We start from the raw sequence: 49,964 nt of genomic DNA on the forward strand, positions 1-49,964 counted from the left end.
GCCCTACGACCCCGACACCCACCAGGCCAACAGCAAGATCAAAACGACTCCCGAGACCACTTTGGCGGCATAGGGGTTGACTCAGGAAACTCATCAGCCCTCCCCTCGTCCGATGCCCCACCCCGGCGGCAGTCTGCCACGTCCCCGCCGCCGCGGGGACCGCCTCGACAGGACCACCACCGGATCCGCCGATCGGCGGATCGCACAAGATCATCACACTGCCGGCCCCGGACGCGACGGCGCCCGCCCCCCACGTGGTCGGGGAGGGGGCGGGCGCCGTCCTGGAACTCCGCGCGGCCCGGCGGCTCTGGCGGGCCCGCGGTGGTGCCGCCCGGCGGGCCGGGCAACTGCGGGGAGGGTGGTGCGGTGAGGCTGCGGGGTCAGACCACCAGCGGGCGGTCGGTCGGACGGATCGGGGCGGGCAGCGCGGTGGCGCCCGCGAGGTAGCGGTCCACCGCGGCGGCGGCCGAGCGGCCCTCCGCGATGGCCCAGACGATCAGCGACTGGCCACGGCCCGCGTCGCCGCAGACGTACACGCCGTCCACGCTGGTGGCGAAGGCGCCGTCGCGGGCCACGTTGCCGCGGGCGTCCAGCTCGACGCCGAGCTGCTCCACCAGGCCGTTGCGCACGTCGGTGCCGGTGAAGCCCATCGCCAGGGTGACCAGCTGGGCCGGGATGGACCGCTCGGTGCCGGGCACCGGCACGAACCGGCCGTCCTTGAACTCCACCTCGACCAGGTGGAGTTCGGCCACGTTGCCGTCCTCGTCCGCGGTGAAGCGGGTGGTGTTGACGGAGTAGACCCGCTCACCGCCCTCCTCGTGCGCGGAGGTGACCTTGTAGGTCATCGGCATGGTCGGCCAGGGCTGGTGGGCCGGACGGTCGTCGCTCGGCCGCGGCATGATCTCCAGCTGGGTGACCGAGGCCGCGCCCTGCCGGTGCGCGGTGCCGACGCAGTCCGCGCCGGTGTCGCCGCCGCCGATCACCACCACGTGCTTGCCCTTGGCGCTGATCGGCGACTCGACGTAGTCGCCCTCCTGCACCTTGTTGGCCAGCGGCAGGTACTCCATCGCCTGGTGGATGCCCTTGAACTCCCGCCCCGGGACGGGCAGATCACGCGCGGTGGTGGCACCCGCGGCGACCACCACGGCGTCGAACCGCTCGCGCAGCTGCTGCCCGGTCAGGTCGACGCCGATCTCCACGCCGGTGCGGAACCGGGTGCCCTCCGCGCGCATCTGCTCGATGCGGCGGTTGATGTGGCGCTTCTCCATCTTGAACTCGGGGATGCCGTACCGCAGCAGGCCGCCGATCCGGTCGGCCCGCTCGTACACCACCACGGTGTGTCCGGCCCGGGTGAGCTGCTGGGCGGCGGCCAGGCCGGCCGGGCCGGAGCCGACCACGGCGACCGTCTTGCCGGAGAGCCGCTCCGGGACCTGCGGGGTGACCCCGCCGCGGTCCCAGGCCTTGTCGATGATGGTGACCTCGACGTTCTTGATAGTCACCGCGTCCTGGTTGATCCCCAGCACGCAGGCCGACTCGCACGGCGCCGGGCAGAGCCGGCCGGTGAACTCCGGGAAGTTGTTGGTCGCGTGCAGCCGCTCGATGGCGCCGCGCCAGTCGTCCCGGTAGGCCAGGTCGTTCCACTCCGGGATCAGGTTCCCGAGCGGACAGCCGTTGTGGCAGAACGGGATGCCGCAGTCCATGCAGCGGCCGGCCTGCTTGCTGATGATCGGCAGCAGGCCGCGCTCGACGTAGACCTCGTTCCAGTCGCGCAGTCGGACGTCCACCGGGCGGCGCTCGGCCAGCTGCTTCGGGGTCGTCAGGAAGCCCTTGGGGTCAGCCATGTGCCGCCTCCATCATCTTGCGAGTGGTCTCGGACTCGGAGAGTCCGTCGCGCTCGGCGGCGTCCTTGGCGGCGAGCACTGCCTTGTAGTCGGTCGGCATGATCTTGGAGAACCGGGAGACCCCGCTGCCCCAGTCGGCCAGCAGCTCGGCGGCCACCGTCGAGCCGGTCTCCTCGTAGTGCTGCTGGACGGTCGCCCGCAGCCACTCCCGGTCGGCGGCGTCGGGAGCCTCGATGCCCACCATGCCGCCGTTGACGTTGGCCGGGCGCAGGTCCAGCACGTACCCGATGCCGCCGGACATGCCCGCGGCCAGGTTGCGGCCGGTCTCGCCGAGGACGACCACCCGGCCACCGGTCATGTACTCCAGGCCGTGGTCACCGACCCCCTCGACCACCAGGGTGGCGCCCGAGTTGCGGACCGCGAAACGCTCACCGGCCTTGCCGCGCAGGTGGATCCGGCCGCTGGTGGCGCCGTACCCGATGGTGTTGCCGGCGATCACGTGGTGCTGGGCGTCGGCGCCGATCGCCGCCGCGTCCCGGGCCGGCCGGATCACCAGCACGCCACCGGAGAGTCCCTTGCCCACGTAGTCGTTCGCGTCGCCCTCCAGTCGCAGGGTGATGCCGCGCGGCACGAAGGCGCCGAACGACTGCCCGGCCGAGCCGGTGAAGGTGACGTCGATGGTGCCCTCGGGCAGGCCCTCGCCGCGGTACCGCTTGGTCACCTGGTGACCCAGCATGGTGCCGACCGTCCGGTTGACGTTGCGGATCGGCAGCTGGATCCGGACCGCCTCGCCGCGCTCCAGGGCGTCCTGGCTCAGCTCGATGAGCTGGTTGTCCAGCGCCTTGTCCAGCGCGTGGTCCTGGTCGATGGTGCGGTGCAGCGCCGCGCCCGCCGGCAGCTCCGGCACGTGGAAGAGCGGGGCCAGGTCGAGCCCGGCGGCCTTCCAGTGGTCGACGGCGGCGGTCGGGTCGATGTGCTCGGCGTGGCCGACCGCCTCCTCGATCGAGCGGAAGCCCAGCTCGGCGAGGAGCTCGCGGACCTCCTCGGCGATGAACTCGAAGAAGTTGACCACGAACTCGGGCTTGCCGGAGAACCGCTCGCGGAGCACCGGGTTCTGGGTGGCCACGCCGACCGGACAGGTGTCCAGGTGGCAGACCCGCATCATGATGCAGCCGGAGACCACCAGCGGCGCGGTGGCGAAACCGAACTCCTCGGCACCGAGCAGCGCGGCGATCACCACGTCCCGGCCGGTCTTCAGCTGGCCGTCGGTCTGCACCACGATCCGGTCGCGCAGGCCGTTCAGCAGCAGGGTCTGCTGGGTCTCGGCCAGGCCGAGCTCCCACGGGCCGCCGGCGTGCTTGAGGCTGGTCAGCGGGGACGCGCCGGTGCCGCCGTCGTGGCCGGAGACCAGCACGACGTCCGCGTGCGCCTTGGAGACGCCCGCCGCGACCGTGCCGACGCCGACCTCGGAGACCAGCTTCACGTGGATGCGGGCCTGCGGGTTGGCGTTCTTGAGGTCGTGGATCAGCTGCGCCAGGTCCTCGATCGAGTAGATGTCGTGGTGCGGCGGCGGGGAGATCAGGCCGACGCCCGGGGTGGAGTGGCGGGTCTTCGCCACCCACGGGTAGACCTTGTGGCCGGGCAGCTGGCCGCCCTCACCGGGCTTGGCGCCCTGGGCCATCTTGATCTGGATGTCGTCCGCGTTGACCAGGTACTCGGAGGTGACGCCGAACCGGCCGGAGGCGACCTGCTTGATCGCCGAGCGGCGCTCCGGGTCGTACAGCCGCTCCGGGTCCTCGCCGCCCTCACCGGTGTTGGACTTGCCGCCGAGCCGGTTCATCGCGATGGCCAGCGTCTCGTGCGCCTCCATCGAGATCGAGCCGTAGGACATCGCACCGGTGGAGAACCGCTTGACGATCTCGGAGACCGGCTCGACCTCCTCCACCGGGACCGGCGCACGGCCCCTGGCGTCCAGCTGGAACAGGCCGCGCAGCGTCATCAGCCGCTCGGACTGCTCGTTCACCCGCTCGGTGTACTGCTTGAAGATGTCGTACCGGCGGGTGCGGGTGGCGTGCTGCAGCCGGAAGACGGTGTCCGGGTCGAACAGGTGCGGCTCGCCCTCGCGGCGCCACTGGTACTCGCCGCCGATCTCCAGCGCGCGGTGCGCGGCGGAGATGCCGGAGGCCGGGTAGGCCTTGGCGTGCCGGGCGGCGGTCTCCCGGGCGAGCTCGTCCAGGCCGATGCCGCCGAGCTTGCTGGTGGTACCGGCGAAGTAGCCGCCCACCAGCTCCGGGGAGAGGCCGATCGCCTCGAACACCTGGGCGCCGCGGTAGGAGGCCACGGTGGAGATGCCCATCTTGGACATCACCTTGAGCACGCCCTTGCCGAGCGCCTTGATCAGGTTCCGGATCGCCTTCTCGGGCTCGACCCCCTGGATGAAGACACCCTGGGCGACCAGGTCCTCGACCGACTCCATCGCCAGGTACGGGTTGACCGCGCCCGCGCCGTAGCCGATCAGCAGCGCCACGTGGTGCACCTCGCGCACGTCACCGGCCTCGACCAGCAGCGAGACCTTGGTGCGCTGCTTGGTGCGGATCAGGTGGTGGTGCACCGCGGAGGTGAGCAGCAGCGAGGGGATCGGCGCGTGCTCGGCGTCGGAGTGACGGTCGGACAGCACGATGATCCGGGCGCCGTCCGCGATCGCCGCGTCGGCCTCGTCCGCGATCGCCTGGAGCCGGGCGGCCAGCGCCTCGCCGCCGCCGGAGACCCGGTAGAGGCCGGAGAGGGTGACCGCCTTCAGGCCGGGCTGGTCGCCGTCGGCGTTGATGTGGATCAGCTTGGCGAGCTCGTCGTTGTCGATCACCGGGAACGGCATGGCGACCGAGCGACAGGCGGCCGCCTCCGCGCCGAGCAGGTTGCCCTCGGGGCCGAGGTTGCTCAGCAGCGAGGTGACGAGCTCCTCGCGGATGGCGTCCAGCGGCGGGTTGGTGACCTGCGCGAACAGCTGCACGAAGTAGTCGAAGAGCAGCCGGGGCTTCTCGGAGAGCGCGGCGATCGGCGAGTCGGTGCCCATCGAGCCGAGCGCCTCACCGCCGGTGCGGGCCATCGGCGCGAGGATGACCCGCAGCTCCTCCTCGGTGTAGCCGAAGGTCTGCTGGCGGCGGGTCACCGAGGCGTGGGTGTGCGCGATGTGCTCGCGCTCGGGCAGCTTGGAGAGCTGGATCTGGCCGGCGGCCAGCCACTCCTCGTAGGGGTGCTCGGCGGCGAGGGCGGACTTGATCTCCTCGTCGTCGACGATCCGGTTCTCGTCCAGCGAGACCAGGAACATCTTGCCGGGCTGCAGCCGGCCCTTGCGGACCACCTTCTGCTGGTCCAGGTCGAGCACGCCGACCTCGGAGGAGAGCACCACCAGGCCGTCCTCGGTGACCCAGTAGCGGGCCGGGCGCAGGCCGTTGCGGTCCAGCACCGCGCCGATCCGGGTGCCGTCGGTGAAGGTGACGCAGGCCGGGCCGTCCCAGGGCTCCATCAGGTTGGAGTGGTACTGGTAGAAGGCCCGCCGGGCCGGGTCCATGGTGGCGTGGTTCTCCCAGGCCTCCGGGATCATCATCAGCACGGAGTGCGGCAGCGACCGGCCGCTGAGGTGCAGCAGCTCCAGGACCTCGTCGAAGGAGGCCGAGTCGGAGTGCTCCGGGGTGCAGATCGGGAAGATCCGGTCGAGCCCCTGCCCGTTCTCGTTGGCCGGAATCAGGTCGGTGGCGAGCTGGGACTCCCGCGCGGTCATCCAGTTGCGGTTGCCCTTGACCGTGTTGATCTCGCCGTTGTGCGCGACGAAGCGGTACGGGTGGGCCAGCGGCCAGCTCGGGAAGGTGTTGGTGGAGAACCGGGAGTGCACCAGGCCGAGGGCCGAGGCGAAGAGCCGGTCGGACAGGTCCGGGAAGAACGGCTCCAGCTGCCCGGTGGTCAGCATGCCCTTGTAGACGATGGTCCGCGCGGAGAGCGAGGGGAAGTAGACCCCGGCCTCGCGTTCGGCACGCTTGCGCAGCACGAAGGCGATCCGGTCCAGCTCCAGGCCGGTCCGCTCGCCGTGGGTGACGAAGAGCTGGCGGAACCGCGGCATCACCGAGCGGGCGGTGGCGCCCAGCAGGTCGGGGGCGGTCGGCACGTCGCGCCAGCCGAGGACGGTCAGGCCCTCCTCGGCGGCGATGGCCTCGATGGCGGTGACCGCGGCGGCGTCGGCGGCGTCCTCGTCGGGGAGGAAGGCGATGCCGACCGCGTAGGAACCGGCGGCGGGCAACTCGAAGCCGGCCCTGGCGCGCAGGAAGGCGTCCGGGATCTGGGTGAGGATTCCGGCGCCGTCGCCGGAGTCCGGCTCGGCGCCGGTGGCGCCGCGGTGCTCCAGGTTGCGCAGGACGGTGAGCGCCTGCTCGACGATGGTGTGATCGGCCCTGCCGGTCAGCGTGGCGACGAAGCCGACGCCGCAGGCATCGTGCTCGTTCCGCGGGTCGTACAGGCCCTGAGCAGCAGGTCGCGCGTCCGGGACGAGCGAGTAGGGGCGCACGGCGCTGCCCTGGGGCTCGTCGGCGGAGTGCGGGGATGCAGACAGCATCGGCTCTCCCGTCGTCGTCTTGGCATGGGGGGCATCTCCCGGCCGATGGCCGGAGGTGCGGGTGCAACAGGGACGACGTTGGCCCTCTGCGGGTTCGTGCAAGTTACATGATGCCCAACATCCCGGGAAGTGGAATCTGTCGTCCACATGGCGGACGCAACCCCAGGTCAGAGGCTGTTACCGGCCGGTAATGGAGGCAAGGGGGGCGGACTACGCGGTCCGCGCGCTCCCCAAGTGTGCCCCGCCGTTAACCGCCCGAAACAGAGTGGAAATCCGCCGGGGCGGGCGCCCGCGTGAACCGTCCTGTGATTCCGCCCTCCGGGAGCGGTCCGAGGCGCTGGACCGATGGCCCTGAGCGCCCGACGGCGATGGTAGGGGGACCGGCGAGGCCGGCCTATGTGTGGAACGTCACTCGCCCATTCGTATGAACATGCAACCCGTCGTACGTTCCGACAGCCCGTTCAGCCGACGTGGCCACCGATGAGCCAGCCCAGCAGGTAGGTCACCCCGGCCGCCCCACTGCCCAGCACCAGCTGCCGCAGGCCGCTGAACCACCAGCTGCGGGCGGTCACCCGGGCCACCACCGCGCCGCACAGGAAGAGCCCGAGCAGCGCGATGACCAGCGCCGGGAGCAGCGAGGTGGCGCCCAGCAGGTAGGGCAGCAGCGGCAGCAGCGCGCCGAGCGCGAAGCAGCCGAACGAGGAGACCGCGGCCACCAGCGGGTTCGGCAGGTCATGCGGGTCGATGCCGAGTTCCTCCCGGGCGTGGACCTCCAGCGCCTGCTCCGGGTCGCGGGTGAGCTGCCGGGCCACCTCGTGGGCCAGGTCCGGGTCCACCCCGCGGCCGACGTAGAGCTGGGCCAGCTCGGCCAGCTCGCCGCGCGGGTTGCGGCGCAACTCGATCCGCTCGGCCTCGATCTCCGCCTCGACCAGCTCGCGCTGCGAGGCGACCGAGGTGTACTCCCCCGCCGCCATCGAGCAGGCGCCGGCCGCCAGGCCGGCCAGGCCGGTGAGGACGATCGTGCCGTGGCCGGCCGCGCCGCCGACCACGCCGGTCATCAGCGCGAAGTTGGAGACCAGGCCGTCCATCGCGCCGAACACCGCCGGGCGCAGCCAGCCGCCGTTGACGTCACGGTGGTGGTCGGCGTCCGGGATCCGCGGGGGCGGGTTGTCCAGGGTGGGCTCGGCGACGATGGTGCTCATGGCGTTTCGGCCTCCGGTGCGGAATTCCCCCCTGTCCGCAGCCGGGCACGGCGCATCACCGTGGGAAAAGGGCTGCCCGCAGGGCTGTCACGCTCCGAAAGTAGTCCGATGATCTGACGCTTTCCAGCAAGCAAGCCCTGGCTAACCTCGCTGACCTGCGCTTTCGTCCCCAGAGGGTCCACCGGCTTCGGTGTCGGCCGCCCCGGCCGCAGCCGAGTCCGCCGCTGGCGACTCCACTGCGGCCGACTCCGCACGGACGGTCGGGTCGATCGCGTCCGGCGCCTCCCGGTCCGGCCGCTTGCGGCCGACCACCACCAGGTACACCACCGCGCCGAGGAAGACCACGATCGAGGTCCAGTCGTTCAACCGCAGGCCGAGGATGTGGTGTGCCTCGTCGATCCGCAGGTACTCGATCCAGGCCCGCCCCACCGTGTAGGCGGCCACGTACAGCGCGAACGCCCGGCCGTGGCCCAGGGCGTAGCGGCGATCGGCCCAGAGCACCAGGAACGCGACACCGACGCACCAGATCGACTCGTACAGGAAGGTCGGCTGGAAGACCCCGTTGACCACCGTGCCGTCCGGCAGCGTCTTGTGGATCTCCAGGCCCCAGGGCAGCGTGGTCGCCCGGCCGTACAACTCCTGGTTGAACCAGTTGCCCCAGCGCCCGCAGGCCTGGGCGAGCGCGATGCCCGGCGCGATGGCGTCCGCGTAGGCCGGCAGCGGGACTCCCCGCCGTCGGCAGCCGATCCAGGCACCGACCGCGCCGAGCGCGATGGCCCCCCAGATGCCGAGCCCGCCCTCCCAGATCCGCAGCGCGTTCCAGGGGTCCTGGCCCTTGTCGAAGTACAGCTGGTGATCGGTGATCACGTGGTAGAGGCGACCACCGACCAGCCCGAACGGCACCGCCCAGACCGCGACATCGCCGACCGTGTGCTTGCCGCCGCCGCGGGCGACCCAGCGCTTGCTGCCGAGCCAGACGGCGACGGCGACACCGATGATGATGCAGAAGGCGTACGCGCGCAGCGGGATCGGGCCGAGGTGGATGACGCCCCGCGACGGGCTCGGAATGTAAGCGATATCCATGACAAGGTCGACGCTACCCCGTCGTGATCCGGCGATCCGCCCTCATCGACGCCCGCGCGCGGAAAACCCCCGCTCAGCCGGTGGAGCTCGCACCGGCGCTGGCACTCGCACTCGCACTCGCACTCGCGCTCGCACTCGCACTCGCACTCGCGCTGGCACTCGCACTCGCACTCGCGGCCGGGGTCTGCGAGGCGGTACCGGTCGGCGCGGGACTCGCCGAGGCCGACCCGGTGGTGCCCAGCGGCTTGCCGGCGTTCGCCTCGTTCACCCACTTCACCAGGTTGTCCGGGGTGATCTCCTCGTTGCCGTTCTTGGGGTAGATCGGCTTGCCGTTGAGCAGGATGGTCGGGGTCGAGCTGTAGCCGGACTTGTCGAAGTCCTGCTCCACCGCGGAGACCCAGCTGCCGTAGGTGTTGTTCTTGACGCAGCTCTCGAAGGCCGGTGAGTCCAGCCCGGGGACCTGCTTGGCCAGGTCGACCAGCTTGTTCCGGTCAGCCCAGGGGTCGGTGGTCTCGTTCGGCTGGTTGCGGTAGAGCACGTCGTGGTAGGCGCGGAAGTACCCGGCGTTCTGCGCGCAGGCCAACGCGTTGGCGCCGTTCTTGGAGCCCTTGCCGTTGTCGTGCCGGTCGATGAAGGACACGATGTGGTAGTTGCCGTGGAGCTTGCCCTGGTCCTGCAACTGGTCCACGGTCGCGGCGAAGTCGTGCTCGAAGGCACCGCAGGCGGGGCAGCGCGGGTCCTCGTAGACGGTCATCGTGGACGGCGCGTTGGCCGGACCGTCCGGGATCACCAGGCTCTTGTCGCCGATCGCGCCGGCCGGCGCGGCGGTCGGCCGGTCCGGCTTGGCGCGCTGGCTCTGCACCGCGACCCCGACGCCGACCGCGGCGGCCAGTACCACGCCCACCGAACCGAGGACGATCAGCTTCTTCTTCCGCGCGGCCTGGCTCTCCTCCGTGGCCCGCTTCTCCAGCATCCGCTCGCGGGCCGTGCGCTTGCCTTCTCGGTTCTTCTCACTCATGACTTGCTCTCAACTGCTCTCGACGACGTGCGGGATCGGGGTGGGGTGGCTAGCCGGCCAGCCAGGCGTCGGCCGACAGCCTGGTGCGGGGGCGGAACACCAGCCAGAGCGCCAGCAACAGGAAGCCGATGTCCCGCAGGATCTCCTGCAGGTACTCGGTCTGCGAGGCGTCCACCGCGCCGCCGCCGCCGAAGCAGCCGCAGTCGATCGAGATCCCGCGCGCCCAGGCCGAGGAGATGCCGGCGATGAAGGTCAGCAGCAGCACCGTGGAGATCACCCCGACGATCCGCGCCCCGAGGCCGACCACCAGCAGCAGGGCCACCGCCAGCTCCAGGAACGGCAGCCCGTACCCGACCGGTTTGACCAGCCCCTCCGGCAGGATCCGGTAGGCCCGGACCGCCTGGGCGGCCACCGCCGGATCGGAGACCTTGGCCAGCCCGGCCCAGGCCCAGACCACGGCCAGGCCCAGCCGGACGGCGGTGCCGGTCCACTCGACCGCCCCGGTGGACCGGCCGACCGGCACGGCCGGTGGCGCGACCGGCTGAGCCGACGCGCTGTCATGCTGACTGCCCATCATGATCTGTGCGACCCCCTCGGGAACACCGTCCGCCCGGACGGACCTGCGGTCTGGGCTACCTGATGAACCGTAGGGGATATGACCCTGTTCTTGCACATTACCCCATTCACCCGAATGGGGGAGGAAACACTATCTGCCCGGTTTGACCACCGGGGCGGGCGCCGGCTGGGTGGCCTGCTGCGCCGCGCGCTCCGCGCCGCGCTTGGCCAGCGCGTGCCCGACCGCGTGCTCACCCCCGAACGCCGCGGCCAGTACCAGGACGGCGGCGGCGGCCCTGACGAGTACGGCACGCTGGAGGCAGGGCACGGAAGCTTCCCCTCAAACGGTCAGAAGTGCGCGAACACAGACGGCGAGAGACATTCCCCCGGCCGCCTCCGGTCCAACGCCCGGTCACTATTGATGACACGTCAGCCGCACATTCTTCACCCGTACGGGGAACGGGCGGGAACGCCGATGGCCCGCCACCCCCTCGGCGGGGGCGGCGGGCCATCGAGCCGTCAGGTCAGCGCTTGCGGACCCCGGCGGCGAGGTCGGCGGCGAGCGCCCGGACGGCCGCCAGGCCGGCCTCCTCGTCCCCGTCCGCGTCCAGGATCCGCTGGACGAAGGCCGAGCCGACGATCACGCCGTCCGCGAAGCCGGCCACCTCGGCCGCCTGGGCCGCCGTGGAGACCCCGAGACCGACGCAGACCGGCAGCTCGGTGGTGGCCCGGGTGCGCGCGACCAGGTCCTCGGCCAGCTCGCCGACCTGGGCCCGGCTCCCGGTGACCCCCATCACGGCCGCCGCGTAGACGAAGCCGCTGCCGGCCGCGGTGACCTCGGCCAGCCGCGGGTCCCGGCTGCTCGGCGCGACCACGAAGACGGTGTCCAGGCCGTGCTCGGCCGCCGCCGCGCGCCACGGCCCGGACTCCTCGACCGGCAGGTCGGGCAGGATCACGCCGGCCCCGCCGGCCGCGGCCAGGTCGGCGGCGAACCGGGCGGTGCCGTACCGGTCCACCGGGTTCCAGTAGGTCATCACCAGCACCGCGGCCGCCGGGTGGGCCGCCGCGACCTCCTGCACGGTGCGCAGCACGTCCTTGATCCGGACCCCGCCGCGCAGCGCGATGTCGTCGGCGGTCTGGATGGTCGCGCCGTCCAGCACCGGGTCCGAGTGCGGCAGGCCGACCTCGACGATGTCGCAGCCGCCCTCGATCAGGGCGTTGACCGCCCGGATGCCGCCGTCCACGGTCGGGAAGCCGGCCGGCAGGTAGCCGACCAGGGCGGCCCGGCTCTCCGCCTTGGCGGCGGCGAGGATCTCGGTGAGCTTGGAAGCCATGGTCAGTTGCCCCCCTCGGCGTCGGTGTCGTAGAGGCCGAAGTACTGCGCGGCGGTGTGCATGTCCTTGTCGCCCCGGCCGGAGAGGTTGACCAGGATGGTCGCCCCCGGGCCCAGCTCGCGGCCCAGGTCGAGCGCGCCGGCCAGCGCGTGCGCGCTCTCGATGGCCGGGATGATCCCCTCGGTGCGGGAGAGCAGGCGAAGCGCCTGCATCGCGGCGTCGTCGGTGATCGGGCGGTACTCGGCCCGGCCGGTGTCCTTCAGCCAGGCGTGCTCGGGGCCGACGCCCGGGTAGTCCAGGCCCGCCGAGATGGAGTGGCTCTCGATGGTCTGGCCGTCCTCGTCCTGCAGCACGTAGGTGCGGGCGCCGTGCAGCACGCCCGGGTCGCCCTTGGTGAGGGTGGCCGCGTGGCGCGGGGTCTCGGCGCCCTCACCGGCCGCCTCGCAGCCGACCAGCCGCACCCCGGCGTCCGGGATGAACTCGTGGAAGATGCCCATCGCGTTGGAGCCGCCGCCGACGCAGGCGACCACGGCGTCCGGCAGCCGTCCGGTGCGCTGCAGCACCTGCTCGCGGGCCTCGATCCCGATCACCCGGTGGAAGTCGCGGACCATGGCCGGGAAGGGGTGCGGCCCGGCCACCGTGCCGAACAGGTAGTGGGTGTTGTCGACGTTGGCGACCCAGTCGCGGAACGCCTCGTTGATGGCGTCCTTGAGGGTGCGGCTGCCGGACTTCACGGCGACCACCTCGGCGCCGAGCATCCGCATCCGGGCCACGTTGAGCGCCTGCCGCTGGGTGTCGACCTCGCCCATGTAGATGGTGCAGTCGAAGCCGAAGAGCGCGCAGGCGGTGGCGGTGGCCACGCCGTGCTGGCCGGCGCCGGTCTCCGCGATGATCCGGGTCTTGCCCATCCGGCGGGTGAGCAGGGCCTGGCCCAGCACGTTGTTGATCTTGTGCGAGCCGGTGTGGTTGAGGTCCTCGCGCTTGAGCAGCACCCGCGCGCCGCCCGCCTCGGCGGAGAACCGGTGCACGTCGGTGAGCGGGCTCGGGCGGCCGGTGTAGTCCTTGAGCAGGGCGTCCAGCTCGGCGGCGAAGGCGGGGTCGCGCTTGGCCTTCTCGTACTCGTCGGCCACCTGCTCGACGGCGGCGATCAGCGCCTCGGGGATGAAACGGCCGCCGTAGGCACCGAAGTAGCCTCGGGCGTCGGGCACCTGCGGGCCCGACGGGGTGTCGTGGGAGGACATGGGTGTTCCTTGGTCAATGGTGTACGGGACGACGGAACGGCGTTCAGCCGTGCGTCCCGCGCCATCGACGGCCCGGCACCTGGCCGGGCTCACAGCCGATCACGTAGCGCACCCGACGGCCCAGCACCCGGCGCGCGGGAGCGCGGCAGCCGCGCGGGCGGCAACCGGGGGCGAGTCGGGCGGCGAGTGACACGGCGCGGTCAGTCCCGTCCGTCGTGGTGGCGCAGCGCCGGGTGGGCGCCGGCCGCGACCAGGTCGGCCACGGCGGCCTTCGGGTCCTTGCCGGTGACCAGCGACTCGCCGACCAGGACCGCGTCGGCGCCCTGGTTGGCGTAGGCGATCAGGTCGTGCGGGCCGCGCACGCCGGACTCGGCCACCTTGACGATGCCGGCCGGGATGGCGTGCACCACGTTGCCGAAGGTGTCGCGGTCCACCTCGAGGGTCTTCAGGTTGCGGGCGTTCACGCCGATGATCTTGGCGCCGGCGTCGACCGCGCGGGCGATCTCCTCCTCGTCGTGCACCTCGACCAGCGGGGTGAGCCCGATCGACTCGGCCCGCTCGATCAGCGAGACCAGGGCCGGCTGTTCGAGCGCGGCGACGATCAGCAGCGCGAGGTCCGCGCCGTGCGCCCGGGCCTCCCATAGCTGGTAGGCGGTGACGATGAAGTCCTTGCGCAGCAGCGGGGTGTCCACCGCCGCTCGGACCGCGTCCAGATCGGCCAGCGAACCACCGAACCGGCGCTGCTCGGTGAGCACGCTGATCGCGGCGGCGCCACCGGCCGCGTAGTCGACGGCCAGCGCCGCCGGGTCGGCGATCGCCGCCAGCGCGCCCTTGGACGGGCTGGAGCGCTTCACTTCGCAGATCACCCGGACCCCCTCGCCGCGCAGGGCGGCCACGCCGTCCTTCGCGATCGGGGCCTTGGCGGCCAGTTCCTTCAGCTCGTCCAGGGAGACCCGGGCCTGCCGCTCCGCGAGGTCCGCGCGGACCCCGTCGATGATCTCGTCGAGCACACTCACTCGGGAGCCCCCATCAAATCTGCTTGCCGGATGTTCTGGTCAGCCTCCGGGCGTGCGCGCCGCCGTTGGATCCGGTCGGATCCGATCTGGGCGGAACGCCCCCGTCGGCTCCTCGATGGTATCGGCACGAGGGGCGCGCGGCGCATTCACCCGGCGTGGATCTCGTCCAGCGGACCCCCAGCGGGCCGAACGCCCCCGCCGAGGTCAGACCGCGGGCGGCGCCAGACCCGCGCCACCCGGCAGGTTGCGCACCACGGTGAACACGACCAGGACGACGACCAGCAGCACCGTCCAACCGGGTCCGAGCGAGAGCCGCGGCGGCGGGCCGCCGGTCAGCGCCGCCCAGGCCCAGCGGAGCCAGTAGACGCCGAGCACCGCGAAGAGCACCACGGCGAGCAGGTTGTCGTGGCAGGCGGTGGTGAGGTCACCGTGGGTCAGCGCGTGCACGCAGCGCAACCCGCCGCAGCCGGGGCACCACCAGCCGGTGGCCTGCCGGAACGGGCAGGTCGGGTAGTGACCCGGGCTGTTCGGGTCCACCACCGAGACGTAGAGGGTGGGCAGGGCCACCGCGCCGAGCGCGGCGAACGGGCGGGCCAGCCGGCGGGCCGCCGAGGGCCGGCCGACCGGGGTACTGGGGGCGGTCACCCGCTGATTGTGCCCCGACCCCGGCCGGGACCGCAGTCGAGCGCGCGGGAACCGGCGTGGGAACGGCGGCGAGCGCTCTTCGACCGTGAACGCGCGCGGACCGGGGCGCCCGGGGCCGGTGAGGGCCCGGGCGCCCCGGTCCGCGCGAGCGCCGCAGGTGTGCGGGGGCTTGACTCAGCCCGCGTTGGCGGTGAGGGCGGCGGCCTGCGCCTTGGCGTAGGCCTCGGCCTTGTACGCCTCGACCGCCGGGTCGGGCTGCACGCCCATGCCCGCCATGGCCATGGCCTTGCCGACCACGCCGCCGAGCACGACGACCGCCATGCCGACGGCGAAGAGCATCACCGACTCCATGATCATGGCAGCGCCGGCAACGCAGAAGCCGGCGAAAGCGATCGCCGACCCGGTCCAGGCGGCGACGGAGTGTCCGTGCGAGGCAGCCGACATCTGATGGTGCTCCTTGGTTCTACGGGTCCTACCGAGCCCGGCGGATGGTCACCGTCCATTGTGGCGGACCCTTATCCGCGACCCAAAGCCGGGGCGCCGTGACAGCCGTCACCCGGACGGACGGGTCCGGCCCGCGGACGGGCTCAGCTCGTGGTCGGGTCCTCGCCGCGGTCCAGCGCCTTCCACAGGTCGGCGGGGGTCTCGCGGAGGCCGGCCGCGGCGGCCGGCCGGGCCGGGCCCGTGGTCGGCGCGTCGTACCGGGTGCCCATCCCGGGCCAGGCCCGGCCGCACACCACGGTGACCAGGCCGGCCACGGCCAGCAGCACGCCACCGACCGCCGCCACCCACGGCCAGGCGGTGTGGGTGACCTGCGAGGCCGTGGTGCCGACCAGCGCGAGCTTCTGCGCGGCGGTCTCGTCCAGCGCGTTGGTGTTGCGCGCGCCGAGCGCCGCGCCCACCGTGGCCCCGATCCCCGCCAGCGTGACCAGCACGCCCACCAGCAGCCGCCCGAACCCGCGGACCGCGAACACCGCCACCGCCGAGGCCAGCGCGACCAGCGCCAGCGCGCCCGGCAGACCGGAGATCTCGCTGCCGGTCGCGGTCACCGAGAGGTGCCCGCTGACCTGGCCCTGCGCCCACACCCGCCCCCCGGCGGTCAGTACCAACACCGCACCGAGCGCGATGAGCAGCAGCATCAGACCCAGGCTGCGCCGGGAGGAGGACGGGGCGGCCGACGGGTCGGCACTGTGGGGCGGGGGCGAATCGGTCACCCGACCACTATCCCCCGTCCCCGATCACTTCCGCGCACCGCCCCCGACTCAGCGGCTCCGCTCCCGCGGGAACCCGTCGGTGCGGAGCACTGTGCGCGGTGCCGAGCGCTCTCGGTCGCCATCGCCGTCGCGCTCGACGCCCCCCAGCAGGCCCAGGGCCCGACGAGCCTCAGAGGAGCGGCGCGCGGAGGGTGTTGGCGGTGGCCACCGCGCGCAGCACGGCGGCGGCCTTGTTGCGGCACTCGGTGTCCTCGGCATGCGGGTCGGAGTCGGCCACCACGCCCGCGCCGGCCTGCACGTACGCGGTACCGTCGCGCAGCACGGCGGTGCGGATGGCGATCGCGGTGTCCGAGTCGCCCGCGAAGTCGAGATAGCCGACGCAGCCGCCGTAGAGGCCGCGCCGAGTGGGCTCCAGCTCCTCGATGATCCGCATCGCACGCGGCTTGGGCGCCCCGGAGAGGGTGCCGGCCGGGAAGCAGGCGGTGAGCACGTCGAAGGCGGTCCGGCCGGCGGCGACCTCGCCCGTGACGGTGGAGACGATGTGCATCACGTGGCTGTAGCGCTCGACGGACATGAAGTCGACCACCTCGACGCTGCCCGGGGTGCAGACCCGGCCCAGGTCGTTGCGGCCGAGGTCGACCAGCATCAGGTGCTCGGCCCGCTCCTTGGGGTCGGCGAGCAGCTCGGCGGCCAGGTCGGCGTCCTCCTGCGGGGTGGCGCCGCGGTGCCGGGTGCCGGCGATCGGGTGCACCATCGCCCGGCCCTCGGTGACCTTGACCAGCGCCTCCGGGCTGGAGCCGACCACGTCGAAGCCGCCCTCGGCGCCGCCGTCCGGGCCGGGGAACCGGAACAGGTACATGTACGGGCTCGGGTTGCTGGTCCGCAGCATCCGGTAGACGTCCAGCGCGGAGGCCGGGCAGGGCACCTCGAAGCGCTGCGACGGGACCACCTGGAAGGCCTCGCCGGCCCGGATCCGCTCCTTGACCTCCTCGACCGCGGCCCGGTAGGGCGCCCCGCCGAACGGCGAGTGCGCCTCGACCGTGGTCGGCGTGAAGGTGGCCAGCCCCGGCTCGACCGGCTTGGCCAGCTCGGCCTCCATCGCGTCCAGCCGGGCCACCGCGTCCGCGTAGGCCTCGTCCACGCCGGTGTCCAGGTCGTTGTGGTTGACCGCGTTGGCGATCAGCAGCACCGTGCCGTCGGCGTGGTCCAGCACCGCGAGGTCGGTGGCCAGCAGCATGGTCAGCTCCGGCAGCCGGAGGTCGTCCGGCGTGAGCTCGGGCAGCTTCTCCAGCCGCCGGACGATGTCGTAGCCGAGGTAGCCGACCAGGCCGCCGGTGAGCGGCGGGAGGTCCTCGGTGTGCCGCGGGGTGTGCAGCGCCTCGACCGCGGCGCGCAGCACCTGCAGCGGGTCACCGCTGGTCGGGATGCCGACCGGCGGGGTGCCGTGCCAGCGGGCGTCGCCCTCGCGGTCGGCGGTCAGCGTGGCGGCGCAGCGCACTCCCACGAACGAGTAGCGCGACCAGCTGCGGCCCTGCTCCGCCGACTCGAGCAGGAAGGTGCCCGGGCGCTCGGCCGCCAGGCTGCGGTACAGCCCGAGCGGGGTGAGGCCGTCCGCCAGCAGCCGGCGGGTGACCGGGATGACCCGGGTGTCGACGGCGAGCTTGCGGAAGGCGTCGAGGTCCATGGACGGCACCGTGTTCTCCAGCGGTCGATCGGTGGGAGGGCCTGGCCGAGTGGCCCAGGCTTCAGTGGCTGAGCAGGACGTCTTCGTCGAAGCAGGTCCGGGCGCCGGTGTGGCAGGCCGCGCCGACCTGGTCGACCCGGACCAGCAGGGTGTCGCCGTCGCAGTCCAGCGCCACCGACTTCACGTGCTGGACGTGGCCGGAGGTGCCGCCCTTGACCCAGTACTCGCGGCGGCTGCGGCTCCAGTAGGTGCACCGGCCGGTGGTGAGGGTGCGGTGCAGCGCCTCGTCGTCCATCCAGCCGAGCATCAGCACCTCGCCGGTGTCGTACTGCTGCGCGACGGCGGGCAGCAGCCCGTCCTCGGTGCGCTTGAGGCGGGCGGCGATGGCCGGGTCGAGGGCGGTGCTGCCGGCGGCGGCGGGGACGGGGGGCGGTGCGGAGGACATGCGGCCATTCTGGCAGCACCGGCCGGCCGGACCGAGCACTTTCCGATCTTCGGACCGCCGCCGCCCACCCTGCGGACCGCGCGGGCCGGCCCGGCCCGGTCCAGCTCGCGGACCCGACCGGCTCGGCGAAACCGCCCCCGCGCCCGCCCGCGCTGCGGGATTCTGGTGCGCATGACCACCGAGCTTCCCCAGCGCCGGCCCCGCCGCGGGCGGTTGATCGCACTCGCCGTCGGGTTGTCGCTGCTGGCCGGCGCCGGGACCGCCGTGCTGCTCCGGCCCTCGCCGCACCGGCCGGTGGCCGCGCCGCCCGCGCCGCCCCGGACCAGCGCGGCGCCCTCCCCCTCCGCCAGCCCGACCCCGCAGCTGCCGTACCCGTACTTCGCGGCCGGCAGCTGCCTGGACAACCCGCAACTCAGCACCGGCATCACGACGACCGTGGCGCGCGCCTGCGACCAGCCGCACGACGCCGAGTCGATCGCCAATCCGCGGCTGCCGGACGGGATCACCGGGCGGGACCAGGGTCTCGCGATGTGGAAGCTCTGCCAGCCGTACTTCCAGGCCTGGTCCGCCAAGCAGGGCGGCGGTAGGTGGTACAGCTTCCCGGTGGGCCCCGACGTCTCCTTCTACCAACAGGGGATGCGCGCGGTGAGCTGCACGATGGCCGCCTCGGACGCCCAGGGCGGCACCAAGCTGACCGGCCCGCTGAAGAGTTGACCGTGCGGCAGCGGCGACCACCGGCGGTGGCTGGGTACGCTGGCCCGATGGCGAACCACGCGCGGGCCCAACGGGCCAGGCTGGCCGGACTGCTGACCGAGGCCGGGCCCGACGCACCCACCCTCTGCGCTGGTTGGCGCACCCGTGATCTGGTCGCCCACCTGCTGGTGCGCGAGCGCCGGCCGGACGCCGGGCCGGGCATCCAGCTGGCGGCGCTGGCCGGCTGGACCAGGCGGGTGCAGGAGGGCTACGCGCGCCGGCCGTACGAGCGGTTGGTACGGGAGTTCCGCGGTGGCCCACCCCGACTGTCGCTCTTCGCACTGCCCGGCGTGGACGAACTGGCCAACGGAGTGGAGTACTTCGTGCACGCCGAGGACGTCCGACGGGCTGCTCCCGGCGGCTGGGAGCCGGAACCGCTCGACCCTAAGCTCACCGAACTGCTCTGGCGGCGACTGCCGTTGCCCGCCCGGATCGGGGTGGGCCGGCGGACTCCGCTCCGGGTGCAGCTGCGTCGCACCGACCGTCCGGGCCTGCTGACGGTCGGCGCGCCGGACGGTGAGCCGGTGGAGGTGGCCGGCGAGCCGGCCGAGCTGCTGCTCTTCGCCTTCGGTCGCGGGGCGCGCGCCCGCGTCGTGGTGGACGGCGCGCCGGCGGCGGTGGACGCCCTGCGCGCCCGCCTGCCGCTCCCGGCGGCGGCGGACGCGTCGGACGGCTGACCGGGCTCCCCGGTGACCCGGCAGCGGGGGTCGGCTCGTCAGCAGAGCGGCAGGCCCGGCGCCGGCTGGTCGTTGGCGCCGCCGGAGAGGTGGACCACGTTCACCCAGACCCCGTGGTGGCCGTTGTCGTCGTCGGTCCTGCCCCACCAGCGGTTGGAGTAGCCGTCGTAGCTGTACTCCGACCCCGTGGCCTGGCAGTAGAAGTAGTTCCAGCCGACGTGCAGCCCACCGCCGGTGGGGTTGTTGCCCACGTAGTAGGACGGCGCGTACGCCCAGACGTAGCAGTCGTACTTGCCGCCGCCCAGCGCCGAACAGCCGCTGACCGCGGCCGTCCCCGGCGCGGCGACGGCCCGGGCGGCGCTCGGCGCGGCGGGGGCGGCGCTCGCGACGGCCGGCGCCACCAACGTCGCCGCGCCCACCACCGCGCTGATCCCGAGACCGGCCAGCCGTCGATTCAACCTGCCCATCACACAATCCCGTTCTGTGCCCGACTGGTGCCGTCCCGGCCGGTTAGGGCCGGCCGGGACGGGATCCACTCTGCCGCCGGGCCGGGTGGCGCCGTAACCTGACGGGCGTTAGCGCGAACAGCCGACAGGTCGGCTCGCCGCCGACCTGACCCGACTGGTCGGCGTAACGATGTTGTGGGGCATAGACGTTGAGCGCACTGAAACCGTGCGAGCAGGGCACCAGCAGCCGAGCCGGTTCGCCGGGGGTCGTCACCGGGAGCGCCTCGTGGGTGTGGATCAGGTTGGGGTGCTTCCAGCGCCCGGCCGCCGCGAGTTCCCGCCCGACCACCTCGGCCAACGCGCCCAGTTGCCCGGACGTCCCGCGCCGGGCCGGCAGGAACTTCAGCGCCACCTCGGCCGGCTGGCCGCCGTCGAGCCGCCGCCCCGCGTAGACGCTGCCCCAACTCCCGTGCGCGACCGGTGAGACGACCTCGTACGTGCCGATCCGGAAGCCGACCGGCACCCGCACCGGCCACCCGGCATCGCCTCCGGCCTGCCCCGGCATCTGCCAACCCCCTCGGGCCGGACCGCCGCAGGGGACGCCAACACCCCGACGGCCGGGGCAGCTCCACTCACTCCCCGTGACGCGATGCTAACCCGGGCGCGCCCCGACACGCCCGGATCACCGGCTCAGCGGACCGGGTGACCCGCCTCGCGCAGTGCCGTCTTGACGTCGCCGATCCGCAGGTCGCCGAAGTGGAAGACCGAGGCGGCGAGCACCGCGTCGGCGCCGGCCGACACCGCCGGGGCGAAGTCGGCGAGCTTGCCCGCGCCGCCGGAGGCGATCAATGGCACGGCCACCTCGGCCCGTACCGCGCGGATCATCGCCAGGTCGTAGCCGTCCTTGGTGCCGTCCGCGTCCATCGAGTTGAGCAGGATCTCGCCAGCCCCCAACTCGGCCGCCCGGACCGCCCATTCGACCGCGTCCAGGCCGGTGCCGCGCCGCCCGCCGTGGGTGGTGACCTCGTAGCCGGAAGCGGTCCCGGTGCCGGGCGGGCAGCGCCGGGCGTCCACCGAGAGCACCAGCACCTGACGGCCGAACCGCTCGGCGATCTCGCGCACCAGCTCGGGCCGGGCGATCGCCGCGGTGTTCACCCCGACCTTGTCGGCGCCGGCCCGGAGCAGCCGGTCGACGTCCTCGACGGCCCGCACCCCGCCGCCCACGGTGAGCGGGATGAAGACCTGCTCGGCGGTGCGGCGCACCACGTCGTAGGTGGTCTCCCGGTCGCCGGACGAGGCGGTGATGTCCAGGAAGGTCAACTCGTCGGCGCCCTGGGCGTCGTAGAGCTTGGCCAGCTCGACCGGGTCGCCGGCGTCGCGCAGGTTCTGGAAGTTGACGCCCTTGACCACCCGACCGGCGTCGACGTCCAGGCAGGGGATCACACGTACGGCGAGGGTCATGGCTTGCCTTCCAGGGATTCCAACTCGGCCGCCAGGCCGGCGCGGTAGGCGTCGAGTTCGACCTCGACCACCATCCGCGAGTCGATCAGGCCCTCCACCACCACCATGGTGGCCACCGGGCGGACCCGGTCGAAGAGCTTCTTGTGCGCCCGGCCGACCTCGTCGGCGTCCCGCACGTGCGTGATGTACATCCGGGTGCGGACCACGTCGTCCACCGTCAGACCGTACGCGGCAAGGGCGTTGAGGCCGACGCCGAAGGCCGTGAGGGCCTGCTGGTACGGGTCGTCGTGCTCCACCCGACCGTTCACCCAGGCCGTCGAGCCCGCCACGTGCACGTGGTCGCCGGCGGCGACGGCTCGCGCGTAGCCGAACTCCTCCTCCCAGGGCGAGAATCCGGCGACCCGGCCGCGTACGATCTGACGCTCTGTCACGAGACGGCCTCCAGGGCCTCTTCGAGGGTGAACTTCTGCTCGTAGAGGGCCTTGCCCACAATCGCCCCCTCGACACCCTCGGGCACCAGGGTGGCGATGGCGCGCAGGTCGTCCAGCGAGGAGACCCCGCCGGAGGCGACCACGGGCTTGTCGGTGGCGGCGCAGACGTCGCGCAGCAGCTGGAGGTTGGGTCCGGTCAGGGTGCCGTCCCGGTTGACGTCGGTGACCACGTAGCGGGCGCAGCCCTCGGAGTCCAGCCGGGCCAGCACCTCGTAGAGGTCTCCGCCGTCCCGGGTCCAGCCCCGGCCGCGCAGCGTGGTGCCGACCACGTCCAGGCCGACCGCGATCTTGTCACCGTGCTCGGCGATCACCTTGGCGACCCAGTCCGGGCTCTCCAGCGCGGCGGTGCCCAGGTTGACCCGGGTGCAGCCGGTGGCCAGCGCGGCGGCGAGCGACTCGTCGTCGCGGATGCCGCCGGACAGCTCGACCTTGATGTCCAGCGCGCCGGTGACCTCGCGCAGCAGATCACGGTTGGAGCCGGTGCCGAACGCGGCGTCCAGGTCGACCAGGTGCAGCCACTCGGCGCCGGCCGACTGCCAGGCCAGCGCGGCGGCGAGCGGCTCACCGAAGGAGGTCTCGGTGCCGGAGGCGCCCTTGACCAGGCGGACGGCCTGGCCGTCCCGGACGTCGACGGCGGGCAGGAGTTCGAGGCGGCTCATCGGTAACTACCTTCATCACATCGGAGGGGGGAACACGGACACACGGCCGGAGCCGGCCGGTTCACAGCGTGTCGACCCAGTTGGTCAGCAGGGCGGCGCCGGCGTCGCCGGACTTCTCGGGATGGAACTGGGTGGCCCAGAGCGGCCCGTTCTCGACGGCGGCCACGAACGGCTGCCCGTGCGTGGTCCAGCTGACCAGCGGCGGGTGGATCCGCTCGTTGGTGACCTCCAGCTCCCAGCGGCGCACGCCGTAGGAGTGCACGAAGTAGAACCGGGTCTCCGGGTCCAGCCCGGCGAAGAGCCTGCTGCCCTCGGCCACCGAGACCGTGTTCCAGCCCATGTGCGGCACGATCGGGGCGTCCAGCGGCTCGACCGTGCCGGGCCACTCGTCGCAGCCCGCGGTCTCCACCCCGTGCTCGACCCCGCGCTCGAAGAGGATCTGCATGCCGACGCAGATGCCCAGCACCGGACGGCCACCGGCCAGCCGGCGGCCGATGATCTGCTCCCCGCGGACCTCGCGCAGCCCGCGCATGCAGGCCTCGAAGGCGCCGACGCCGGGGACCAGCAGCCCGTCGGCGTCCATCGCCTGCTGGAAGTCGGAGGTCACGGTGACGGTCGCGCCGGTGCGCTCCATCGCCCGCTGCGCCGACCTGAGGTTCCCCGACCCGTAGTCGAGGACCACGACGTTCTTGCCCATGGCGGACCTCCCCCTCTCTAGAGCCGCAGCGCGCCGGCGGCCAGGCAGAGCACCGAGCCGAGGGCGAGCACGGCGATGACGCCCTTGGGCAGCTTCTGCTTCCAGAAGGAGTACACCCCGCCGCCGAGGAAGAGCCCGACGACGATCAACAGAGTTGCCTTGCTCACAGTGCGCCCTTGGTCGAGGGGAGGATGCCGGCCGCGCGCGGGTCGAACTCGGACGCGTAGCGCAGCGCCCGGGCGAGTGCCTTGAACTGGCACTCCACGATGTGGTGCGCGTTGCGGCCGTACGGTACGTGGACGTGCAGGGCTATCTGCGCCTGGGCCACGAACGACTCCAGGATGTGCCTGGTCATCGTCACATCGTAGGTCCCGATCATCGGGGCCATGCCCTCGGGCTCGGTGTGCACCAGGTACGGGCGGCCGGAGAGGTCCACGGTCACCTGGGCGAGCGACTCGTCCAACGGCACCGTGCAGTTGCCGAAGCGGTAGATGCCCACCTTGTCGCCGAGCGCCTGCCTGAACGCGGCGCCCAGCGCGAGGGCGGTGTCCTCGATCGTGTGGTGGGTGTCGATGTGCAGGTCTCCGTCGGTCTTCACTGTGAGGTCGAAGAGACCGTGGCGGCCCAGCTGGTCGAGCATGTGGTCGTAGAACCCGACGCCCGTGGAGATGTCGGTCCGGCCGGTGCCGTCGAGGTCGATCTCGACCAGGACCGAGGTCTCCTTGGTGGCGCGCTCGACGCGCCCGATGCGGGACATGGGGTTCACAGCTCCTTGATCACGGTGGTGAGGGCGTCCAGGAAGGCGTCGTTCTCGGCGGGCGTGCCGGCGGTGACCCGCAGCCGCCCGGGGACACCGTTGTCGCGGACCAGCACGCCGCGGTCCAGCAGGCCCTGCCAGACGGTGTGCGGGTCCGTGAAGATCCCGAACTGGATGAAGTTGGCGTCCGAGTCGGTGACCTCCAGGCCCAGCGCGCGCAGCGCCGTCACCACCCGGTCGCGCTCGGCCTTGAGCCGCTCGACGTACCCGAGCAGGGTGTCGGTGTGCTCCAGGCAGGCCAGCGCGGTGGCCTGGGTGACAGCGGACAGGTGGTACGGCAGCCGGACCAGCTGCACCGCGTCCACCACGGCCGGGTCGGCTGCCAGGTAGCCGAGCCGCAGCCCGGCCGCGCCGAACGCCTTCGACATGGTCCGAGTGACCACCAGGTGCGGCCGACCGGCCAGCAGCGACAGCAGCGAGGCGCGGTGCGAGAACTCGACGTACGCCTCGTCCACCACGACCATGGTCGGCTTGACCGCCTGCGCGGCGTCGTAGAGCGCCCGCACGGTGTCGGCCTCGACCGCGGTGCCGGTCGGGTTGTTCGGCGAGCAGACGAAGAGCACGTCCGGGCGGTGCTCGGCGAGCGCCGCGACGGCCGCGTCCAGGTCGATGGTGAAGTCGGCGCGGCGCGGGCCGGCGATCCACCGGGTGCCGGTGCCGCGCGAGATCAGCTCGTGCATCTGGTACGAGGGCGCGAAGCCCAGCGCGCTGCGACCGGGCCCCCCGAAGGTCTGCAGCAGCTGCTGGATCACCTCGTTGGAGCCGTTCGCCGCCCAGACCTGGGCCCGGGTGAGCGGCACGCCCGTGGTGCGGGTGAGGTAGGCCGCCAGGCCGTCGCGCAGCTCGACCGCGTCCCGGTCCGGGTAGCGGTTGAGGTCGCGGGCGGCCGCGGCGACCCGCTCGGCGATCCGCGCCACCAGCGGCTCGGGCAGCTGGTACGGGTTCTCGTTGGTGTTCAGCTGGACCGGCACGTCGAGCTGCGGCGCGCCGTACGGGGACTGGCCGCGCAGCTCGTCGCGGACCGGGAGATCGTCGATCTTCACTGGCCAGGCACCGTCCAGTCGAAGCGGGCGCGGATCGCGTCACCGTGACCCGGCAGGTCCTCGGCCGCGGCGAGGTTGACCACGTGCGCGGCGATGTCCGCCAGCGCCTCGCGGTTGTAGTCGATCACGTGGATGCCGCGTAGGAAGGACTGCACGGAGAGACCGGACGAGTGGCAGGCGCAGCCGCCGGTCGGCAGCACGTGGTTGGAACCGGCCGCGTAGTCGCCCAGCGAGACCGGCGCGTACCGGCCGACGAAGATCGCGCCCGCGTTGCGCACCCGGGCGGCCACCGCGGCGGCGTCCCGGGTCTGGATCTCCAGGTGCTCGGCGGCGTAGGCGTTGACCACCAGCAGGCCCTGCTCCAGGTCGTCCACCAGGACGATGCCGGACTGCCGGCCGCCCAGCGCCTCGGTGACCCGCTCGCGGTGCTTGGTCTCGGCGACCTGCTCGGCCAGCTCGGCCTCCACCGCCTCGGCCAGCGCGACCGAGTCGGTGACCAGCACCGAGGCGGCCATCGGGTCGTGCTCGGCCTGGCTGATCAGGTCGGCCGCCACCTCGGCCGGCGCGGCGCTGTCGTCGGCCAGGACGGCGATCTCGGTCGGGCCGGCCTCGGCGTCGATCCCGATCCGGCCCTTGAGCAGCCGCTTGGCGGCGGCCACGTAGATGTTGCCGGGGCCGGTCACCAGGTTGACCGGCGCGCACTCCTCGGTGCCGTAGGCGAACATCGCGATCGCCTGGGCACCGCCGGCGGCGTAGACCTCGGTGACCCCGAGCAGCGCGCAGGCGGCCAGAATGGTCGGGTGCACCTTGCCCCCGAAGTCCCGCTGCGGCGGGGAGGTGACCGCGATGCCCGGGACGCCGGCCTCCTGCGCCGGGACCACGTTCATCACCACGGAGGACGGGTAGACCGCCAGCCCGCCCGGCACGTACAGGCCGACCCGGTCCACCGGCACCCAGCGCTCGGTGACCGTGCCGCCGGGCACCACCTGGGTGGTGTGGTCGGTGCGGCGCTGCTCGCGGTGGACCAGCCGGGCCCGTCGGATCGACTCCTCCAGCGCGGCCCGCACCTTCGGGTCCAGCGTCTCCAGCGCGGCGGTCAGCTCGGCCTCGGGCACCCGGGTGCGCTCCAGCACCACGCCGTCGAACCGCTCGGCATACTCGATCAACGCCGCGACCCCACGATGGCGGACGTCCTCGCAGATGGGCCGCACCTTCTCCAGGGCGGCCTCCACGTCGAACTCGGCACGGGGCAGCAGGTCACGCGGGTCGCCGGAGGCGCCGCGGAGGTCGATTCGAGAGATCACAGGCCCAAGTGTAAGGAGTGGCCGGAATCATCGGTCCCGCATTCCATTCCGTGATACGTGGGACGAGACAGCCGTTCGAGCGAGGACCGCGGTGGGCGGGCGGCCGGATTCCGGTGGCGCCGGGCCCTCCGGCGCGGCGAGGTCCACCGCCCGGCCCGTCGAGGACGACCCGTTCGGCGCAGACCGCAGGGCGCCCGAGCGGACCATCGGCACCGCGGTGGCCGGCCACCTGGCCCTCGCGGCGGAGCCGCGGGCAACTACGCTGTGCGCCGTGACAGAACGGCTGCCGATCTTCCCGCTCGACTCGGTGCTCTACCCCGGGCTCGTGTTGCCCCTGCACGTCTTCGAGGAGCGCTACCGGCGGCTGGTCGCCGATCTGCTCGCACAGCCCGAGGACCAGCCGCGCCGCTTCGGCGTGCTGGCCATCAAGGACGGCCGGGAGGTCGCCCCGGTCACCGACCGCGACCGGCCGGCCGGCCCGCTGGACGGGCTGGGCACCGACGGCGACCCGTTGCAGGCGCTGCACCACATCGGCTGCGTGGCGGACGTCGCGTCGGTGCAGCCGCAGCCGGCCGGTGGCTACGAGCTGCTGATCACCGGGACGACCCGGTTCCGACTGCGCTCGGTGGAGACCGGCGGGCCGTACCTGGTCGGTGAGGTCGAGACGGTCGAGGAGCAGCTCGGCGAGGGCGCCGGCGCGCTGGCCGGCGGGGTCGAGCGGGCCTTCCGGGCGTACCAGAAGCGGCTGGCGGGCGCCCGCCGGGCCAGCCTGAGCGGCGAGCAGGAGCTGCCGGACGACCCGCAGGTGCTCTCCTACCTGGTGGCGGCCGCCTCGGTGCTGGACGTGCCGGTCAAGCAGCGGCTGCTGGCCTGCCCGGACGCCGCGAGCCGGCTGGCCACCGAACTGGAGCTGCTGCGCCGGGAGACCGCGCTGCTGGCCTGGTTGCCGTCCGTCCCGGCGGTGGACCTGACCCGCCAGGCCTTCAGCCCGAACTGACCACCCACCGAGTCGAGGGAGCGATCAGTGGCGAAAGCGGCGAAGAAGCAGCGCGGTAGCGCGGGGACCCCGGCCACGGTGGCGTTGGAGAGCGCCGGGGTGCCGTTCACCGTGCACGCCTACCAGCACGACCCGGCCGCGGCCTCCTACGGCGAGGAGGCCGCGCAGGCGCTGGGCGTCCCGGCCGAGCGGGTCTTCAAGACCCTGGTGGCCGAGGTCGACGGCAGGCTCGCGGTCGGCGTGGTGCCGGTCGCCGGGCAGCTGGACCTCAAGGCGCTGGCCACCGCGCTGGGCGGCAAGAAGGCGGTGATGGCCGACCCGGCCGCCGCCGAGCGCAGCAGCGGCTACGTCCGCGGCGGGATCTCGCCGCTCGGGCAGCGCCGCCCGCTGCCCACCGTGCTGGACGCCGGTGCGCTGGCGCACCCGACGGTCTTCGTCTCGGCCGGGCGGCGCGGCCTGGAGGTCGAGCTGGCGCCGCAGGACCTACTGCGCCTGACGGCTGCCGTCAGTGCCGAGATCGGCCGCCGCTGAGGAGTCACCGGACCCGGCCGGCGCCTCGTCGGCCTGCGGCCACTGCGGACCGGCCCAGTACGGCGGCAGGTCCTCCTCCCGCTTGCCGAAGGCCGCCGAGAGGATCAGCAGCAGCACCATCGCGGCCATCGGCCAGACCAGCAGCGCGCCGTGCGCGCTCAGCGCCAGCGCCTCGTTGAAGGTGTGCCCGTCGCCCACCGCCTTGGCGTGCGCGACGATGTCACTGGTCGGGCCGAGGGTCACGCCGAGCCGCCAGGCGGCCAGCGAGCCGGCCAGCCCACCCACGGCGAGCCCGGCCGCCACCGCGATCCCGCCACCGCGCCGCCGGGTGAGCAGGAACGCCGGCACCGCGGTGAGCAGCCCGAACGCCAGGCCGAGCAGCACGAAGGTGCCGTCCGCGCCGGCTCGCTGTTCACCCTCCGGGTCGACGTACAGCACCTGCTGCCCGTGCACCACCAGCGGTACCTCGGGTGCCAGCCAGACCCAGAGCAGGCCCATCACCAGCCCGAGCAGTGCGCAGGCCAGGCCGATCGGCACACCGATCTTCAGCTCGGCGCCGAGCCGGTGGGCCGGCGGCTGGGCGGGGGACGGCTCGGACCGGGGCGGGAGGGGTCCGGCCTCCGGAGGCGTGTTCGGTTCGGTCACCGCTCCATCGTTTCACGAAGCGCCCGAGATCCGGGCTAACGGGTGGTGGCGCGGCGGTAAGCCCAGGTCGCCACGGCCAGCGAGATCACTCCAACGGCCGCACAAACCGCCAGATCACCGCCGACCGCGGGCCAGTCCGGCCGGGCCGCGAAGGTCAGCGCGAAGGCGTTCACCCCGTAGGTCGAGGGCAGCAGGTCGCGCAGCCACTGGACCGGCCCCGGCAGGTGCGCGGCCGGCAGCACGCCCAGCAACAGCGCGGCCGACATGCCCAGCTGGCCGAGCATGGTGGCGATCTCCTGCTTGGGCGCCAGCAGCCCGCAGGCCGCGCCCAGCCCGGAGAGCGCCGCGCCGGAGAGCGGGACCACCGCCAGCAGCACCCAGAGGTGCACCAGGGAGAGCTTGAACAGCAGGGCCCCCGCGGCCGCCGTGACCAGCGCGCCGGGCAGCGTGAACGAGGCGAACGCGGCCGCCGCGCCGAGCACCACCGAGGCGGCCGGGACGGGCAGTGTCGCGTAGTGGTCCAGGCCACCGGTGGCCCGCAGCCGGCCGAAGTACTGGGCGAGCAGGTTGAGCGCCACGAAGGCCACCACCAGCACGCTGGAGCCGGACACCACCGCGCGCGCCGACGCGTTGTCCCCCGCGGCGACCACGCCGCGCATCATCACCAGGATGCCGACCGACTGGAAGGTCGCCACGAACATCAGCGGGATCCGGGCCACCTTGGCCCGGGCCAGCTGCGCCCGGTAGACGGCGGCCAGCGCCGGCAGCGGCCGGGCGGCGGGGGCCAGCGCGGCGGCCTGCGCGGCCGGCCGGGTCGCGGTGGCGGTGGCGGTGGCGGTCAGCGTGCTCATTTGGCCAGTCCTCCGTGACGTCCGCCGAGCCGGAGGTAGGCGTCCTCCAGGCTCGGGGTGGCCAGCGTGAAGTCGTCCAGGGCGGCGAAGGCCGGCCCGGTGGTCACCGCGGCGACCAGCTCCCTGGCCTCCTCCGGGGTGGTGCGCAGGGTCCAGCGCCGGCCGGACCGCTCGGCCCGGTCGGCCAGCAGCGCGACCGTCGGCACCCCGAGCGGCGCCTCGGCCCGCCAGACCAGGTCGAGCCGGACGTCCCCGTCCACCAGCGCCTTCAGCCCGCCCGGCGTGTCGCAGGCGATCACCCGGCCCTCGTCCAGCACGGCGACCCGGTCCAGCACCGTCTCGGCCTCGATCACGTTGTGGGTGACCAGCAGCACGGTGGTCCCGCGCTCCGAACGGCGGCGGTCCACGGCGGCCCAGACGGCCCGCCGGGCGACCGGGTCCATGCCGGTGGTCGGCTCGTCCAGGACCAGCAGCGGGCGCTCGCCGACCAGCGTGGCGGCGAAGCAGGCGAGCCGGCGCTGGCCGCCGGAGAGCTTGCTGAGCGGCCGGGCGGCCAGCGGCTCCAGGCCCAGCTCGGCGAGCACCTCGGCGGCCTCGGCCCGGGCCGCCGCCCGGGTCAGCCCGCGCAGTCGGCCGGTGGTCTCGGCGGCCAGCGCCACCGTCAACTCGTCCAGCGCGGTGGACTCCTGGCCCAGGTAGCCGAGCAGCCGGGCGGCCCGCTCGGGGTGGCGCACCACGTCGTGGCCGAGGATCTCGATGCTGCCGGAGTCCGGCCGCAGCAACCCGGTGAGCTGGCGGACCAGGGTGGACTTGCCGGCGCCGTTCGGGCCGAGCAGGCCGAAGATCTCACCCTGGTGGATCTCCAGGTCGACCCCGTCGGTGGCGCGGATCTCACCGTGGCTCTTGGTGAGGCCCCGGACGGAGCAACAGGGCAGGGGGGGCTCGCTCACGAGCGAAGACTCTACGCGCTGCGGATGAGAATCAGCGGGGCGGGTCACCCCGCCGCCGGCCGGGTCGGTCAGTCGTCCACCACGATCAGTTCACCGCCCGGGATCCGGGCCGCCAGCTCCTTCCAGAAGCCGGCCCGGATCGCGTACCGGTCGTGCTCGTCGATCTGGTCGTCCTTGTGCGCCAGCAGGCCGAACCGGGCCGCGTAGCGCAGCAGTTCGCCGTCCACCCGGTGCGGGATCCGGGGGTAGTCGGACCACAGCACGCCGAGCCGCTCGCGCTCGCCCAGCCGGTCCGTCCAGCGCCGCGCGAACACCTGGCCGACCTCGTGCGGGTCGCCGCCGATCGCGGTGATGTCCTCCTCCCGGTCCACCCAGCGCTGCTCGGCGGTGGTGAGCTGGGCCAGCGTGGGCAGCCCGTCGGCAGCGGTACTGGTCTCGGCCGGCGACGGCCGGTCCACCCAGCCGCGGTCGGAGGACCAGCGCAGCACCGGGCCGTTGTGCGCCGCGGCGGCGGGCGGCTGGGCGGCGGCCGCCGCGGTGCGGCCGGCCAGGTCCTTCGGGGTGGGCACGGCCTTCAGCGCGACCGGCGGCAGCGCCGGCTCGGCCGGCCGGGCGGGAGCCTCGGCGGCGGGCCGGCACGGTTCCTCGTCCGGCCCCGGGGTCGGACCGGGCGCCGGGGTGGGCGGCGCGGCCAGGATCTTGGCGATCTCCGGGCGCGGCCCGGCGGACGGGAAGACGGTGGCCGGCTCGCGCAGCCGGACCGAGCGGGTGATCCAGGCCCGGTCCAGCACCCGGCGCTCGTCGGCCTCGCCGACCAGGTCCTCGGACTGGTTGAAGTCCCCGTCGGCGGCCTGCAGCGCCCAGAGGTGGACGGCGACCCCGTGCTCCTTCGCGGACATCATGCCCGGCAGCAGATCGCCGTCGCCGGTCACCAGCACCACGTCCGCGCAGGCCCGGTTGCGGGCCAGCTCGGAGAGCTCGGCGTGCATCGCGGCGTCCACGCCCTTCTGCACCCAGCGGCCGTCGGCCCGGGTCAGCGCACCGAGCCGGACGGTGACCCGGGGCAGCACCCGCAGCCGGCGGTGCTCCGGCATCGGCCGGCGCTCGGGGGCCGCGTCGAACCAGTAGATCCGCAGCAGCGGCAGCCCGGTCTCCTCCTCCGCCCGTTCCCGCAGCGAGGCGATCAGCGCGGTGTGGTCCACCGTCACCCGGGAGCGCGCGGACTCGCCGGCGAGCAGGCTGGCGGCGGCGCCCAGCAGGTATCCGGCATCCACGAGGACGACGCAGCGGTCCACTTCCGCACCTCTCTCCCGGTCGGCCCGAGCAGTCTGCCGGAGCGGGGCCGCCGAGAGCACCCCGCCCGACCGTTGCGGTCTCCTTTACCCCCCGACGGACCGGTGAATCACCCGCCTGCCCGCGCCACGGGCTGAGCCACCCGGGGGTCACGGACCGCTCCGTGGCCCCCGGGTGGCTCAGCCGGCCGACCTCAGCCGAGCTCGGCGGCGACCAGCTCGGCGATCTGCACGGCGTTCAGCGCCGCGCCCTTGCGCAGGTTGTCGTTGGAGAGGAAGAACGACAGACCGTGCTCGACCGTCTCGTCCCGGCGGATCCGGCCGACGTAGGTCGGGTCCTGGCCGGCCGCCTGGAGCGGGGTCGGGATGTCGCTGAGCAGCACGCCCGGCGCGCCGGCCAGCAGCTCGGCGGCCCGCTCGGGGCTCAGCTCGGCCGCGAACCGGGCGTTGACCTGCAGCGAGTGGCCGGTGAACACCGGCACCCGGACGCAGGTGCCGGAGACCTTCAGCTCCGGGATGCCCAGGATCTTGCGGCTCTCGTGGCGGAGCTTCTGCTCCTCGTCGGTCTCGTTCGAGCCGTCGTCGACGATCGAGCCGGCCAGCGGGAGGACGTTGAAGGCGATCGGGCGCTTGTACACGGCGGGCGCCGGGAACTCGACCGCCGAGCCGTCGTGGGTGAGCGCGGCGGCGTTCTCCACCACCTTGGCGGCCTGCTCCTGCAGCTCCCGCACGCCGGCCAGGCCACTGCCGGAGACCGCCTGGTAGGTGGCCACCACCAGCGCGGTGAGCCCGGCCTCCCGGTGCAGCGGGCGCAGCACCGGCATCGCGGCCATGGTGGTGCAGTTCGGGTTGGCGATGATCCCCTTCGGCCGGTCGGCGATCGCCTCCGGGTTGACCTCGCTGACCACCAGCGGCACCTCGGGGTCGCGCCGCCAGGCCGAGGAGTTGTCGATCACCACGGCGCCGGCCGCGGCCACCTTGGGCGCCAGCTCGCGGGAGGTCCCGCCGCCGGCCGAGAAGATCACGATGTCCAGGCCCCGGTAGTCGGCGGTGGCCGCGTCCTCGACGGTGACCTCGCCGCCCTGCCACGGCAGCGTGCGGCCGGCCGAACGGGCCGAGGCGAAGAGCCGCAGCTGCTCCACCGGGAACCGGCGCTCCGCCAGGATCTCCCGCACCACACCGCCGACCTGGCCGGTCGCCCCCACGATGCCGATCTTCATCCGTCGTCCTCCTCCGTTGCTGCTGTCCTCTTCATCCTGCCTTGTCACCCGGGGTGCACCGCCAATCGATCCGCCTGCTGGACAGCCGACCCCTCATCCAGCTTCCCGGCCAGGGCACCGAGCGTCGCCACGCTCGCCGGGCCGGCCGGCAGCAGCGGCAGCCGGACCGCCGGGCTGGGAATCCGGCCCAGCGCGTGCAGCACGCCCTTGACCACGGCCGGGCTGGGCTCGGCGAAGGCGGCCGCGGAGAGCGCCGCCAGCCGGTGGCCGAGCGCGCGGGCCTCCGCCACCCGGCCGGACCGCCAGTGCCCGGTCAACTCGACGAAGCGCGCGGTGCCCAGATGGGCCGAGGCCGGGATCCCGCCGGCCGCGCCGAGCGCCAGCAGCGGCGAGAGGAACACGTCGTCGCCGGCCAGCACCGCGCAGTCCTCCGGCCGGTCGCCCAGGAACGCCACGGTCTCCTGGTCCAGCACCCCGGTCGCGTACTTCACCCCGGCCACCCCGGGCAGCCGGACGATCCGGCCCAGCGCCGCCGCGCCCAGCGGCTGCCCGGTGCGGTAGGGGATGTGGTAGACGATCAGCGGCACCGGGCTCTCGGCGGCCAGCCGGGCGAAGTGGGCCAGCACCCCGGCCTCCCCCGGACGGGCGAACGCCGGCACCGGCACCAGCGCGGCCACCGCCTCCGGCCACCGCCGCAGCCCGTCCAGTGCCCGCAGCGCGCCGCGGGTGTCGCCACCGCTCGCGCCGACGGTCAGCGCCGCGCCGCGCTCCCGGCAGACCCGGGCGCAGATCGCGATCACCGCCCGCCGCTCGGCCTCGTCCAGCGCGGCCGGCTCGCCGGTGGTGCCGAGCGCGACCAGCCCGGCCGCGCCGTCGTCCAGCAGCCGGTGGGCGAGGCCTTCGAGCGCCTCGCCGGCCAGCTCGCCGGCGGGGGTGAAGGGGGTGACCAGGGGGACGTGGATGCCCTCGAGAAGTGCCATGCGATCGAGCCTGGCCCAGCCGACCCGACAGGTCCAGTTCGCATTTCCACGCTGAACCGTAAGCTGTGCTGATGCTCGACGTCCGCCGCCTGCGGCTCCTGCGGGAGCTGGCCCACCGGGGCACCATCGCCGCCGTCGCCGAGGCGCTGGCCTTCAGCCCCTCCGCCGTCTCCCAGCAGCTCAGCGCGCTGGAACGGGAGGCCGGCCTGCCACTGCTGGAGCGCACCGGCCGGCGGGTCACGCTCACCCCGGCCGCGCTCGGCCTGGTCGTGCACGCCGAGGCGGTGCTGGCCCGGCTGGAACGGGCCTCGGCCGAGCTGGCCGGCGCCCGGCAGGGGTTGACCGGGCCGCTGCGGATCGGCAGCTACCCCTCGGCCACCCGGGCGATCGTCCCGGCCGCGCTGGCCGAGCTGGCCCGCCGTCACCCGGGCCTGGAGCCCCGGGTGACCGAGGTGGACCCGGCCGGCGTGGCCGCCGCGCTGCGGGCCGGCGAGCTGGACGTGGCGCTCGTGCACGAGTACGACTTCGTGCCGGCCGAGCCGGAGCCCGGCCTGGCCGGCGAGCCGCTCTTCACCGAGCCGATGTACCTGGCCGCGCCGACCCCGGGCACCGTCGCCGACCAGCGGCAGGCGCCCTGGATCGTGGCCCCGACCGGCACGCTCTGCCACACCATGGTGGTCCGGGCCTGCCAGGCCGCCGGCTTCACCCCGCGGGTCCGCCACCAGATCGACGACTTCGCGACCGTCCTCGCCCTGGTCGCGGCCGGCCAGGGCGTCGCCCTGGTCCCCCACCTGGGCGCCACCGACCCCCCGCCGGGCGTCGCCCTGACCCGCCTCCCGACATCCCGCCGCACCCGCACCGCCTTCCGCGCCGGCGCCGCCCGCCACCCCGCGGTGGCCGCCTTCACCACCGCCCTGCGCGCCGTCGTCCCGCCCGAACTCGCCGACGGGGCAGCGGATCCGGCGCGACGGCCGGCTTCGGCGAGCGCCGAGGAGGGAGCCGGAGCGCGCTAGGGTGGAGGTTCCCCCGCCGAGATCTATGCCGAGGAGCCGGTCGCACCGTGGCTGACAGCTTCGTCCACCTGCATGTCCACACCGAGTACTCGATGCTCGACGGGGCAGCGAAGAACGGCAAGTTGATCGCGGAGGCCGAGCGGCAGGGCATGCCGGCCATCGCGATGAGCGACCACGGCAACATGTTCGGCGCCTACGAGTTCTTCCAGAAGGCCAAGGGCAGCTCGGTCAAGCCGATCATCGGCATCGAGGCGTACGTCGCCCCGGGCTCGCGGTTCGAGAAGAAGCCGGTCTTCTGGTCCCCCGGCGGCCAGCGACCGGCCAGCGCGGACGGCGAGGGTGGCAAGGACGTCTCCGGTGGCGGCCGCTACACCCACATGACCATGTGGGCGGAGAACGCCACCGGCCTGCGCAACCTCTTCAAGCTCTCCTCGCTCGCGTCCATGGAGGGCTACTACATGAAGCCCCGGATGGACCGCGAGCTGATCGCCGCCAACGCCACCGGGATCATCGCCACCACCGGCTGTCCCTCGGGCGAGGTGCAGACCCGGCTGCGGCTCGGCCAGTACGACGAGGCGGTCAAGGCCGCCGCCGCCTACCAGGACATCTTCGGCAGGGAGAACTACTTCCTGGAGCTGATGGACCACGACCTGTCCATCGAGCGGGACGTCCGGGCCGACCTGCTGCGGCTCGCCAAGCAGCTGAACATCCCGCTGCTGGCCACCAACGACTCGCACTACGTGACCGCCGACCAGGCGGACGCGCACGACAGCCTGCTCTGCGTCGGCGTGGGCAAGAACAAGGACGACCCGAACCGCTTCAAGTTCCAGGGCACCGGCTACTACATCAAGACGCCGGAGGAGATGCGCGCGCTCTTCGACGAGCTGCCGGAGGCCTGCTCCAACACGCTGGCGATCGGCGAGCGGATCCAGCCGTACGACGAGGTCTTCGAGTACGTCGACCGGATGCCGCAGTTCGACGTCCCCGCGGGCGAGACCCAGGCCTCCTACCTGCGCAAGAAGATCGAGGCCGGCCTCAAGCACCGCTACGGCGACAACCCGAGCCAGGAGGTGCTGGACCGGATCGAGCTGGAGATGGGCGTCATCACCCCGATGGGGTTCGACGCCTACTTCCTCGTGGTCGCCGACATCTGCCAGTACGGCCGGGACAACGGCATCCCGGTCGGTCCGGGTCGTGGCTCGGCGGCGGGCTCGATGGTCGCCTACCTCACCGGGATCACCCAGCTGGACCCGCTGGAGCACGATCTGCTGTTCGAGCGGTTCCTCAACCCCGAGCGCATCAACCCCCCGGACGTCGACATCGACTTCGACGACCGCCAGCGCGACCAGATGGTGCGCTACGTCACCGAGAAGTACGGCGCCGCCTACACCGCCCAGGTGAACACGTTCGGCACCATCAAGGCCAAGGCCGCCGTCAAGGACGCCAACCGCATCCTCGGCTACCCCTTCTCGATGGGCGACCGGATCACCAAGGCGATGCCGCCGGACGTGATGGGCAAGGGCGTCCCGCTCTCCGACCTGTTCAACGAGTCTCACCCCCGCTACAACGAGGGCACCGAGATCCGGAACATGTACGCCAACGAACCGGACGTCAAGAAGATCATCGACACCGGCATGGGCATCGAGGGCCTGATCCGCGGCACCGGCGTGCACGCCGCCGCCGTCATCCTCTCCTCGACCCCGCTGCTCGACCTGATCCCGCTGCACATGCGGGACAAGGACGGCGTGATCATCACCGGCTTCGACTACCCGTCGTGCGAAGCCATGGGCCTGATCAAGATGGACTTCCTGGGTCTGCGGAACCTGGGCATCATCGACCACGCCATCAAGATCATCAAGGCCAACCGGGGCGTCGACGTCGACATCGAGAAGATCCCGATCGACGACCCGACCACGTACGAGATGCTGGCCCGCGGCGACACCCTGGGTGTGTTCCAGCTCGATGGCGGCCCGATGCGCGCCCTGCTGCGGCTGATGAAGCCCACCGAGTTCGCCGACATCTCCGCCGTCTCGGCGCTGTACCGCCCCGGCCCGATGGGCATGAACTCGCACACCAACTACGCGCTGCGCAAGAACGCCCAGCAGGAGATCATCCCGATCCACCCGGAGCTGGAGGAACCGCTCAAGGAGGTCCTCGGCCCCACCTACGGTCTGATCGTCTACCAGGAGCAGGTGCAGCGAGCCGCCCAGGTGCTGGCCGGCTACTCGCTCGGACAGGCAGACCTGCTCCGCCGCGCGATGGGCAAGAAGAAGAAGGAGGTCCTGGAGAAGGAGTTCGTTCCCTTCCACGCGGGCTGCAAGGAGCGCGGCTACTCGGACGAGGCGATCCAGGCGGTGTGGGACGTGCTGGTCCCGTTCGCCGGTTACGCGTTCAACAAATCGCACTCCGCCGCGTACGGGCTGGTCTCCTACCAGACCGCCTACCTCAAGGCGAACTACCCCGCCGAGTACATGGCCGCCCTGCTCACCTCGGTCGCCGACGACAAGGACAAGATGGCCGTCTACCTGGCCGAGTGCCGGAAGATGAACATCAAGATCCTCTCGCCCGACGTCAACGAGTCGGTGGTCGACTTCACCGCCGTCGGCTCCGACGTGCGCTTCGGCCTGAAGGCCGTGCGCAACGTCGGCGTCCCGGTGATCGAGTCGCTGATCAAGACCCGCAAGGAGAAGGGCAAGTACACCTCCTTCGCGGACTTCCTGGACAAGGTCGAGCTGGTCGCGTGCAACAAGCGGACCGTCGACTCGCTGATCAAGGCGGGCGCGTTCGACTCGCTCGGGCACACCCGGCTGTCGTTGACCACCGTGCACGAGACCGCGATCGACGCGGTGACCGGAGTCAAGAAGCAGCAGGCGATCGGCCAGGACGACCTGTTCGGCGCACTGGACACCGGCGCCGACACCCCGACCATCGGACTCGACTTCGAGCTCACCGACCGGGAGTGGCCGCGCAAGCAACTGCTCAGCCTGGAACGGGAGATGCTCGGCCTGTACGTCTCCAGCCACCCGCTGGACGGCGCCGAGCACATCCTCTCCCGCAACCGCGACACCTCGATCGCCGAACTGATGGGCTCCGGCCGCACCGAGGGCGAGGTCCGGCTCTCCGGGCTGATCACCGGCGTGGACCGGCGGATCAACAAGGCCGGCAACGCCTGGGCGATCATCACACTGGCCGACCGCGACGGCTCGGTCGAGGTGCTATTCTTCCCGGCCACCTACAACCTGATGGCCGACCAGATGGTCGAGGACAACGTGGTCTCGGTGCGCGGCCGGCTCAACGAGCGGGACGGCGCCCTCAGCATCTTCGGTGCGGAGATCACCACCCTGGACATCTCCTCCGCCGAGCACGGCGGCAAGCCGCCGATCCAGATCAGCGCACCCGCCACGAAGATCAACCCGGGCCTGATCCGCGAGCTGAAGCGCTCGCTGCGGGCCCACCCCGGGGACGTCCCGGTGCGACTGCTGACGACCAGTCGGCAGAAGGACGTGCTCTACGAGCTGGGCTTCCTGGTCAACCCGGACAACGGGGCCTTCGCCTCCGAGGTGAAGATGCTGCTGGGCCCGTCCGCCTGGAGCGCCTGAGTCGACTTCAAGACCGGCGCGGGGGGCCTGAACTGCGGTTCGGGCCCCCCGCGTCGCTGCTGACGGGCGGTCCGCACGCTACTCTCGGCCGGGGCGACCCCGCAGTCGGGTCGCCTTCGCTCGGACCGTCCAAGGGGGACAAACCGCCATGAGTCACGCCCAGCCCGTGGGAGCCTTCCCGCCACCCCCGGCCCCCGCCGCACCGCGGGCCGCAGCACTGCCCGGGCTGGCCGTGCTGATGATCGTCGATCTGCTGCTGGAACTCGCCGTCCTGGCACACGACCTGGCCGAGGAGGGCGCGGCCTACCTGCCGACCGCCCTGGGATTCAGCTACCAGCACAACACCGCCGCGCCGATCAACTTCTACGGGGGCGACACGGTGACCTGCGTCACCCTGGTCGTCCTGATCGTCGCGGCCTTCGGCGGGCGCGGGTGGGTCCGCACCGGCGGCAGCGTGCTGCTGCTGACCAACGCGTACGGTGTGCTCTCCGGGCTGGTCCTCCAGCTGACCGGGACGGCCGAGGCGCGGAGCGCCTTCGCCGCGCCGGTGGTGCCGAACCTGCTGCTGAACCTGGACGAGCTGGCGCAGCTGGCACTCGGCCTGGTCTTCGCGCTGGTGGTGCTGGCCACCCGGCGCAGTACCCCGCGCACAGCGGTCTTCGGCGCGCGGCCCGTGCCCCCGGTCGGCTCCCCGGTCACCCCGCCTGCTCCGGTTCCAGGCGCCCACGACCCCGCCCGGTCCTGATCCGCGCGCGGACGGCCCGGTGGGAGCGCACCCCGGGCGGGCCGTCCGCCGCCGCTCAGCCGTCCAGCTCCGCCAGGAAGTCCAGCGCCACCAGCCAGGTCCGCTCGGCCGCCTGCTCGTCGTGGTCCGGCAGCTCGGGGTCGGTGAACAGGTGCCCGGCCCCCCGGTAGCGGTGCACCTCGACGTCCGCGCCCGCCCGCCGCATCCGCAGGTACCAGGCGTTCAGCCAGTCCTCGGGCTCGAACGGGTCCGGCTCGGCCACGTGCAGCTGGACCGGCAGCGAGGTGGCGGCGTCGTCCCGGATGTCCGAGGTGCCGTGCAACAGCAGCAGGCCCTTGGCCTGCTCGTCGGCCAGCGCCAGGTTCTGGGCCACCGAGGCGCCGAACGAGAAGCCCGCGTAGACCAGCCCGGTCCCCGCGGTGAGCAGCGGCGCGACCACGCCGACCGCCCGGCGCAACAGCTCGTCCTTGCCCACCTCGTCGGTGTGGGCCATGCCCTCCTCGACCGTGTCGAAGAGCTTGCCGTCGAACAGGTCGGGGACCGTCACCTGGTGGCCGGCCGCCCGCAGCCGCTCGGCGGCGGCGTGCACCGCGGGGCGCAGCCCGTAGACGGAGTGGAAGAGGACGAGCTGGGCCACGGGATCTCCAGGGAGTGAACGGGTGCGAACCCCTCCATGATCCCCCAGCGGTCAGGAGACCACGTCCTTGCGGGCGAAGGCGCGGAACGCCAGCGCCAGCAGGACCAGCGCGTAGGAGACCGAGAGCGAGACCCCCTGCAGCATGCCGCCCCACTCCAGCTGCGGTTGCAGCGCGTCCGCCCAGGAGTACTGCCAGTGCGCCGGCAGCCACTCGCGCAGCCCGCCGAGCGCGGTGATGGCGTCCAACACCCCGGTGATGATCGACAGGAAGACCGCGCCGCCGACCGCGCCGAGCGGCGCGTCGGTCACCGTGGACAGGTAGAACGCCAACGCGCCCACCACCAGCTCGTTGAGCACCACGAAGCCGACCGCGATCGCCAGCCGGGGTAGCGCCTCGGCGGCCGGCAGGCTGTCCCCGGTGGGCAGCCGCAGGTCACCCCAGCCGTACGCGGCCGTGCCGACCCCGAGCCCGACCAGCGGCAGCAGCACGATCGCCACCGTGGAGAAGAACAGCCCGACCGCGAGCTTGCGGGCCAGCAGCCGGGCCCGCGGCACCGGCGCCGCCAGCAGGTAGCGCAGTGAGGACCAGCTCGCCTCGGCCGCCACGGTGTCCCCGCAGAACAGCGCGACCGGGATCAGCAGCAGGAACCCGGTGCCCATGAAGAGCAGGGTGGCCGCGAAGTTCGGCCCGGAGGCGGTGGCCAGGTCCACGAAGGTGGTCTGACCCGGCCGGCTGGGCGTCCCGCCGATCTGGAACGCCGCCAGCACGATGAACGGCAGTGCGACCAGCACGGCGAAGATCACCAGGGTGCGCCGGCGGCGCAGCTGGCGCAGCGCCTCGACGCGCAGCGGCAGGGTGTGCCCGGGCCGGTAGCCCGGGGCCCGGTCGGCGGCGACGGCCGTCGGGGTGACCGTGGGGACGGCACTCACGCGGAACCTCCGATCAGGGAGAGGAAGGCGTCCTCCAGGCGTCGATGCGGACCGGCCCGCTCGACCGGGACGTCCAGCCGGACGAGTTCGGCGAGCAGCGCGCTGGCGGTCAGGCCGTCCAGCCGGACCAGCAGTCCGGAGCCGGCCACCTCGGCGCCGGCCACCCCGGCCAGCTCGGCGACCCGCTCGGCGGCGGCGGCCAGCTCGTCCGGCCCGTACCGGGCCGGGGTGCCGACCAGCAGCAGCTCGCCGGCGCCGACGATCTCCTCGACGGCGCCCGCGGTGACCAGTCGGCCGCGGTCCATCACCACCAGGTGGGTGCAGCTCTGCTCGACCTCGGCGAGCAGGTGGCTGGAGACGATCACGGTCCGGCCGCCGGCGGCGTAGCGGATCAGTACCTCGCGCATCTCGCGGATCTGTGGCGGGTCCAGCCCGTTGGTCGGCTCGTCCAGGATCAGCAGGTCGGGCAGGCCGAGCATGGCCTGGGCGATGGCGAGGCGCTGCCGCATGCCCTGCGAGTAGGTGCGCACGGCCCGTTCCAGCGCCTCGCCGAGGCCGGCGATGGCCAGCGCCTCGTCCAGGTGCGCGTCCGCCGCCGGGCGGCCGGTGGCCCGCCAGTACGACTCCAGGTTGGCCCGCCCGCTGAGGTGCGGCAGGAACCCGGCGCCCTCCACGAAGGCGCCGACCCGGGAGAGCACGGGGGCGCCGGGCCGCACCGGGTGCCCGAAGATCCTCATCTCCCCGGCGTCCGGGCGGATCAGGCCCATCAGCATCCGCAGCGTGGTGGTCTTGCCGGCGCCGTTCGGGCCGAGCAGGCCGAGCACCTGGCCCGGCTCGACCCGGAAGCCCAGGTCACGCACGGCATACCGGTCGCTGGAGCCCTCGTAGCGCTTGCTCAGGCCGGTGATCACCAGCGGTACCCCGGCCAGCACCGGATCCGGCGCCGGGGTCCGGCCGCGCCGGCGGATCAGCAGCAGCCCGGCCGCGACCGCCAGCGCGAGCAGTGGCAGCACCCAGGTGCGGGCCGGCAGCGGCGCGGCCTCGGTGTGCAGCTGGGTCACGGTCGGCACGGTGAGCGGGCCCGCCAGGGCGACCTGGTAGGCGGCGGCCTCGATGGGAGAGGCGTAGGCCAGGTCGGTGCTGGCCAGCACCAGCCGCAGCCGGTGCCCGGCGGAGAACGCGTGGTCGACAGCGGGCAGCGCGATCGTGACGGTCTTCCCGCCGGGGGCGTCGGCGCCGGTCACCCGGAGCGGGGCGGCCAGCTGCTGGGGCAGGGTCTGCTTGCCGTCCGGCCCGACGTCGTAGAGCTTGGCGAAGAGCACCGCGTCCGGGCGGTCGGCCTGCACCTGGATCGAGACGGTCGGGCTGCCGGTGAGCTGGAGCGAGGAGGCCAGCGGCGGCGAGTCGAAGGACGCGTACTGGCCGGGGAAGTCGATCGAGAGCCCGGTGCCGAGCGAGGCGGCCTGGGAGAGCGCGCCGAGCCCGGGGACGGTGGAGATCGCGGGCGGCGCACCGCCGGGCGGGTTGGCGATGCTCTGCCGGCCGCCGGTCAGCGGCACGGTCCGTGAGCCGGTGCCGCCCAGGCCGGGGTAGCGGTCGGCGTCGGCGCCGCGCAGCACGGCCTGGAACCCGGTGGAGTCCACGCCACCGGTGCGGGTGACCCGGAAGGCCGGGCCGGTGTCGGTGTCCTGGTGCTTGAGGTAGCGGTCGAACCAGGCGGTGACCCGGGCGTCCACCCGGGCGTCGTTCTCGGTGCCGGCGTCGTGGCCGCCGTCGAACCAGTCGACGTCCACCGGCGCGCCGTTGGCGGCGATCGCCCTGGCCATCTCGTCGCCCTGGTCGAGCGGGAAGAGCGAGTCCTCCTGGCCCTGCACCACCAGGGTGGGCACCTTGATCCGGTCCGCCACCGAGGACGGGCTGGACTGCTCCAGCAGCGCCACCGCGGCCGGGTCGGCGTGCCCGGCGGCGGCCACCCGGTCGTACATCGCGCAGAGCTCGGCGGTGAAGCGACCGCAGCCGATCCGGCCGGCCGTGGCCGCGGGCGGGGTCTGCGGTCCGCCGGTCCCGCCGCTCAGGTTGCCGGCCGAGCCGGTGGTGAAGAAGATCCCGGCCCAGAGCTTCTTGAAGACCCCGTCCTCGGGCGAGCCGCCCTGCACGCCCTGCGGGAAGAGCGCCTGTGCCAGGTTCCACCAGGTGACCTCCGGCGCGATCGCGTCGATCCGCGGGTCGTAGGCGGCGGCCAGCAGCGCGATCGCACCGCCGTACGAGGCGCCGGTGATGCCGACCCGGGGGTCGCCGGGCCCGTCCAGCTGCACCTCGGGCTGCTGGGCCAGCCAGTCCACCAGGTGCTTGACGTCCTGCACCTCGCGGTCGGGCGAGTCCAGGCCGATCTGCCCGGTGGAGCGGCCGAAGCCGCGCGCCGACCAGGTCAGCACGGCGAAGCCGGACCGGGCCAGCTGGCGGGCCTGCGGTGCCTCGTCCGTCTTGCTGCCGCCGAAGCCGTGCGCCAGCAGGATGGCCGGCCGCGGGCTGCTGCCGGTGTAGAAGAACGAGGTGTCGATGGAGACCTGCTGTGCGCTGCCGGGGGTCTCCGGCATCCGCAGCATCTGGTCCCGCTCGTGGATCGGCTGCTCGGCGCCGAACGCGACCGTCCCGGCCGTGCCGAGGCCGACCAGCACCGCCAGCGCCGCCACGCCGGCCACCACTCGCCGGGTCGCCGGTCCGCCGCGCTCGCGCCAGCGCCGCCATGGGCCACCGAGGTTCATGGTCGGCGATCCTATCCGCGTCCGATGAGGCCCCCTCGGCCGGCACCGAGCTCCGACCCCAGTGGGGGCCCGGGTGTGGACCCGGTGCTCAGAGCGCCTTGGTCATGGTCCGGTGCGGTATCCCGGCGTCGTCGTAGACCGGGCCCTCGGCGGTGTAGCCGAGCCGCTGGTAGAAGCCGAGCGCCTGCACCTGGGCGTGCAGCTCGCACTCCCGGGCCCCCAGCTCCCGCCCGGCCCGCTCGATCGCGCCGACCAGGGCCACCCCGAGGCCGGTGCCGCGGGCCGCCTTGACCACGGCGAGCCGGCCGAGCAGCACCCGGCCCTCGACACCGGTGAGCGCCAGCGCCTGCTCGCCGCTGATCAGCCGCGCGGTGCCGAGCGGCGCGCCGTCCGGGCCGGTGGCCAGCAGGTGCAGCGAGGTGGCGTCGAGCTCGTCGTACTCCAGCTCGACCGGCACGCTCTGCTCGACGACGAAGACCTCCTGGCGGACCCGGCGTGCCAGCGCCAGGTCGTCCGGCGTGTCCGCGACCCGGATCTCCATCAGCTCTCCGCCGAGATGATGTCCAGCGCGTGCTGCAGGTCGGCCGGGTAGGGGCTGTCGAACTGCACCCACTCGCCGTCGGCCGGGTGCTCGAAGCCGAGCGAGACGGCGTGCAGCCACTGCCGGGTCAGCCCGAGCCGCTTGGCCAGCGTGGGGTCGGCGCCGTAGGTGAGGTCGCCGACGCAGGGGTGGCGCAGCGCCGACATGTGCACCCGGATCTGGTGGGTGCGGCCGGTCTCCAGCTTGATGTCCAGCAGCGAGGCGGCCCGGTAGGCCTCGATCAGGTCGTAGTGGGTGACCGAGGGCTTGCCGTCCCGGGTGACCGCCCACTTCCAGTCCGAGCTCGGGTGCCGGCCGATCGGCGCGTCCACCGTGCCGCTCATCGGGTCGGGGTGGCCCTGCACCAGGGTGTGGTACTTCTTCGCGGTCACCCGGTCGTGGAACTGCCGCTTCAGGTCGGTGTACGCACGTTCGGACTTGGCCACCACCATCAGGCCGGAGGTGCCGACGTCCAGCCGGTGCACGATGCCCTGACGCTCGGCGGCGCCGGAGGTGGAGATCCGGTAGCCGGCTGCGGCCAGGTGGCCGATCACGGTCGGGCCGGTCCAGCCGGGGCTGGGGTGGGCGGCGACCCCGACCGGCTTGTCGACGAGCACGATGTCGTCGTCGTCGTGGACGATCCGCATGCCGTCGACGTGCTGCGGGACGACCTGGACCGGGGCCTCCGGCGCGGGCATCTCGACCTCCAGCCAGGAGCCGGCCATCACCCGGTCGGACTTGCCCGCCTGGGAGCCGTCGATCCGGACCTTGCCCTCGGCCGCCAGCTCGGCGGCCTTCGTGCGGGAGAAGCCGAACATGCGGGCGAGGGCGGCGTCGAGACGCTCGCCCTCGAGGCCGTCCGGTACGGGAAGCGTGCGGATCTGCGCTGCGGTACTCACCCGTACGAGTATGCCGTAACCCGTCAGTCGCCCTTGGCCGCCGGCTGGTGGGTGGAGCCGTCGGGATTGCTGCCGCGGAACGAGAGCAGCACCACCAGGATCCCGCCGCTGACGATGCACGAGTCGGCGAGGTTGAAGACCGCGAAGTGCTGGACCGAGATGAAGTCCACCACGTGGCCGCGGAACACCCCCGGCGCCCGGAACAGCCGGTCGGTGAGGTTGCCGAAGGCACCGCCCAGCAGCAGGCCCAGCGCGATCGCCCAGGGCAGGCTGTAGAGCCGGCGGGAGATCCGCCAGATCACCACGATGACGGCGGCGGCGATCAGGGTGAAGACCACGGTCATGGTCTGGCCCATCCCGAAGGCGGCCCCGGGGTTGCGGATCACCTGCAGGGTGACCACGTCGCCCGCGATCCGGATCGGGACGCGGTGCTCCAGGTGGGCCACCACCAGCAGCTTGCTGGTCAGGTCGATCAGGAAGGCGAGCAGCGCCACCGAGAAGAGCACGCCGAGCCGGCGGCGGCGCACAGCAGCCCGGTCACCGGCCGCGGTGGCCCCGGCCGGCCCGGGCTGCGCCGGGGCCGCCTCCACCGACTCGGGCTTGGCTTCCGCCGCTGCGTCCTCGGGCGGGACGGACCCGTCCTGGGTCTGGGGGGAACCTGGCGTAGTGATGATCCGCTCCGCTGCCGAAAGGGGGCCGACATTACGGAGTCGAGCGTACGGCACGCGGCGCGCCCGGCCACCCCGCCCCGTGCCGTCGCCCCTTCGACCGGACCCGCCGTCAGCGGCGTTCCTGCTTCGCCTTGCAGGAGATGCAGAGCGTCGCCCGCGGGAACGCCTGCAGCCGGGCCTTGCCGACCGCCTGCCCGCAGGACTCGCAGACGCCGAAGCCGACCCCCTCCAACCGGGCGAGTGCCCGCTCGGTCTGGCTCAGCATGTCGCGCGCGTTGTTGGCCAGCGCGAGTTCGCTCTCCCGGTTGATGTTCTTGGTGCCGGCGTCGACCTGGTCGTCGCCCGCGCCGTCGTTGGAGTCCCGCATCAGGCCGGTGAGCGCCGCCTCGGCGGCGTCGATCTCGTCCCGCAGCCGCTCCAGCTCACCGTTCAGCTCCGCGTGCAGCTCCGCGACCTCGGCGGTGGTCCACGGCTCCTCACCCGGCCGGACCGGCAGCTCGGCGGGGTCGACCGCCTCGGCGCCACCGGGGTTCGCGGCTCTGGCCCCGCTCCCGGCCGGAGTGTGGTTACGGCTGGGAGCCGCGCCGCGCCCGGTGGTGGTGCTGGTCTTCCGCCGTGTCGTGGTCACGGAACCCTCCCCTGAGTCGCCTGCCACGGCCTTCCGGGTCCGCCTGGTGGCGGTACCCGCGCCCGTTGCCTTCTCAGCCATGGCTTCGACCCCATCTACGAATGACTCCGGCCGACGGTTCCCGTCGGCCTCTGGTGCCGGAACGATAATCCTGATCGAATCCGGTCACAACGGGACATACCGTTCCCTCACAGTGATCCCACCCGGCCAGCCGCGCCGGACGGCTCGTGCCCGGGCATTGACAAAGTTGTGCCCAGATCGTCACCGCTTAACCGCCCCCGGGACCGGGCGGGCGCTGGCCAAAACGGCTTGCCAGGACCGATAGACTGGGCCGGCAAGGCGCAGATGGGACGAGTACCGACGTGTGCGGCCAGGAGCGACCCGGGGATGGTGCGAGCCCGGGGGCGAGCGCGGCGGGAAGATCACCCGGAGCCGCCGGAAGAACAGCCCCGCGGGGCCCAGTAGAACCGGCCGCAACCCCCAAGGAGTGGGCCGTCAGCGGGATCGACGGCCAAGGAGGGTGGTACCGCGGGACGGCATGCCGTCTCGTCCCTCCGTCGGAGCCAGCCCACGCATCCGCCGGAGGTAGACACCGCCGATGAGCACCTACAACCCCGTCCCCGCCCAGGTGGACCTCCCCACCCTCGAACACCAGATCCTCAGCTTCTGGCGCGACCAGAAGGTCTTCCAGCGCACCCTGGAGCAGTCCGCCGGCCGCCCCGAGTGGGTCTTCTACGAGGGCCCGCCGACCGCCAACGGCATGCCCGGCGCCCACCACATCGAGGCCCGGGTCTTCAAGGACGTCTTCCCGCGCTATCGGACCATGAAGGGCTACCACGTGGCCCGCAAGGCCGGCTGGGACTGCCACGGCCTCCCGGTCGAGCTGGCCGTCGAGAAGGAGCTGGGCTTCTCCGGCAAGCCGGACATCGAGAAGTACGGCATCGCCGAGTTCAACGCCAAGTGCCGCGAGTCGGTCACCCGGCACACGGACGAGTTCACCAAGCTCACCGAGCGGATGGGCTACTGGGTCGACCTCGACGAGGCCTACCGGACCATGGACCCCTCGTACATCCAGTCGGTCTGGTGGTCGCTCAAGCAGATCTTCGACAAGGGCCTGCTGGTCCAGGACCACCGGGTCGCCCCCTGGTGCCCGCGCTGCGGCACCGGCCTCTCCGACCACGAGCTGGCCCAGGGCTACGAGACGGTCGTCGACCCCTCGGTCTTCGTCCGCTTCCCGCTGACCAGCGGCCCGCTGGCCGGCCGGGCCGCGCTGCTGGTGTGGACCACCACCCCGTGGACGCTGGTCTCCAACACCGCCGCCGCCGTGCACCCCGAGGTCCGCTACGTGGTGGCCACCGACGGCACCGAGCAGCTGGTGGTCGCCGAGCCGCTGCTCGGCAAGGCGCTGGGCGAGGGTTGGGAGGCCACCGGCGAGTCCTTCACCGGTGCCGAGATGGAGCGCTGGACCTACCGGCGCCCGTTCGAGCTGGTGGAGCTGGAGGGCGCGCACTTCGTCCTCAACGCCGACTACGTCACCACCGAGGACGGCACCGGCATCGTCCACCAGGCGCCCGCCTTCGGCGCCGACGACCTCGCGACCTGCCGCAAGTACGGCCTGCCGGTGGTCAACCCGGTGGAGGCCGATGGCACCTTCGCGGCGGACGTCCCGCTGGTCGGCGGGGTCTTCTTCAAGAAGGCCGACGAGCAACTGGTCGCCGACCTCGAGGAGCGCGGCCTGCTCTTCCGCCACCTGCCGTACGAGCACAGCTACCCGCACTGCTGGCGCTGCCACACCGCGCTGCTCTACTACGCGCAGCCGTCCTGGTACATCCGGACCACCGCCGTCAAGGACGCGATGATCCGTGAGAACGAGGCCACCAACTGGTTCCCGGAGACGGTCAAGCACGGCCGTTTCGGCGACTGGCTGAACAACAACATCGACTGGGCGCTCTCCCGCAACCGCTACTGGGGCACCCCGCTGCCTATCTGGCGTTGCGAGGAGAGCCACCTGACCTGCGTCGGCTCGCTGGCCGAGCTGAGCGAGCTGACCGGCAGCGACCAGAGCGCGCTCGACCCGCACCGCCCGTTCATCGACGAGGTCACCTTCGCCTGCCGCGAGTGCTCCGGCACCGCCACCCGGGTGCCCGAGGTGATCGACGCCTGGTACGACTCGGGCTCGATGCCGTTCGCCCAGTACGGCTACCCGTACCAGAACAAGGAGCTGTTCGAGAGCCGCTACCCGGCCCAGTTCATCTCCGAGGCGATCGACCAGACCCGCGGCTGGTTCTACACGCTGATGGCGGTCGGCACCCTGGTGTTCGACAGGTCGTCCTACCAGAACGTGGTCTGCCTGGGCCACATCCTGGCCGAGGACGGCCGCAAGATGTCCAAGCACCTGGGCAACATCCTGCAGCCGATCCCGCTGATGGACCAGCACGGCGCCGACGCGGTGCGCTGGTTCATGGCGGCCGGCGGCTCGCCCTGGTCGGCCCGCCGGGTCGGCCACGGCACGATCCAGGAGGTGGTCCGCAAGACGCTGCTCACCTACTGGAACACCGTCGCCTTCCAGGCCCTGTACGCCCGGACCGCCGGCTGGGCGCCGAGCGCCGGCGACCCGGCGCCGGCCGACCGCCCGCAGCTCGACCGCTGGGTGCTCTCCGAGCTGAACACCCTGGTCAAGGAAGTCGACGCGGCACTCGAGGGGTACGACACGCAGCGCGCCGGCAAGCTGCTCTCGGGCTTCGTCGACGACCTCTCCAACTGGTACGTGCGCCGCGGCCGCCGCCGCTTCTGGCAGGGCGACGCCGCCGCGCTCGCCACCCTGCACGAGGCGCTGGAGACGGTCACCCGGCTGATGGCCCCGCTGACCCCGTTCATCACCGAGCGGGTCTGGCAGGACCTGGTGGTCCCGGTGGCCCCGGACGCGCCGGCCTCGGTGCACCTGGCCTCCTGGCCGGTAGCCGACGAGGCGCTGGTCGACACCGACCTCTCCCGGCACATGGCGCTGGTCCGCCGCCTGGTCGAGCTGGGCCGGGCGACCCGTGCCGAGTCCGGGGTGAAGACCCGTCAGCCGCTCTCCCGTGCGCTGATCGCGGCCCAGGGCTGGGAGGAGCTGCCCGCCGACCTGCGCGTGCAGATCGCCGAGGAGCTCAACGTCTCCACCCTGGAGTCGCTGGCCGCCGTCGGCGGTTCGCTCGTCGACACCACCGCCAAGGCCAACTTCCGCGCCCTCGGCAAGCGCTTCGGCAAGGGCGTCCAGGAGGTGGCCAAGGCGGTCGCCGCCGCCGACGCCGCTGTGCTCGCCGCCGAACTGCGCGCCACCGGTGCCACCTCGGTGCAGCTGGACGGCGAGACCGTCGCGCTCTCCCCGGACGAGGTGATCATCACCGAGACCCCGCGCGAGGGCTGGGCGGTGGCCAACGAGTCCGGCGCCACGGTCGCCCTCGACCTGGCCATCACCCCGGAGCTCAAGCGCCTCGGCATCGCCCGCGACGCGATCCGGCAGATCCAGGAGGCCCGGAAGAACTCCGGCCTGGACGTCGCCGACCGCATCGTGCTGCGCTGGCTGGCCACCGTCCCGGAGACCACCGACGCCATCACCGAGCACGGCGCGCTGGTCGCCGACGAGGTCCTCGCCACCGACTTCGCCACCGGCCCGGCCGACTGGCAGTCGGAGACCTTCACCGACGAGGGCCTCGGCCTGACCTTCCAGCTCCGCAAGGCGTAGTCGGACGGGGGGGGGGGGGGGGGGGGGGGGGGGGGCGGGGGGGGGGGGGGGGGGACGGGCCTCTGCGTCCCC

General features: G+C 73.0%; 47 protein-coding genes. 8 read left to right on the plus strand and 39 right to left on the minus strand.

Features of this window, described 5'->3' with window-relative positions; genetic code table 11:
* Nucleotides 1–380: 380 nt before the first annotated feature.
* From ACZ38L_RS07030 to hisI, 16 genes are all read right to left on the minus strand, one after another.
* Nucleotides 381–1,841: a glutamate synthase subunit beta gene (locus tag ACZ38L_RS07030; RefSeq protein WP_465690015.1), complete on the minus strand. Its 1,461-nt coding sequence runs from the start codon at nt 1,839–1,841 to the stop codon at nt 381–383.
* Entirely contained in the window at nt 1,834–6,447 is a 4,614-nt protein-coding gene (gltB, locus tag ACZ38L_RS07035) for a glutamate synthase large subunit (RefSeq protein WP_465690017.1), read from the minus strand. The genes ACZ38L_RS07030 and gltB overlap by 8 nt, the downstream gene beginning before the upstream one ends.
* Before the next feature lie 461 nt (nt 6,448–6,908).
* The gene (locus tag ACZ38L_RS07040; RefSeq protein WP_396561501.1) at nt 6,909–7,649 is read right to left on the minus strand and encodes a VIT1/CCC1 transporter family protein; all 741 of its coding nucleotides are present in this window, start codon (nt 7,647–7,649) and stop codon (nt 6,909–6,911) included.
* Between the two features lie 141 nt (nt 7,650–7,790).
* Nucleotides 7,791–8,732 (minus strand): prolipoprotein diacylglyceryl transferase, encoded by a 942-nt coding sequence (gene lgt / locus ACZ38L_RS07045; protein WP_465690019.1) that lies wholly within the window; start codon nt 8,730–8,732, stop codon nt 7,791–7,793.
* A 73-nt stretch (nt 8,733–8,805) separates the two neighbouring features.
* Nucleotides 8,806–9,750 carry a DsbA family protein gene (locus ACZ38L_RS07050; RefSeq protein ID WP_465690021.1) on the minus strand — a complete coding sequence of 315 codons (945 nt, stop codon included), beginning with the start codon at nt 9,748–9,750 and terminating at the stop codon, nt 8,806–8,808.
* A 49-nt stretch (nt 9,751–9,799) separates the two neighbouring features.
* Entirely contained in the window at nt 9,800–10,327 is a 528-nt protein-coding gene (locus ACZ38L_RS07055; protein ID WP_465690023.1) for a MauE/DoxX family redox-associated membrane protein, read from the minus strand.
* Between the two features lie 129 nt (nt 10,328–10,456).
* Nucleotides 10,457–10,633: a hypothetical protein gene (locus ACZ38L_RS07060; protein ID WP_396561509.1), complete on the minus strand. Its 177-nt coding sequence runs from the start codon at nt 10,631–10,633 to the stop codon at nt 10,457–10,459.
* Nucleotides 10,634–10,829: 196 nt separating this feature from the next.
* The gene (gene trpA, locus ACZ38L_RS07065; protein WP_465690026.1) at nt 10,830–11,639 is read right to left on the minus strand and encodes a tryptophan synthase subunit alpha; all 810 of its coding nucleotides are present in this window, start codon (nt 11,637–11,639) and stop codon (nt 10,830–10,832) included.
* A 2-nt stretch (nt 11,640–11,641) separates the two neighbouring features.
* On the minus strand, nt 11,642–12,880 hold the full coding sequence (trpB, locus tag ACZ38L_RS07070) for a tryptophan synthase subunit beta (protein ID WP_465690027.1): 1,239 nt from the start codon (nt 12,878–12,880) through the stop codon (nt 11,642–11,644).
* 43 nt (nt 12,881–12,923) lie between these two features.
* Complete coding sequence (gene trpM, locus ACZ38L_RS07075; protein WP_396561515.1) at nt 12,924–13,073, minus strand: tryptophan biosynthesis modulator TrpM; 150 nt, start codon at nt 13,071–13,073, stop codon at nt 12,924–12,926.
* Nucleotides 13,074–13,080: 7 nt separating this feature from the next.
* Nucleotides 13,081–13,896 carry an indole-3-glycerol phosphate synthase TrpC gene (gene trpC, locus ACZ38L_RS07080; protein WP_465690030.1) on the minus strand — a complete coding sequence of 272 codons (816 nt, stop codon included), beginning with the start codon at nt 13,894–13,896 and terminating at the stop codon, nt 13,081–13,083.
* Between the two features lie 204 nt (nt 13,897–14,100).
* Nucleotides 14,101–14,541, minus strand: coding sequence for a DUF2752 domain-containing protein (locus ACZ38L_RS07085; RefSeq protein WP_396561519.1), 441 nt, complete (start codon nt 14,539–14,541; stop codon nt 14,101–14,103).
* A 174-nt stretch (nt 14,542–14,715) separates the two neighbouring features.
* Nucleotides 14,716–14,985, minus strand: coding sequence for an HGxxPAAW family protein (locus ACZ38L_RS07090; RefSeq protein WP_465690032.1), 270 nt, complete (start codon nt 14,983–14,985; stop codon nt 14,716–14,718).
* 143 nt (nt 14,986–15,128) lie between these two features.
* Nucleotides 15,129–15,755: a TIGR02234 family membrane protein gene (locus ACZ38L_RS07095; protein ID WP_465690034.1), complete on the minus strand. Its 627-nt coding sequence runs from the start codon at nt 15,753–15,755 to the stop codon at nt 15,129–15,131.
* A 169-nt stretch (nt 15,756–15,924) separates the two neighbouring features.
* Nucleotides 15,925–17,439, minus strand: a complete 1,515-nt coding sequence (locus tag ACZ38L_RS07100) for an anthranilate synthase component I (protein WP_465690036.1) — start codon at nt 17,437–17,439, stop codon at nt 15,925–15,927.
* A gap of 61 nt (nt 17,440–17,500) precedes the next feature.
* Nucleotides 17,501–17,884, minus strand: coding sequence for a phosphoribosyl-AMP cyclohydrolase (gene hisI, locus ACZ38L_RS07105; protein ID WP_465690038.1), 384 nt, complete (start codon nt 17,882–17,884; stop codon nt 17,501–17,503).
* A 171-nt stretch (nt 17,885–18,055) separates the two neighbouring features.
* On the opposite strand from hisI, the gene ACZ38L_RS07110 reads away from it, so the two are divergent.
* Together ACZ38L_RS07110 and ACZ38L_RS07115 are read left to right on the plus strand one after the other, a co-directional pair.
* Entirely contained in the window at nt 18,056–18,598 is a 543-nt protein-coding gene (locus ACZ38L_RS07110; RefSeq protein ID WP_465690040.1) for a hypothetical protein, read from the plus strand.
* 47 nt (nt 18,599–18,645) lie between these two features.
* Nucleotides 18,646–19,314: a TIGR03085 family metal-binding protein gene (locus ACZ38L_RS07115; protein ID WP_465690042.1), complete on the plus strand. Its 669-nt coding sequence runs from the start codon at nt 18,646–18,648 to the stop codon at nt 19,312–19,314.
* A 38-nt stretch (nt 19,315–19,352) separates the two neighbouring features.
* Here ACZ38L_RS07115 and ACZ38L_RS07120 read toward each other — a convergent pair whose 3' ends face one another.
* The 10 genes from ACZ38L_RS07120 to hisD all read right to left on the minus strand — a co-directional run bounded on the left by ACZ38L_RS07120 (nt 19,353) and on the right by hisD (nt 26,232).
* Complete coding sequence (locus tag ACZ38L_RS07120; RefSeq protein WP_465690044.1) at nt 19,353–19,781, minus strand: hypothetical protein; 429 nt, start codon at nt 19,779–19,781, stop codon at nt 19,353–19,355.
* A gap of 43 nt (nt 19,782–19,824) precedes the next feature.
* On the minus strand, nt 19,825–20,325 hold the full coding sequence (locus tag ACZ38L_RS07125) for a hypothetical protein (protein WP_465690046.1): 501 nt from the start codon (nt 20,323–20,325) through the stop codon (nt 19,825–19,827).
* Between the two features lie 125 nt (nt 20,326–20,450).
* Nucleotides 20,451–21,221, minus strand: coding sequence for an imidazole glycerol phosphate synthase subunit HisF (gene hisF, locus ACZ38L_RS07130; RefSeq protein WP_465690048.1), 771 nt, complete (start codon nt 21,219–21,221; stop codon nt 20,451–20,453).
* Nucleotides 21,218–21,652: a RidA family protein gene (locus tag ACZ38L_RS07135; RefSeq protein ID WP_465690050.1), complete on the minus strand. Its 435-nt coding sequence runs from the start codon at nt 21,650–21,652 to the stop codon at nt 21,218–21,220. Before ACZ38L_RS07135 ends, hisF begins: the two co-directional genes overlap by 4 nt.
* Nucleotides 21,649–22,371, minus strand: coding sequence for a bifunctional 1-(5-phosphoribosyl)-5-((5-phosphoribosylamino)methylideneamino)imidazole-4-carboxamide isomerase/phosphoribosylanthranilate isomerase PriA (gene priA / locus ACZ38L_RS07140; protein WP_465690052.1), 723 nt, complete (start codon nt 22,369–22,371; stop codon nt 21,649–21,651). Before priA ends, ACZ38L_RS07135 begins: the two co-directional genes overlap by 4 nt.
* 61 nt (nt 22,372–22,432) lie before the next feature.
* Complete coding sequence (hisH, locus tag ACZ38L_RS07145; protein ID WP_465690054.1) at nt 22,433–23,068, minus strand: imidazole glycerol phosphate synthase subunit HisH; 636 nt, start codon at nt 23,066–23,068, stop codon at nt 22,433–22,435.
* A 17-nt stretch (nt 23,069–23,085) separates the two neighbouring features.
* Nucleotides 23,086–23,235: a hypothetical protein gene (locus tag ACZ38L_RS07150; protein ID WP_396561541.1), complete on the minus strand. Its 150-nt coding sequence runs from the start codon at nt 23,233–23,235 to the stop codon at nt 23,086–23,088.
* A complete protein-coding gene (hisB, locus tag ACZ38L_RS07155) occupies nt 23,232–23,825 on the minus strand; it encodes an imidazoleglycerol-phosphate dehydratase HisB (protein ID WP_396561543.1) in 594 nt (197 codons plus the stop codon). Before hisB ends, ACZ38L_RS07150 begins: the two co-directional genes overlap by 4 nt.
* Before the next feature lie 5 nt (nt 23,826–23,830).
* Entirely contained in the window at nt 23,831–24,928 is a 1,098-nt protein-coding gene (locus tag ACZ38L_RS07160) for a histidinol-phosphate transaminase (protein ID WP_465690057.1), read from the minus strand.
* A complete protein-coding gene (hisD, locus tag ACZ38L_RS07165) occupies nt 24,925–26,232 on the minus strand; it encodes a histidinol dehydrogenase (protein ID WP_465690059.1) in 1,308 nt (435 codons plus the stop codon). The genes ACZ38L_RS07160 and hisD overlap by 4 nt, the downstream gene beginning before the upstream one ends.
* A gap of 271 nt (nt 26,233–26,503) precedes the next feature.
* On the opposite strand from hisD, the gene ACZ38L_RS07170 reads away from it, so the two are divergent.
* Together ACZ38L_RS07170 and ybaK are read left to right on the plus strand one after the other, a co-directional pair.
* Nucleotides 26,504–27,229 carry an LON peptidase substrate-binding domain-containing protein gene (locus tag ACZ38L_RS07170; RefSeq protein WP_465690299.1) on the plus strand — a complete coding sequence of 242 codons (726 nt, stop codon included), beginning with the start codon at nt 26,504–26,506 and terminating at the stop codon, nt 27,227–27,229.
* A 27-nt stretch (nt 27,230–27,256) separates the two neighbouring features.
* On the plus strand, nt 27,257–27,760 hold the full coding sequence (gene ybaK / locus ACZ38L_RS07175; RefSeq protein ID WP_465690061.1) for a Cys-tRNA(Pro) deacylase: 504 nt from the start codon (nt 27,257–27,259) through the stop codon (nt 27,758–27,760).
* Here ybaK and ACZ38L_RS07180 read toward each other — a convergent pair.
* The 6 genes from ACZ38L_RS07180 to ACZ38L_RS07205 form a co-directional block, all read right to left on the minus strand.
* A complete protein-coding gene (locus ACZ38L_RS07180) occupies nt 27,713–28,405 on the minus strand; it encodes a hypothetical protein (RefSeq protein ID WP_465690063.1) in 693 nt (230 codons plus the stop codon). The two genes, ybaK and ACZ38L_RS07180, sit on opposite strands and share 48 nt — an antisense overlap.
* Before the next feature lie 35 nt (nt 28,406–28,440).
* Entirely contained in the window at nt 28,441–29,256 is an 816-nt protein-coding gene (locus ACZ38L_RS07185; RefSeq protein ID WP_465690065.1) for an ABC transporter permease, read from the minus strand.
* On the minus strand, nt 29,253–30,206 hold the full coding sequence (locus ACZ38L_RS07190) for an ABC transporter ATP-binding protein (RefSeq protein ID WP_465690067.1): 954 nt from the start codon (nt 30,204–30,206) through the stop codon (nt 29,253–29,255). Before ACZ38L_RS07190 ends, ACZ38L_RS07185 begins: the two co-directional genes overlap by 4 nt.
* Before the next feature lie 68 nt (nt 30,207–30,274).
* Complete coding sequence (locus ACZ38L_RS07195) at nt 30,275–31,501, minus strand: NYN domain-containing protein (protein ID WP_396561558.1); 1,227 nt, start codon at nt 31,499–31,501, stop codon at nt 30,275–30,277.
* Between the two features lie 191 nt (nt 31,502–31,692).
* Nucleotides 31,693–32,718, minus strand: coding sequence for an aspartate-semialdehyde dehydrogenase (locus ACZ38L_RS07200; RefSeq protein WP_465690070.1), 1,026 nt, complete (start codon nt 32,716–32,718; stop codon nt 31,693–31,695).
* A gap of 44 nt (nt 32,719–32,762) precedes the next feature.
* The gene (locus ACZ38L_RS07205) at nt 32,763–33,698 is read right to left on the minus strand and encodes a dihydrodipicolinate synthase family protein (RefSeq protein ID WP_465690072.1); all 936 of its coding nucleotides are present in this window, start codon (nt 33,696–33,698) and stop codon (nt 32,763–32,765) included.
* Between the two features lie 71 nt (nt 33,699–33,769).
* Between ACZ38L_RS07205 and ACZ38L_RS07210 the strand changes: the two genes are divergently transcribed.
* The 3 genes from ACZ38L_RS07210 (at nt 33,770) to ACZ38L_RS07220 (ending at nt 39,055) form a co-directional block, all read left to right on the plus strand.
* Nucleotides 33,770–34,711, plus strand: a complete 942-nt coding sequence (locus ACZ38L_RS07210) for a LysR family transcriptional regulator (protein WP_465690074.1) — start codon at nt 33,770–33,772, stop codon at nt 34,709–34,711.
* Between the two features lie 47 nt (nt 34,712–34,758).
* Complete coding sequence (gene dnaE, locus ACZ38L_RS07215) at nt 34,759–38,310, plus strand: DNA polymerase III subunit alpha (RefSeq protein ID WP_465690076.1); 3,552 nt, start codon at nt 34,759–34,761, stop codon at nt 38,308–38,310.
* 148 nt (nt 38,311–38,458) lie between these two features.
* Complete coding sequence (locus ACZ38L_RS07220) at nt 38,459–39,055, plus strand: hypothetical protein (RefSeq protein ID WP_465690078.1); 597 nt, start codon at nt 38,459–38,461, stop codon at nt 39,053–39,055.
* 55 nt (nt 39,056–39,110) lie between these two features.
* On the opposite strand, the gene ACZ38L_RS07225 is transcribed toward ACZ38L_RS07220, so the two are convergent.
* The 7 genes from ACZ38L_RS07225 to ACZ38L_RS07255 all read right to left on the minus strand — a co-directional run bounded on the left by ACZ38L_RS07225 (nt 39,111) and on the right by ACZ38L_RS07255 (nt 46,165).
* Nucleotides 39,111–39,692, minus strand: coding sequence for a dienelactone hydrolase family protein (locus ACZ38L_RS07225; RefSeq protein WP_465690080.1), 582 nt, complete (start codon nt 39,690–39,692; stop codon nt 39,111–39,113).
* Between the two features lie 51 nt (nt 39,693–39,743).
* On the minus strand, nt 39,744–40,622 hold the full coding sequence (locus tag ACZ38L_RS07230; RefSeq protein ID WP_465690082.1) for an ABC transporter permease: 879 nt from the start codon (nt 40,620–40,622) through the stop codon (nt 39,744–39,746).
* Nucleotides 40,619–43,387 carry an alpha/beta fold hydrolase gene (locus ACZ38L_RS07235; protein WP_465690084.1) on the minus strand — a complete coding sequence of 923 codons (2,769 nt, stop codon included), beginning with the start codon at nt 43,385–43,387 and terminating at the stop codon, nt 40,619–40,621. Before ACZ38L_RS07235 ends, ACZ38L_RS07230 begins: the two co-directional genes overlap by 4 nt.
* Before the next feature lie 88 nt (nt 43,388–43,475).
* Entirely contained in the window at nt 43,476–43,928 is a 453-nt protein-coding gene (locus ACZ38L_RS07240) for a GNAT family N-acetyltransferase (protein WP_465690086.1), read from the minus strand.
* Nucleotides 43,928–44,866 (minus strand): RluA family pseudouridine synthase, encoded by a 939-nt coding sequence (locus ACZ38L_RS07245; RefSeq protein WP_465690088.1) that lies wholly within the window; start codon nt 44,864–44,866, stop codon nt 43,928–43,930. Before ACZ38L_RS07245 ends, ACZ38L_RS07240 begins: the two co-directional genes overlap by 1 nt.
* 23 nt (nt 44,867–44,889) lie before the next feature.
* Nucleotides 44,890–45,540: a signal peptidase II gene (lspA, locus tag ACZ38L_RS07250; RefSeq protein WP_465690301.1), complete on the minus strand. Its 651-nt coding sequence runs from the start codon at nt 45,538–45,540 to the stop codon at nt 44,890–44,892.
* Between the two features lie 106 nt (nt 45,541–45,646).
* A complete protein-coding gene (locus ACZ38L_RS07255) occupies nt 45,647–46,165 on the minus strand; it encodes a TraR/DksA family transcriptional regulator (protein WP_465690091.1) in 519 nt (172 codons plus the stop codon).
* 598 nt (nt 46,166–46,763) lie between these two features.
* Between ACZ38L_RS07255 and ileS the strand changes: the two genes are divergently transcribed.
* Complete coding sequence (gene ileS / locus ACZ38L_RS07260) at nt 46,764–49,892, plus strand: isoleucine--tRNA ligase (RefSeq protein ID WP_465690093.1); 3,129 nt, start codon at nt 46,764–46,766, stop codon at nt 49,890–49,892.
* Nucleotides 49,893–49,964: the final 72 nt, after the last annotated feature.

It is taken from the genome of Kitasatospora sp. NPDC024654 (assembly GCF_055559155.1).

Bases quoted from the DNA above. Each gene is read 5' to 3' on its own strand.
- ACZ38L_RS07030 (WP_465690015.1), bottom strand. From the start codon at position 1,841: ATGGCTGACCCCAAGGGCTTCCTGACGACCCCGAAGCAGCTGGCCGAG.
- gltB (WP_465690017.1), bottom strand. From the start codon at position 6,447: ATGCTGTCTGCATCCCCGCACTCCGCCGACGAGCCCCAGGGCAGCGCC.
- ACZ38L_RS07040 (WP_396561501.1), bottom strand. From the start codon at position 7,649: ATGAGCACCATCGTCGCCGAGCCCACCCTGGACAACCCGCCCCCGCGG.
- lgt (WP_465690019.1), bottom strand. From the start codon at position 8,732: ATGGATATCGCTTACATTCCGAGCCCGTCGCGGGGCGTCATCCACCTC.
- ACZ38L_RS07050 (WP_465690021.1), bottom strand. From the start codon at position 9,750: ATGAGTGAGAAGAACCGAGAAGGCAAGCGCACGGCCCGCGAGCGGATG.
- ACZ38L_RS07055 (WP_465690023.1), bottom strand. From the start codon at position 10,327: ATGATGGGCAGTCAGCATGACAGCGCGTCGGCTCAGCCGGTCGCGCCA.
- trpA (WP_465690026.1), bottom strand. From the start codon at position 11,639: ATGGCTTCCAAGCTCACCGAGATCCTCGCCGCCGCCAAGGCGGAGAGC.
- trpB (WP_465690027.1), bottom strand. From the start codon at position 12,880: ATGTCCTCCCACGACACCCCGTCGGGCCCGCAGGTGCCCGACGCCCGA.
- ACZ38L_RS07090 (WP_465690032.1), bottom strand. From the start codon at position 14,985: ATGTCGGCTGCCTCGCACGGACACTCCGTCGCCGCCTGGACCGGGTCG.
- ACZ38L_RS07100 (WP_465690036.1), bottom strand. From the start codon at position 17,439: ATGGACCTCGACGCCTTCCGCAAGCTCGCCGTCGACACCCGGGTCATC.
- hisI (WP_465690038.1), bottom strand. From the start codon at position 17,884: ATGTCCTCCGCACCGCCCCCCGTCCCCGCCGCCGCCGGCAGCACCGCC.
- ACZ38L_RS07110 (WP_465690040.1), top strand. From the start codon at position 18,056: ATGACCACCGAGCTTCCCCAGCGCCGGCCCCGCCGCGGGCGGTTGATC.
- ACZ38L_RS07115 (WP_465690042.1), top strand. From the start codon at position 18,646: ATGGCGAACCACGCGCGGGCCCAACGGGCCAGGCTGGCCGGACTGCTG.
- ACZ38L_RS07120 (WP_465690044.1), bottom strand. From the start codon at position 19,781: ATGGGCAGGTTGAATCGACGGCTGGCCGGTCTCGGGATCAGCGCGGTG.
- ACZ38L_RS07125 (WP_465690046.1), bottom strand. From the start codon at position 20,325: ATGCCGGGGCAGGCCGGAGGCGATGCCGGGTGGCCGGTGCGGGTGCCG.
- hisF (WP_465690048.1), bottom strand. From the start codon at position 21,221: ATGACCCTCGCCGTACGTGTGATCCCCTGCCTGGACGTCGACGCCGGT.
- priA (WP_465690052.1), bottom strand. From the start codon at position 22,371: ATGAGCCGCCTCGAACTCCTGCCCGCCGTCGACGTCCGGGACGGCCAG.
- hisH (WP_465690054.1), bottom strand. From the start codon at position 23,068: ATGGGCAAGAACGTCGTGGTCCTCGACTACGGGTCGGGGAACCTCAGG.
- hisB (WP_396561543.1), bottom strand. From the start codon at position 23,825: ATGTCCCGCATCGGGCGCGTCGAGCGCGCCACCAAGGAGACCTCGGTC.
- ACZ38L_RS07185 (WP_465690065.1), bottom strand. From the start codon at position 29,256: ATGAGCACGCTGACCGCCACCGCCACCGCCACCGCGACCCGGCCGGCC.
- ACZ38L_RS07200 (WP_465690070.1), bottom strand. From the start codon at position 32,718: ATGAAGATCGGCATCGTGGGGGCGACCGGCCAGGTCGGCGGTGTGGTG.
- ACZ38L_RS07205 (WP_465690072.1), bottom strand. From the start codon at position 33,698: ATGGCACTTCTCGAGGGCATCCACGTCCCCCTGGTCACCCCCTTCACC.
- ACZ38L_RS07210 (WP_465690074.1), top strand. From the start codon at position 33,770: ATGCTCGACGTCCGCCGCCTGCGGCTCCTGCGGGAGCTGGCCCACCGG.
- ACZ38L_RS07220 (WP_465690078.1), top strand. From the start codon at position 38,459: ATGAGTCACGCCCAGCCCGTGGGAGCCTTCCCGCCACCCCCGGCCCCC.
- ACZ38L_RS07235 (WP_465690084.1), bottom strand. From the start codon at position 43,387: ATGAACCTCGGTGGCCCATGGCGGCGCTGGCGCGAGCGCGGCGGACCG.
- ACZ38L_RS07240 (WP_465690086.1), bottom strand. From the start codon at position 43,928: ATGGAGATCCGGGTCGCGGACACGCCGGACGACCTGGCGCTGGCACGC.
- ileS (WP_465690093.1), top strand. From the start codon at position 46,764: ATGAGCACCTACAACCCCGTCCCCGCCCAGGTGGACCTCCCCACCCTC.